Here is a 57,023-nt window from a genome sequence, read left to right as displayed (position 1 = left end):
CGGGGCAGGGTACTCGCAGGAATGGTTGGCGTCCGCTCTAGCGCAGTTTCTCCGTCACGCCTACCGCGCTTTTGAGCGGTTTGACGTCAGACGCGCCTTTTCCGCCGCAGGGCCAGACCGATCAGGCCCAGGCCGCCGGCCAGCAGGGGCAGGGAGGCAGGGACGGGAACCGGTGTGACCCTCTCCCAAGTGCCAACACCGTTGGCGCGGAATGTTTCGTCGTCAAAGCACTCACTTTCGTTGCCTGGATCATCCAGCTCATCTACGCAGTCCAAGTCGATGAACTCGTAGTTGCCTTTACTTCGCTCTTCGAGAGGCGAGGAACTCCACCGGAAATAATCAACTGCGAAATCCTCCTCGTAGAAGAAATCCCAATCAATGACCTGACGGTCTGAACCTGTCGTGATAGAGAACTCGAATCCATCAAAAGGTAGAAGCTCATATTCGGGTTTCACTCCACCGCCGACTATGGACACATCCCAGTTTCTGGCGCTCCTATCGTAGACGTAAGTTGTATTCCTTTTGATCCGTTCGTTGATTTCGAACACAATAGAAACGCCCGTTTGGTAGGAAAGATCCTCGCTCGGGGAAACATACCCACCCATTCGGTGCTGATCGAAATAGTCCAATTGATCAACGCTGGATGATGAGTATTTGAAGGACGCTGCCGACCCTGTCGTCGCAAAACACACGAGCAGGCCCGTGGCCATGATGAACCTGAGCATCTAAATTCCCTTTCTGGAAATGAATTTACATAACCCTTTGACGCTAACGTCTGCCGCCGCTGCGATCAATGAAGCGATGGGGCACGGCACAGGCGCTGCCGCCTAGACCTGTCGGCTGCGCTCCAGTGCAGATTCGGTGTCATGCTCATAGGGGATTGGACGTGTGCCGCCACCGGGTGCTAGCATGACAGGTATTCTTCAGCCCCGGTAAGCTGCTGATTTTCAAAGAAAGGATTGTTTTATGAGGTTTTTCGCCTGTCTCCTCGCCCTGGTGCTGCCCGGTTTCGCGGAGGCGGCCACCCAGGTTCCGAAGCGGGATTTTACGCTGGAGGTTTCGGTTTCGGACAAAGATCTCGAGACTTCGTCTTCACAATTGGTGGAATACTTCACAGGCGAAGTCATTGAGGAATATGATGACGTTGACGCGACATTTGCCGGATTTTTCTTCGACTCGCTTGTTGATTTTTACAGTATCACCGGAACCCTTCTTGAAGGTGACACCCGTTACGGCTTTTTCACCTACGACTTTGCAACGATGGAAGGGTCATACAAAGTTATGGCGTTTTCGGGTCTGGCCGAGTTTTCTTTTAAGGCTGGAGGAGGCGCTAGCTATTATCATGATTTTGACGACGGTGAGGGCTATCATATAGGAAGCGCATCCTGGTCCAAAACCACGGTCACCGTGACGCCATCTCCGGTGCCTTTGCCGGCGGGTTTTCCGCTGCTGGCCGCAGGGTTGGGCGCGCTGCTCGTGATCCGGCGCGAGACGGCTAACGCCGCCTAGACCTTCAACAACCCCGCCCGTTCCGCTTCGATCTCGGCCACGGCGCGGGCTTTGCCGATCCGCAGGGCGCGCTTCTGATAGTCTCTGATAAAGGCAATCAGCTCGGTGTCGCCGTGTTGGTCCACTCCGCGCAGCATGGCGCCGAAATAGCCCTGCAGCATCGCCAGCCCGCCCAGCACATAGGGCTTCTGCCGCGCCTTGTTGATGGCCGAGGCGATCAGGAACAGCGGATGCGTGCCCATGTAATACTGCCCGAAGCCGTGCCGCCGCCGCCCGGTGAAGATGCTCTGCTGGCTGGAGCCCATGGGGCGCAAGTGCTCGAAGCGCAGATCTTCGTCGTCCCAGCTCACCGGCGCCCAGCCCAGTTGCCGCGCCTTGTGGCAGTCGATCCCGTCCCACATCACCTCGCGTACGAAGCCGCCGATGGCCTCGAAACAGGCGGTGGAATAGAATTTGGTCATGCCCAGGGACATCTCGTCGCCGATGTTCTCGCTGACCAGCTGGCCCGCGCTGTTGCGGAAATAGGCCTTGCCGGAACAGGTGCCGATGCGCGGGGTGGCCTCCATGCGGTCCATCAGGATTTCGAAATACCGCGGCGGCAGGTCGAGATCGAGGTCGAGCTTGCACAGATAGGCGTAATCGGAGAGCGACACCGTCTCTAACCCGGCGTAAAACGCCTCGATCACGCCGGGGCCCACGGCGCGGTGGCCGCGGTCGGGCTTCGGGACGACCCGGATCCAGTCGTGGGCAGCAGTATATTCCGCGAGAATGGCGGGGGTGTCATCGGTGGAGCCGTCATCCACGATCACCCAGAGCGCGGGCGGTGCGGACTGCGCCACCATACTGTCGAGCGTGCGGCGCATATAGGCCGCCTCGTTGCGGCAGGGCGAGATCACCACGTAGGAGCGGTCGGCAGCGGCGGATGTAGTCTCTGTCATGGCAGTGTTCCTGTTGGCTGCGGCAGATCGCGTCAACTCCTATCTGCCGTGCCGGGCCACGGATAGCGTGTTTTTCCGCCGCGCGGGCGCCTGCACCCCATGCGATTTTAAGGAATTTTTAGATTTCGCTCCTCTTTCCGCCCGCCACCGTGCTAGCAAGCGGCCTGAAGAGTGAGCTGTTGGAAGATGGTCTATGACGCGCCGATGTCGTGTGCTGGTGCTGGCGGAAAGCTGTAACCCGGAATGGCCGTCCCTGCCGATCGTCGGCTACAAATATGCCCGTGCGCTTGGCCGCGTCGCCGATGTCACCGTCGTCACCCATGTGCGCAACCGCGAGAACATCGAAAAGGCGGGGGATCTGGACGACCGGGTGCATTACATCGACAACGAGTGGATCGCGGCGCGCATGTACAAGCTGGCGCTGTTTCTGCGCGGCGGCAACGAGGTGGCCTGGTCGACGAGCCAGATCATGGCCTATCTGCCCTACATCGCCTTCGAGCGTCAGGCGCTGGCGCAGTTCCGGCCCGCGCTCAAGCGCGGTGAGTTCGATCTGGTGCACCGGATCACGCCGATGTCGCCGACGCTGCCGAGCTACGTGTCGGGGCGCACGGCACAGCCTTTCGTGATCGGGCCGCTCAACGGCAATCTGGATTGGCCGGCGGCGTTCTCAGGTGAGCAGAAACGCGAGCGCGAGGGGCTGCGGCGGCTGCGGGGTCTCTATCGCTACCTGCCGTTCGCCCGCTCGACCTATCGCCATGCGGCCTGTATCCTGGCCTCCTTCCAGCACACCATCGATGACATTCCCGCCTCGGCGGCGGAGCGGATCGTGCCCTTTCCCGAGATCGGCTATGACCCGGAGGTGTTTCACGCGCAGGGCCGGCAGGGGCCGTTCTCCGGGGCGGGGCCGAAGCGGTTTCTCTTTGCCGGGCGTCTGGTGCCCTACAAGGTGCCCGAGGCGGCGGTGCGCGCCTTTGCGGGCTCGGAGCGCATGAAGGACCATATCCTGCACGTGTTGGGCGATGGCCCCGAAGAGCCCCGCCTGCGGCAGATCGTGGCAGAGGCGGGCGCCGAGGGGCGGGTGATCTTCGAAGGCCGCAAGAGCCAGGCAGAGGTGGCCGAGTTCATGCGGCGCTGCGATGCGTTCGTGTTTCCCTCCATCCGCGAGTTGGGCGCAGGCGTTGTCATCGAGGCGATGGCCTCCGGCATGGTCTGTCTGGTCACCGATTACGGCGCCCCGGGCGATCTGGTTGCGGGCGGGCGGGGCGTGCAGATCGCCCTGCAGCCCATGGACGGGCTGGTGCGGGACTATCGCGCGGCCATGGAGCGCTGTCTGGACGCGCCCGAGGCCCATGCGGAGATGGCGCAGGCGGCGCGCGACTATGCCGACAGGCTCTACGACTGGGATGCCAAGGCGGCTTATACCGCGGGGCTTTACGACGCGCTTCTGAAGGGAGAGGACCTGAGCCGCTTCACCGATTACCGTTAACCGGGAAGATCGGCAGACCGCCGCGGTCGATTGCCTTGAAACCCGTTATCCGATAAGGAAGATCTGTCGAAAATTTGATGACGAAAGAAGGCCGACTTCGCGGTATAAGCGCGTCGAGCATTCTTTGAGTTTTTAGGTGTGAGCTGATTATGACGAGTACAACATCAAATTCGCCGCCACGGTCGGATGTGTCCGGCTTTCTCAACTGGGGTGTTTTCTGGCTCCTGGTCACGATTGTGGGCGCCGGCCTGTTCTTCTCCAATGGGATCGAGGCGCTGCTGGCGGCCTGGCAACTGCCGGAATACAGCCATGGCCCGCTGATCCCGGTGCTCTCCGCCCTGCTGTTTCTCAAACAGCTGCGCGAGGTGCCGGTTGTTCCGGGACAGAAAAACGACCGCTGGCCAGGTGTGGCGGTGGTCTTTTTCTCCATCATGCTCGGTCTGCTGGGGATTCTCTCCAACATCGACGACATCGTGGCCTATGCGCTGATCCTCTGGGTGGCGGGCATTCTGCTGATCAGCTGGGGCTGGCACACGGGACGGCACTTCTGGCCCGGGGTTCTGCACCTGGTCTTCATGCTGCCGCTGCCGGGGGTGATCTATTTCAAGGTCACCACGAGCCTGCAGTTCATGTCCTCGGAACTGGGGGTCTGGTTCCTGCGGCTGATGGATGTGCCGGTTTTCCTCGACGGCAACATCATCGATCTGGGGATCCTCAAGCTGCATGTGGCCGAGGCCTGTTCGGGGCTGCGCTACATGTTCCCGATCATGAGCTTTTCCTACATCTTCGCCACGCTCTACAAAGGGCCGGCCTGGCACAAGGTCACGCTGCTGCTGGCGGCGGTGCCGATCGCCATCGTGATGAACTCCTTCCGGATCGCCGTGGCCGGTGTCATCGTGCAGTATTACGGGGTGGAGTGGCTGGACGGCTTCACGCATTTCTTCGAGGGCTGGGTCATCTTCCTGGCCTGTATCGTGATCCTCTTCGGGCTGGCCTGGATGATGCTCTGGCTGCACCCCGAGAAGCCCTCGCTGGCACAGGCGCTCGATCTCGACACCGACGGGCTCGGCACGCAGCTGGCCCGGGTCCGCTTCGTCTATCCTTCCGCGGCTCTGGTGACCGCGAGTGCGGCGATGATCGCGGCGGCTGTGGCGCTTCAGGCGCTGCCGGAGCGGGGCACCAACGCGCCCGACCGGGACAGCTTCGCGCTCTTCCCGCGCGAGCTCGACGGCTGGACGCAGGTCGGAACGCGCGAATTCCTCAAGCCGGGCGTGGCGCGCAAGCTGGGCGCGGATGACTATCATCAGGTGTCCTTCGTCAAGCCCGGTGTCGATGGCCGCGTGAACCTGTTCATGGCCTGGTACGACGACCAGTCCAAGGGCGGGGTGCACAGCCCCGAGGTCTGCCTGCCCGGATCGGGCTGGGAGATCGCCTGGCTGGAGCGGACCGATCTGACCGCAGCCATGGCCAGCGACGTGCCCTTCCGGGTGAACCGCGCGATCATCCAGAAGGGGGAGACCCGGATGATGGTCTTCTACTGGTTCCAGCAGAAAGAGCGCCGGGTGGCCTGGGATTTCGCCGCCAAGTTCTGGCTGATGGTGGACGGGGTTCGCACCGGCCGCACCGACGGTGCGCTCGTGCGGCTGACGACGCCGATCCAGCGCAACGAACCCGATGCCGCCGCCGAGGCTCGGCTGATGGAGGTCCTCAAAGCCATTCAGAAGCCCTTGCCGCGGTTCATTCCGCTGGGCAGCTGACCGGGAAAGACCTCACGTGACGATGTCTCTGCCATCTCCGGCGTGTCCTGCGTGCGCCAGCCGTGCGGCAGCGGCTGCGGTCGCATGACCGGCGGCGGCGCGGACCGGTCGCGCTATTGCTTCATCCTGCCCGATATCGCCCGCCCGATGGGTGGGCAGGCGGTCATCTACGACTTTGCGGTGGCCCTGGAGGCCGCGGGATACGACGTGGCCCTTGTGCACGCCGGGCCCGCGCACCGCTATCCTTTCGCCGAGGCGCCGCGCCAGGTGTTCCACCTGCCCGACCTGGTCCGCCTGCGGGCGCGCAAGCCCCTTGGGCGGCGGCTCGCGGATCTGCGCCAGTATGCGCAGGAATGGCGCCGCAACCCGCGCAACCCGCGGTTTCTCCCTGAGCCCCGCGATGTCTACGTATTGCCGGAGTTCGGCTACCCCAACTATGCGCGCCTCTTCGCGGGCCGGCCTCAGGTGCTGTTCGCGCAGGATCCGACAGCATTGATGCGCGCCTATGGGCAAGACCGCGAGAATGCGCATGAGACTTTCGCGGCGGTGCTGGCCACCTCTCAGGTCGCCGGGCAGGCGGTCGAGGTGCTGCTGGGCCGGAGGCCGCTGCGGCTGACGCTGCCCGTTTCCGGCCCCGGTCTGCGCGCGGATCATCCCAAGCGGCTGCAGATCGCTTATATGCCCCGCAAGCTGCGCCCGCAAAGCCAGCGGGTTGCCGCCACGCTGCGCCGCCGGGCGGCCTTTGCGGATATCCCGGTCATCGCCATCGAGAACATGTCGAACGCGGAGCGCGACCGCATCCTGAACGAGAGCCTGATCTTTTTGTCCTTTTCCAACATGGAAGGGTTCGGCCTGCCGGCGGCGGAGGCGATGGCGGCGGGCTGTATCGTGGTGGGCTATACAGGGGTCGGGGGGAACGAGTATTTCACCGCCGAGACGGGGTTCGTGGTGGAACATCACGACATGATCGGCATGGTGGCGCAACTGGAACGGATCGTGACAGAGTATCGCGCGGACCCAAGCGCGCTGGACGCCCTGCGCGCCCATGCGGCGGCGGAGATCGCGGCGCGCTATAGTGTGGAGGTGGCGCGGGAGACCCTGCTGAACGCCTGGGAGACGCTGGAGAAGGACCTATGCAAGGGACCCAAGTAGACACCACGGGCGCCGCCGGCTGGCAGGCCTATCGGGCGCGGCGGCGCTTCGGCAACCTCGACGGGTTGCGCTTCATCTGCATCTTCATGGTGCTCTGGCACCATTTCACGCCCTTTCCCTATCTGGAGCAGTGGCTTGGCTTCCGGCGCGGGTTTCTCGGTGTCGATTTCTTCTTTGTGCTGAGCGGGTATCTGATCACCACGCTGCTTCTGCGCGAAGCCGATGAAACGGGCGGCATTTCGCTGCGCGGGTTCTACATGCGGCGGATCCTGCGCATCATACCGGTCTATTTCTTCGTGGTGACCTGTGTGTCGGGCTATTTCATCGTCGTGAAAGGGCGCAGCGAGCTGCTTGAGCTTCTGCCCTTCTACTACCTGTTCCTGTCGAATTTTCTGATCGATCACATCCCGCTGCTGACGATCACCTGGTCGCTCTCGGTGGAAGAACAGTATTACATGCTCTGGCCGCTGCTGGTGGTGCTTTTGCCGCTCAGGATCCTGATCCCGGTCTGCCTTGCGTTCGTGGCGGTGAACCTGGCGCTGCACATGGGGGCCTTTGGTGGTCCGTTCGAGCGCTATGCCGGGCCGCTTCGGGTCATCCTGCCCAGTGCCGCCTATACGCCGATCATTCTGGGGTCGCTGGCGGCCATTCTGCTGCACCGGCGGCGGGGCTATGCGCTTCTGGATGCGATCGCAGGCTGGCGCGGGGCGGCGCTGACCGGCTTTGCGGTGATGGGGGTGCTGTTCCAGGTCCTTCCGGGCAATCTGACGGGTCTGCCGAGCTTTGCGATCCACCTCACCATGACCTATTGCCTCATCGCCCTTCTGGTGCGCGAGAAAAACGCGCTCAGCCCCTTTCTGCAGCAGCGGCTGGTGGCGCGCATCGGGGCGATCAGCTACGGCATCTATCTCTATCACCTGATCGTACTGGACGTCACGCACCGGATCCTGCCGACAGCATCGCTCCCGAAATGGGTTGTGTTCATTGTCTTCGCGGTGCTGGCCTGCCTGGTCGCCGAGGTGAGTTTCCGCACGCTCGAGCGGTATTTTCAGCGCTTCCGCCCGACACCGAAGCGCCCGTCGTCAGAGCGCCCGGCCTGAACGCTGCAAACGCCGCCGCCGCAGGAGCGCGAACCCGATGACACCTGCGGCCAGCATGGGCAGGGTCGCGGGCAGCGGGGCTTGCGGCAGCGCCACATCCGCGGCGCCGTTCGGGGCCGGTGTGGACAGAAAGACCCCAACCCGGCGCAACTTGCTGCGGGTGGAGTAGTGATAGGGCCACACGTCCTCGCCGATCCAATGCGTGCCGGTCCTGCCGTCGAAGCTGTAGCTGTCGGCCAGATCGATCCCGTCACCGAAGTGCAGCGCGCCCAGGCGCGTGTCGAAATCGTAGTTGAAGCGGTAGGAATAATACCGGGACCCGCCCCATTCCATGGAAATGGCGTTCCCGTCCCGGCGGAAGTGATCCATCTCGTCGGACAGGAAGGAGAAGGTCACGTCCCGTGTGCGGCCATTCGGCCGATGCCATGTTTCGGCACCGGTGCGCATGTCCAGCGTCATGTCACTGATCATTCTTTGCTTGAAGGTGACCGTGATCACGTAAGGCGGCTCCGTCGGCAGAGGAGCTGCCTGAGCCGTTTGTGCCGTCACCCCGAAGAAGCAGGCAAGAAGAAGCCAGACCACATACCGCATAATGTCCATCACTAAAAAATTAACTATCTGTCAATTAGTCAGAATCCCGGCAATTGGGTCAAGGCAATTCTGGCGATTGGGTTAATCCTTACTCATCCAGGCGAAGTCGGTGCCGGCCAGCGCACGCTCAACCGCGTCATAATTCTCCAGCACGTTGTCGAGAGGGAAAGGATTCATCTTGCGGTTGCGTATCTCGACCGCGCCGGGCGGGATGCCAAGGAAGGCGCAGACGCGGGCATAGGCGGTTTCCGCCCCGGCGGCGTCGATGTCGCGCTCGTATTCCAGTTCGAGAAAGTTTTCCCCGGCCAGCAGGGCGCGGACCTCGGCATGGGCGGCATCGACCTCGGCGAGATACTCCAGCAGGGGCCGCCCCGGCGCCTGTCCGGTCGAGATGGCGTCGATGTCGAGGGAGAACACTTTCTTCTGCACCGCCTCTGCCGTGTTGGCGTGCCAGTTGCCGCGGCTTTTGCTGGCATAGTGCGACACCACGTGGCGCAGCGTGTTGCGCCGCGCCAGAAGAATGTAGTGGGTGACGCCGATCTCGCGGCAGGCGCGCAGGAAATCAGCGGTGCTGGTGCCGAAGATCGACGGATACTGGTCGGCGAGGATCTTGAATTCGAAGCCGTAAAACCGGTCTCCCGAAATCGCGAATTGCTCCGCGATCCAGCGGGTGTGGTCGATGTCGCGGACCCCCTCGCCATAAAGCTGCAGCGCCTTGCGGGGCAGTTTGCCGTCCCAGTGCACCTGGTCGTTCTGCGCCAGCAGATTGGCCAGCACGGTGCTGCCGCAGCGGCCCACATGCAGCATCAGCACCACACCGGGGCGGTTGCGCGCGCCGCTCAGCCCGCGCAGACGGTCAAATCGCCGGATCTGCCGTTTCAGCAGCGGTCGGAGTTTGGAGGGAACGAGCTGCGCAAATCTGGAGCGTAACTTCGGCATGGATGATCGGGTATCCCGTTTGGCAAAGGGGCGGTCAGGCCTGCGCGCGGATGGTTTTTTCAAGATCTATGATCTTGCGGATATTATCCTGTTGGGTGTCCTCGGCATAGATCACGATCACCGGGCAGCCGAAGGCCTGCGCCTTTTCGGTGATCGTGTCGAAAAACACGTTGTCTTCCTGCACACGGGTCCTGACTTCCGCTTCGGTGGGCGGGATCTGCGGCATGCCGCGGCGGGTCCGCTCTTCGACCCGGGATTGGTAGCGCGACACCACGAAATCGGGGTCGCGTGTGCGCAGGTGGATGAAGGCCCGTTTTGTCCAGAGCGGCTCGGGGGTGTCGCCGCAGAGTTTCAGGACCTCGCGCGGGAAGTTCTTGAACAGGCTCTCATCCAGGATGAAGCCCCGCGGAAAATCATGCGTCAGGATTGTCAGGCTTTCGCTGATGACGCGCGACATCTGGCGTGTGACGGTGATGCTCTTCCACGCGTTGTGGTTTTCTTTCTGGAAGCGTTTGATCTTCTGGAAGTAGATCTCGCGGTGCAAATCCTCGAGGGCGGCGCTCGGCTGTGCGAAAGGGCCGTTTTGACCCAGATCGGAGCGGAAAAACCAATCCGTCCGCAGGCATTTCTGTACCGCGTTGTTCAGGGTGGTCTTCCCGACGCCCTGGGTTCCGATATATTCGATGACCCAGCCGGCGCTGGCCCGGCGCGGCTGTGCCATCAGGTCAGAAATTGTTCGTCCCCGCTGGCGCAATTCCAACCCCGCGAGGCCGAGTAGCTTGTTGATGACTGCCGTCTTGCCGTTCAAACTGTTTTTTCCGTCTTGCGCGGAGCTAGCTTATGCAAAAGCGGCTTCTGTTGTACAAGGTCTGTAGCCTTGAAGCGCATGCATCCCTGATGATCCGTGGCGCTGAGCCTATCCTTCCCGGCGGTCCGGCAACAAGGCCTTTTATATGTGATCCGGTCATTCGGGAGACCGTCCTGCGCGGGCATCCCGATGCAAGGAGGGGAGATGAAACGCAGAACGGTTCTTCTGGGCGGGGCGGGCCTCGCCGGCGCTGCCGCCCTTGCCGGGTTGGGTGCAATGACCTTCCGTCTGCATGCCACGCCCCGCCGCGCGCCCGATCTGACGGCGGCGCATCTGGCCACGCTGCGCGATCTGCCGCGCGCGCCCGGGCCGCGGGTGCTCTTCGTCGGCAACTCCATGACGTTGCGGCATGATCTTGCGGCGCGCATTGGCGCCCGGGCGCAAGCGGAGGGGGCGGCCCCGCAGATCGCGGTGGCCGCGGCGCGTGGCGCGCGGCTGATCGAAACCCAGCGCATCGCCGCTTTCCGCGCGGTGTTGGAGAGCGGCTGGGATATCCTTGTTCTGCAGGATTTTTCCACCGTCAGCCTGCGGGCCCCGGACCGCTGGGGCTCGGCGTTCGCCATGCAGGCCATGGCAAAGGTGGCGCAACCGCGGGCGGTGGTTCTGTTTCCGACCTGGGCCTTCCCGCCGCGGCACAGGGTCTACAGCAGGGGGGCAGGGGCGCTGTCGCGTCCGCCGGCCGACCCTGGCACCTTCGCCCAAGCCATCATCGCCCATTACGAGGGGGTTGCCCGCAGCCACGGCTGGCACCGGGCGCCGGTGACCGAGGCCTTCCTGCCTGATGCCACGCCCTGGCTGGAGGAAGATCTGCACCACCCCAACCCGGCAGGCACCGCGCGTCTGGCCGATGTGCTCTGGCAAAGCCTGGCGCGCACGCTGGCCTGACCGGGCGGCCCGAGCCAGACCGCAACGGACCGACTGGCCATGCGCATCGGGAAGGTGGCGGATTGCTGCCGAAGTCCCGGTGCCGCGCTCTCAAGCGGTCAGCGGCCGGGGACAGCGCGTCACAGGCGCGGGTGCGTTATTCCGACTCGTTGCGCGCGTAGACGTCCTCGTAGCGGATGATGTCGTCCTCGCCGAGATAGGAGCCGGTCTGCACTTCGATCAGCACCATCGGCACCTTGCCCGGGTTCTCCATCCGGTGCACGGCGCCGAGCGGGATGTAGACCGACTGGTTTTCGGTCACGAGTTTCACCTCGTCATCCACGGTGACCTTGGCCGTGCCTTCCACCACGATCCAGTGCTCGGAACGGTGATGGTGACTTTGCAGGCTGAGCGCCGCCCCGGGGTTGACCAGGATGCGCTTGACCTGGAACCGCTGGCCGATCACCAGGCTTTCGAACCAGCCCCAGGGCCGGTGGTCCTTGGGGAAGGCCTCGGCCTGCAGGGTGGATGTCTCCTTCAGCGCGGCCACCGCCTGTTTGACATCCTGCGCGCGGGATTTGTCGGCCACCAGCACCGCATCGGGCATGGCCACGGCAATGATGTTCTCAAGCCCGATCCCGACCAGTTCGAGCCCATCCGCTTCCGAGCGCAGCAGCGTGTCGCGGCAGTCGATGGCGGTGGTATGGTCGCTGCTGGCCACGCCCCGGTCGTCGGGGCCCATCTCGCGCCAGACCGCGTCCCAGCCGCCCAGGTCCGACCAGCCGGCGGCGAAGGGCACGACGCTGAGGTTGTCCGCCTTTTCCATGACGGCATAGTCGATCGAGATGTCTTCGGCCTGCGCCCAGCTTTTCGGGTCCAGCCTCAGAAACCCCAGATCCGCCTGCGCGGCCTCGATGGCTGCTGTCACCGGGTCGATGAGCTGCGGCGCATGGGCCCGGAACGCATCGAGAATGTCGCAGGCCCGGAACAGGAAGATCCCGGCGTTCCAGAGATGCCGCCCATCGTCCAGCATCGCCTGGGCGCGGGCCGCATCGGGCTTTTCCACGAACTGCGCCAAGGGCACCGGCTTGCCGTTTTCGGGGGCAGTGGACAGCTCCAGATAGCCATAGCCCGTCTCGGCGTGGGTCGGGGTGATGCCGAAGGTGACGAGCCGACCGCCACGGGCCTCCGCCACACCGGCCTCGACCGCTGCCCGGAAGGCGGCGGCATCAGGCACCACGTGATCGGAGGGGGCCACCAGCATCAGCCCCTCCGGATCCGCGCGCGCCACCTGCAGCGCTGCGGCGAGCACTGCGGGCGCGGTGTTGCGCCCCTCCGGTTCAATGAGGATGGCGCCGGGGTCGATGCCTGCGGCCTGCAGCTGCTGTGTGACGATGAAGCGGAAATCCGATCCGGTGACGACGAGCGGTGCGGCATAGTCCGCGCCCGCCAGCCGCTGTGCCGAGGCCTGAAACAGCGAGTCCCGTTCCAGAAGCTGCGCAAACTGCTTGGGGTAGGATTTGCGCGACAGGGGCCACAGACGGGTGCCCGATCCGCCGCAGAGCAGAACTGGTGTGATCATACAGGGTCGCTTCCTTTGCTGTTTGACAGACCTTGTTCAGGATTTTCCGCGCGCTGCAACGGCGGAACCTCAAGCAACAGGCATTTTCCGAACACCATATAGACAGGGTTATACTGTCATTATTTTGACCAACGACAGGAAATCCGCGCGCGCGGGCCTCAATGCTGCCCCATTGCGGTTGCACTGAAAGCGCAATGACAGATATATCCGGGCGTGTTTGACAGGTCAGGCAACGCCTTTTTTTGTTGGTTTTCAGGTAAGGCAGGCTCGTGCAGAAAGTAAAAGTAGCGGTCGTGGGGCTGGGAAAGATGGGGCTGAGCCATTTTTCCATGATCAACGCCCATCCTGACGTGGATGCAGTGGCCTGCGACGGCTCCGCCTTCATGGCCGACGTGCTGGGCCGCAATATCGCAACCCGGGTCCATCGTGATTACGATCAGATGCTGGCAAACGAGCCGCTGGATGCGGTGGTGATCGCCACACCGTCGCGGCTGCATGCGCCGATGGTGACGGCGGCGCTGGACAAGGGGTGCCACGTCTTCTGCGAAAAACCCTTTTGTCTCGACTGGCAGGACAGTCAGCGGCTGACGGCGCTGGCTGCCGACAAGGGGCGGGTGGCGCAGGTGGGCTATCACTACCGGTATGTCGGAGCCTTCGCCGAGATGAAGCGGCTGATCGAAGCCGGGGCCATCGGGCGCATCACCCATGTGCTGGCCGAGGCCTACGGGCCGGTTGTGCTGCGGCCCAAGCGCGCCACCTGGCGCACCGACAAGGCCGAAGGCGGCGGCTGTCTTTACGATTACGCAGCACATCCGCTCAACCTGCTGAACTGGTTCTTCGGCGCGCCCGATCAGGTGATCGGCTCGCATCTGGGGCAGGTCTTTTCCGAAGGCACCGATGATGAGGTGTTTTCCACCCTGCGCTGGAACGACGGACCCACGGCGCAGCTCTCGGTGAACTGGTCGGACGAGAGCCACCGCAAGATGTCCACCAAGATCAGCCTCATCGGCACCAATGGCCGCCTGTATGCCGACCGCCAGGAATGCCAGGCCTATCTGCGCAAGCCGGTGCCGGGGCTTGCGGGGTATGAGGACGGCTGGACGGTGAAATACACCACCGAGCTGACCGAGGACCGCTGGTTCTATCTGCGTGGCGAAGAATATTCCGCCCAGCTTGACGACTTTGTGGGTGCGGTGCGCGACGGCAAGGCGGGTGCAGCGGAGAATGATTTCGCCTCCGCCACCGAGACCGACAGGACCATGGCGATGATCATCGAAAACGCCGAGACCGGTCAGCCCGTGGGCGAGGCCCGTGCCGCAGCCCCGCAGCCGGCGAAGAAACGCGGCTGGTTCGGGAGGTGAGCGGGATGGACAAGCTGCTTTTCGGCGACAATCAGTTCTTTGGCATCAACCACATGTCCGAGGAAAAGGCCCGGGCCCAGGCCATGCGCTTTCAGCGTACCGATGCGATCATGGATGTGCTCGATGTGGCCTATGATGCGGGGATCCGGACCTTCATGTGCACCACGCACGACCGCATCGCCGAGATTGCGAAACGGGTGAAGGCCGATCCTGCGCGCTATGATGGCTTTCAGTTCTATCCCTGCATGCCTTATGCCCATAAATACGCCAATGCGGTGACCGAGCACGGCATGGTGGGCGCGCTGCGGGAGTTCATGCCGTCGGACGGGCTGTTGGCCACGGCGCTGACGGGCACGAAGGCGCTCGCCACCAAGGAGGTGGACGGTATCGCCCGGGTGCTCATCGACATGGAGATGAAGATGTTCCAGGGCACGAAGGCGCCCGTGGTCTTCATCCAGAACGTCTTTACCGATCTTCTGCTGGGCATGGGGTTCACCCGCGCGTTCAAGATCTTCGACGATCATATCCGCGAAAAACACGGGGCGGAGCCGGCCTATATCACCATGAATATGCCGATGCTTCTGGACGCGCTGGAAAAGGAAGGCATCGAGCGCCCGATCATCTGTTCCAACATCAACAAGATCGGCTTCCGCATGTCGGGCGGATATGATGCCTATCTCGATGCGCTGCAATCCGGCCGTGTGCGGGCGGTGGCCATGTCGGTCTATGCCAGTGGTGCTATCCCGGCGGATGAGGCGATTCACTGGATTTCCGAGCTGCCCGGCGTGGAAAGCATTGTCTTTGGTGCCTCCTCGGCGGGTAACATCCGCGGCACCAAGGCGCTGGTGGACAAATACATGGGCGGGGGCGTGCAGACAGGGGACCCCGCGTGATGGCGGATGGGAGCAAGATGGATATGCTGCCGGGTCTGGGCGAGATGAAACGCGTGCCGATGCTCAATGCCTATGTGCATGACATCGCCATGGACGATCTGGTCGAGCATTTCCGCGAGGGTGTGATGCTCACGCTGCATGTGGATATGATCATGAAGCTGCAGCAGGACCGGGAGTTCTACGATCTGCTGGACCGGTTCGACGTGATCACCTGCGACAGCCAGATCATGTATTTCGCCACCAAATGGCTGGGCACGCCCGTACGGGAGCGGGTGTCGGGATCGGATTACTTCCCGAAATTCTACACCCGCTATGCCGATGATCCGTCCGTGACGGTGTTTCTGTGCGGCGGCAAGCCCGGGGTTGCGGAGAAGGCGGCTGCCAACATCAATGCCAAGGTGGGGCGCGACTTCATCGTCGGCACCGATAGCCCGTCCTTCCAGTTTGACAGCGATCCGGCCGAGATCGAGCGCATGATCGCCGCCGTCAATGACAGCGGTGCCACTGTCTGTCTTGTGGGTCTGCAGGGGGCGCGGCAGGAAAAGTTCATCATGAAATACCGCGACCGGATGCCCGGCGTGAAGCTGTGGCTGCCGCTGGGCGGTACGATTGACTACGAGAGCGGTGATTTCGACCGCCCGCCCACCTGGATCACCGAATGGGGATTCGAGTGGCTCTACCGTCTGGCAAAGGAGCCGCGCGCGCGCTTCCACCGCTATGTGATCCACGAGCCGCCGTTTCTTTGGGCGGTGCTGAAACAGAAGCTGGGGATCTACAAAGATCCTTTCGCGTAATGCGGTGGCCTTGGAACGCGATGCTTGTCGGAGCGCGCGTTTTGGGCAAATATCCCATCCAGCATGTGGCCGGCGGCTGTTGTCTGTCCGCGGTCGAAGAAGGGAATGGGCGTTTTCGATGAACCGGTCCGCTTTCTTCACCGCAAAGCCACAGGCGCTTGCGGAGCACAATCCCCTGGAGACCATCCGCGCCATCGCCGTGCTGATGCTGGTGAGTTACCATGTGGTCGGGCCCACCGCGAATGCGGGGCTGCAGATCGAGGCGCCACATATCCTCCGGCTCAGTTCGGAATTCCTCGTGGACGTGCGCATGCCGGTCTTTGCGTTTCTGGCGGGCTATATCTATGCCATCCGGCCCTTGTCTCTGAGCCAGTACCCGAAGTTCGTCAAAGGCAAATTCCTGCGGATCTATGTGCCGGGAGCCGTCGCCTCCATCCTCTTTCTGCTGGTGTCCAACGTCATGGGGACCGATTTTGCGCGGCCTGTTTCGGAGGCGTGGCGAGTCCTCATCTCCTCTTACGCGCATTTCTGGTTTCTGCAGTCGATCTGTCTGATCTTCCTGATCTATGGTCTGTTCGATGCGATGGTGTCCGGGCGGTTCGCCCCGCTGGTCTTTATCGTTGCCTGTGTCGTCTATATCCAGCGGATCTTTCCCGGGATGGGGATCATGTCCTGGAACGGGGCGACATATCTCTTTCCGTATTTCATGCTTGGCGTGATCTGTTTCCGCTACCGGACCGTGCTTCGGGATCACGCCACGGCGATCGCTTTCGGGGCGGTCCTTGTGATGCTGTCGAGCTCCGCCCTGAATATCTGGACCTACTTTGAAACGGGTGATTTCACGGCGTCCAAACGCGATCTGCAAAGCCTTGCCATGGGGGTCGGCACATCTGTTTTTGCGCTGCTCTGCCTGCCCAGGTTGCATCTTCTGGAGAAGATCCGGCCCTATGCGCTGACGATCTATCTCTACCACGTGTTCGCCACGTCCTTTTCGCGGCGCATATGGGATGTCGCCGGTCTCGAAGACATCTGGCTGCGATGGCTTTTGGGGCTGGCCGCGGGCCTGGCCATGCCCATCCTGTTGCATCTCGTGGTGCAGCGCATCCCCCCGGTCAGCCGCGTGATGCTGGGGCGATAGGCTGGGGGCCAGCGTCCGCGCGGGCTATGCCTTGTCGCCGTATGGAAAGGCGTTGAGCACGGTGCCGAGCACGTTGGTCTGTTCGGCCACCTCGCGTTCGCAGATGTCGAGTTGGGAATAGCGCGTCGAGTTGGTGCGCGCCACGATCAGCGCGCAGTCGACGTTTTTCAGGAAGGCCCGGGTGTCGTCGCTGACCAGAACGGACGGCAGATCGAAGATCATCAGGTCGGGCTGATAGCGCTCCTCGATGTCCTGGAGCACGTCCGTGGTGTCCTCTGCAAGCAGGATCCGGGTGGGATCACTCTCCGGGACAGCCGCCATCGAGCAGATCAGGTTGTCTCCGAACCGCAGCGCCTGCTCCTGTAGCGACACCTCGCCGGTCAGCAGTTCGCGGATCTCGTGGGGGGGCACGGTTTCGAAGAAATCGCTGATCGAGGGGGTGCGCAGGTCGAGATCCATCAGGATCGACCGCATGTCGCGCTGCCGGCCCAGCCCCAGCGCGAGGTTGCAGGCCACGGTGCTCTTGCCCGCGGCGGGCATGGGCGATGTGATCGCCAGCCGGCGCCAGTTGTTCTGGCGCATCTGAACCAGCAGCTTGGTGCGCAGAATATCGAATGGCGTGGCCGAGGGGCTCGCCTGTCGGGTGACGACGCGGCGCGCGCGCAGCAGACCCTCCGGAACCTCCTCGAAAGGGGTGACGGCCTGCCACATCGCATGCAGGTCATCGGGCGGTGTTGGGGCCTGCGGCTGTGCGGCTGGGCGTGCCGCATCAGGCGGCGTGCCGGTGCTGCGTTTGTGTCGCGCCTTTTCCAGGGCGGCCTGAAGTTTTTCCATATCCGTTCACTCTTTAAAGTATCCGCAAGATCTGGTCCTGCACATTGGATCTATCCGATCCCAAGCCTCGAAAGACCTTTCTGCACGACCAGCTCAAGCGGGATGTAATTGGTGTCGATGTACCATAGCGCCAGCGGAACGATCACAAGGACACCAAGCGTGACCGTCACCCGGGTGATCCGGCGTATCTGTTTCTGGCGCGCGCTTTCCATATAGGGGATGACGGCGATAGGGATGATGTCGAACTTGCTTTGCAACTCCGCAGGCCGCCGGATCGCGCGGTTGAGCAGCTCAAGCAGAACGAAATATCCCGCGGCGAGGCCCATCCCGGCCATGGCCCCCATCATCGCGATGAGGGGCCGGTTCGGTCCGGAAGGGAATTGCGGCACGCTGGCATTCTCGATCACCGTGATCCGCTGCCCCTGGGCGGTGCTTTCGATCCGCTCGCTGACCTGTGCCGCATTGAGGTTGTTCAGCGCCGCATTGTAGCGGTTCTGGATGTTGACGTAGTCGCGCTCCAGCCCGGCCAGTTCGATGCCGTTGGCCGCGCTTTGCGCATTCGCCTGCTTGAGCTCTTCGATCTCACCCTGAACGCGGGTGATCTCGTCGGCGATGATTTCGGCGCGCGTGTCGATATCTGCCAGCGTCGTCCTGTAAAGCATGCTTTCGGTGGTTCCTGTGCCGTCGCTGTTGCCAGAGCCGTCCGTGTTATCTGCAGCGATCTGGTCCTGTACCGCCTTTTCCAGACGCTCCACGCGCGTGAGCAACTGTGTCATGCGCGGATGCGTGTCCGAGTAGATCAGCCGCGCCTGCTCCAGTTCGACCTTGGCAGCGGCGAGCCGCGCTTCTTCCGATGAGCGAGGTCGGTTGTCCTGTGCACGGCGCAGCTGCCCGGTGCTCTCATAGACCCGCACGAGTTCGCTGCGCTGCGTTTCGATGCCGTCGCGGTCCCGTTCAAGCTGTGCAAGACGTTCCTGCAGCAGGTTGATCCGATCCAGACGATACCGCTGCTCCTCCGGCAGTGCCGCGGCATTTTGCGATTTGAAGATCGCGATATCCGCACTTTGCTGGTCGAGTTGCTCACCGAGCCGCCGGACTTCCTGCTGGAAGAAATCGAGCGTGTTTTCCGCGCGCGACATGCGCAGCGTGGTGTTCTCCGCCAGCGCCAGGGTGACCATCTCGTTGACGACATTCGCCGCGACCCGCCCGGACCGGCCCTCGAAACTAATTGTCATCACGGTCGCCCGGTTGCGCCCTGCCGATTTCTTGATCGAGGTGGCGGCGCGCATTTCGCGGAACACGGTGTCGGGGTTCATCTCGCCGATGTCCCGGAACACCCGGAACTCATTGGCCATGTCGATCAGGTTGGCGCGTGTCAGCAGCTTTTGCTGGATGATGTCGAGCTGCTCATTGGCATCCGTCTGCACGGTTGAGGCCACCATGCGGTCCGGGATCTGGGGTTCCTCCACCAGCAGGCTGGCGGATGTGGCATAGGTTTCGGGCAGTTTCAGTGCCGTGATGACGCCCAGGCTGGAAAACACCAGCACGAACGCCAGCATGATCGGCAGCCGGTTGAGAAACAATCGCCAGTAAAATGCAAGATCTATATTCATTCGGCGGCCTTTTGCGGAACGTCGATACGGTTGGTCAGGTAGAGCGGCGGTTCGGCGGGTTTCAGGATCAGCCCGTCCCGGTAGAGTTCACGCACCACGCCGAGCCCAGCCTTCTGCTGGTCGGCGGCGGAGGCGTAGACCAGCGCCAGATCACACAGCTTGTTGATCATGCGCGGGATGCCACCCGTCTCCTCGAAGATATGTCGCACGGCCCCGGAGGTAATTTCATCGCCGGTGCCCCCCACATGCTGCAGCCGGTGCCGGACGTAGTCGCGGGTTTCGCGCAGATCGAAGGGATCGATATGGTAGGTGACCGTGACCCGCTGGGCAAACTGGCGCAGCTCCGGCTGGCTGATGATGTGGCGCAGTTCCGGCTGGCCCACGAGGATGATCTGCAACAGCTCGTCCTTGCCGGAGTTGATATTCGTCAGCATGCGCAGCTCTTCGAGCATCTCCGACCCGAGGTTCTGCGCTTCGTCGATCACGAGGACCACGTGTCGGCCACTGGCGTATTCGTCGATCACGAAATTCTGGAAGTGCTGGAACAGGGAGACATAATCGGTGTCCTGCGGCAGCGACACGCCCAGCGAATTGAGCACCCACCGCAGAAGATCGCCCCGGTCGCCCTGCGCATTGGAGATCAGGCCAAGGGAGACCTCCTTGTCCATATCGCGCAGCAAAGCCTGGATCAGCGTGGTCTTGCCCGTGCCGACCTCGCCGGTGACCACGGTGAGGGGCGCGCTGGTCGTCAGCCCGTATTTCAACACCGAGAATGCGCGACCGTGTGCCTTGGACCAGAACAGAAAGTCCGGGTCGGGCGAAAGCGTAAACGGTCGTTCCCGGAAGCCGAAATGTGCCGTGTAAAGTTCACTGGCCATGTAAGTGTGCCTTCCTGCTGCTGACCACTCGCGCTGATACTGTACTCGTAAAATGTAGGTCGCCAAAGGCTCGCCCAACAGCGGCTATGGGAAAATTTTTGCTAAATCAAGGCAGTCATGAGGCTGCAATGAGGCGCCCGGGACGGCCCCCGGCAATCTTCCGCGCAAATACCACAGTAAGGGAAGGATGGGCTTTTACATATGAAATTTGAGTGAACGTCAAAAAGCGGGGGCGATTCGGTTTTCCGTGTGCCGGCGCTCTGTCGAGGCCGATGTTGGTGCCGCCCGCGCAATCAGAACGTGTATTTCCGGTGATGTGACGAAAATTTGGACATTATTCTTGAAAAATTTTACCTTTTTTTGAGACGAGCTTTGCCCGTGTCGCAGATTGCTGTTAGGTACTAGACCAAGGCCGTGCATAGAATGATTTTCGGGGCCGAGTGTTGAGTGTGTGCTTGGTGAGGTAGGATCAATTTTCAGATCCAGAGTTTGGTGTAGGTAGATTATGACTTTGCAATTTTCGTCGCATGACAGCGAATTTCTTCACAGTCAGGAAATCGTAGACCCCTTGCCCCGCCGCTTTGCGTCGTCAGGGTTCTATCGGTCGTTTGTTAAGCCTCTGATTGATCTGGTCGCGACCCTTATCGCGCTGCCTTTCATCGTTGTTCTGGTTCTCGTCGCCGCAGCGCTCATCGCGTGCGACGGTCATAATCCCTTCTATTCACAACTGCGTGTCGGGCGGAACGGCCGCACATTCCGCATGTGGAAGCTGCGCACCATGGTGCATGATGCGGACGAACGGCTGGAAGCGCATCTCGCTGCCAACCCTGCAGCACGTCAGGAATGGGAACAGCATCAGAAGCTGCGGAATGATCCGCGCATCACCCCGATCGGTCGCATCCTGCGCAAGACCTCGCTGGATGAGCTGCCCCAGTTCTGGAATGTCCTCACAGGGGATATGTCGCTGGTCGGGCCGCGTCCGATGATGGTGTCCCAGCGCGCGCATTACTCTGGTCAATCCTACTATAACCTGCGTCCGGGGTTGACCGGCCTGTGGCAGATCTCCGACCGGAATAACTGCGAATTCAGCGGTCGCGTGCACTATGACGACCTCTATGACAACATGGTGTCCATGCGCACGGATCTTGGCGTGCTCGTGCGCACTGTTGGTGTCGTTCTTCGCGGAACCGGGTGCTGAACTCACGGAATTATCAGGGAGCGCTTCTCCTTTTCCGTTTACCCGCTGAACAGGCAACCCTAAAATATGCCAAGCTTCAGCGCTTCAACGCCTGATCATCAAAAAAACATATAAAAAACATATCGTCGTGATTTGGAGAGCGGGTTTGGCAGCGTCTGCCGAACCATGATTTCTTCCGGATAGTGTTCCTAAGAGAGGACTGAAACGTGCGTGTCGTAAATGTGCCATCGAAAATAGTCTGTTTGCTGCTTGTCGCCTTTTTCGCTCTGACAGCCTGCAAGACGGCGGATGAACGCGCGAACGAGCACTATGAAAGCGGTCTTGCCCTTCTGGCAGAAGGGGATGTGGATCGCGCCATCCTGGAATTCCGGAATGTGTTCCAGCTGGATGCCACGCATCGGGAAGCGCGCGAGGCGCTCGGGCGGGTCTATCTCGAAGAGAAGAACGACAAGCAGCGCGCCTACCGGCAGTTTCTGCGTGTCGTAGAGCAATATCCCGACGATCTCGATGTGCGGGTCCTTCTGGCAGAAATCGCATTGCTCGTGGGGAACATGGAAGAAGTCGAGCGTCACGGCTCTCATGCCGAAGAACTGGCGGCCGATGCGCCCCGTGTGCAGGCGATTACGGCTGTGCGCGCCTATGGCACGGCGGCGCGCGCAGACGATGAGCCCAGCCGTCGCGCGGCGTTGCAGAATGTCTCCACGCTGTTGGAAGATCAGCCCGACAATGCGGTGCTGAGAGCGGTGCGGATTGATGACGCCTTGCGCGAAGGTGACTTCGAGACGGCGCTGGAGGACATCGATTTCATGCTGGAACAGGATCCGCTGAACCAGCAATTCATGTCGCAGCGCCTCGGCATTCTGGCAGAGCTCGGCGACGATGCGGCCATCGAGACGCAGCTTCGGGACATGATCACACTGTTCCCGGAGAACGATACGCATAAGGCCACGCTGATCCGGTTTTACCTGTCACGCAACGAGTTGCAGAAGGCCGAGGATTTCCTGCGGACCCGTGCCGAGGAGGCGCAGTCGCAGGAAACCCGCATGGATCTGATCCGCTTTATCCTCGAAGTGCGGGGAACCGATGCGGCGCGGGAAGAGCTGCGGGCGGCTGCCGCGGCTGCGGACAATCCGCTTCCTTTCGAACTGGTTCTGGCCAGTCTCGATTTCACCGCCGGGGACCGGCAGGCAGCCATTGCCAAGCTGGAAGAGCTGGTGCGGGATGCCGAGAACACGCCTGAGGTGCTTGATGCAAAGGTTGCGCTGGCCAAGATGCAGCTTGCATCGGGCAACGAGGTCGGCGCGCGCGCACGGGTGAGTGAAATTCTTGCGGCGGACGAGGGCCAGGTGGAGGCGCTCAAGATGCAGGCGGCCTGGCAGATCGACGCGGATGAAACCGACGCGGCGATTGCCGGTCTGCGGACAGCGCTCGACCGCGAGCCCAATGACGCAGAGGCAATGACGCTCATGTCGCAAGCTTATGCGCGTGTCGGGCGCCCGGAGCTTTCGCAGGATTTCCTGGCCCTGGCGGTCGAGGCCTCGGGCAACGCCCCGGCAGAGACAATCCGGTATGCGCGGTTTCTGATCGGCGAGGAACGGTACCTGCCGGCGGAAGACATTCTGCTGAAGGCGCTGCGTCTGACCCCGCAGAACCTCGATTTGCTGATCGTAACGGGCGAGCTTTATCTGCAGATGAACGATTTCGGCCGGGCAGAGCAGGTGGTGCGCACGCTGCGCGGGTTCGAGACCGAGCGCGCGACACAGGCCGCCAATGCCATCGAGGCGGAGCGGATCAGCCGCCAGAGCGGAACGGAAGATGCCGTCGCTTATCTGGAAAGCATTGCGAATTCTGCGGATGCCAGCCTGTCGTCGCAGATTGCACTGGTGCGGGCCCGGCTCGCGACCGGGGACATAGATGCGGCCCGGAGCCTGATCGAAACGCTCAGTCAAGAGCGCCCGGAGGATCTGCGCCTGACGGCCGTTCAGGCCGGCATTGAGGCGGCGAGCGGCAATCTGGCGGCCGCGGAAACGATCTATCGCGATCTTCTGGCACAGAACCCGCAGGCCAGCGGTGCCCTTTGGCTGGAGCTGGCACGATTGAAGATCCGGCAGGAAGATCCCGAAGCCTTCCGCGGTGTCATCGAGGAGGCGCTGACGCATCTGCCGGAGAATGCCGTCCTGCTTCTGGCCAAGGCGGGCTATCTGGAGCAAGACGGGAAAATCGACGACGCTGTGGAGATCTATGAGACGCTCTATGCGGCCAACTCCGATGCGGTCATCGTTGCCAACAACCTCGCCAGCCTCTTGAGCACCTACAAAGATGACGCGGAAAGCCTGGAGCGGGCCTGGATCGTGGCGCGCCGTTTCCGCGATGTCGAAGCTGCACCGATACAGGACACCTATGGCTGGATCATGCACCGGCGGGGCAACAGCGAAGAGGCGCTGCCGTATCTCGAAGCGGCAGCGGAAGGCTTGCCCGAAGATCCGATCGTCCAATACCATCTGGCCGAGGTCTATGCGGCTCTGGATCGGCGAGAGGATGCGCTCAACCAATATCAGACCGCAGTCAGCATTGCGGGTCCAACCGATCAGCGCGACCAGATCCGGCGCGCGAAAGAAGAAATTCAGAGGCTGCGGTCGCTGATTGAAAACTAGTCTATCTGCTGCAAAAGGGCCTGATCCCGGCAATTATTTTACATAACCATGATTACGGCGTGCCGGGAGAGCCGTATGGGATGCTGGTGAGCTCTTACGATGAGGGTGCACGATGGAGGCCACCCACAGACATCGAGACGCCGCGACCCGTCTCTGTCCGTCACTACAAAAACGGCACAAGAGGATCTATGTCCCTTTGAACTGACTGTTCAGGCCCGTGGCATATGGAGTATTGGGGTCAGATCATCGGTTTTGGAGCGCCGGTCAGGGTCGTGTCCGGGCAAACGTCAGAGAGCCAAGAAGAGGTAAGCGCGTTTTGGTGTCAGGGTCGCAGTTTTTCGATGTCACTTGCAGACGTGAGGATGGGCCACCTCTTGTGACCTGGCGCATGACACATCCGGTCGGGCGCCTGAATGATGGTGAGAGCGGACAATGACCCGAATGGATCATCTGGATGTCGCCTCGCTCGATACGGTGGCGAGAGATGGCCTGGTTGCCATTGCTGCCGCGAATTCGCATGAGTTTCTGCAAGCGGCCTTTGCATCCTACGATGCAGGGCGGCTCTTTGCCGTCACGCGGCCCGACATCGACCCCGCAGCCTATGGCGTGCCCTTCACATCCCTGACCCATGCCTCGGAAACCCGGGGCTGGCTTCGATTGACGCATGAGACGTCTGTCAGCGACAGACCTGCACAGATCGTTTTCACCTCCGGGACCGAGGGCCAGCCCAAGGCCATCGTCTTGTCCCACCGAAACCTGTCTGACGTGGTGCAACGGCTCAATGCGGTGATGCAGGTCACCGAGGAGATCCGCGAATATATCGGTGTGCCGGTCACCTATTCCTTCGGGCTGGGACGCGTGCGCGCGGTAAGTGCGGCGGGCGGTGCCTGCTATCTGCCCGAGCGGTTCGATCCGGTGGAGATCCGCCAATTGCTCGACGCAGGCGAGATCAATGCGATCTCCGCAGTGCCGAGCCTGTGGCGGCTCATCCTCGCCGCGCCCGACGTGATCGGGACGGCCGGAGAGGCCGTGCGCTGGATCGAGATCGGCAGCCAGTACATGAGCGCGGAGGAAAAGCAGCAGATGCAGCGGCTCTTTCCCCGGGCTCGGATCGTACAGCACTACGGCATGACCGAAGCCTCACGGACAACGTTTCTGGTGATCTCGGACGAGACCGATGCGGACAGGCTGGAGTCGGTCGGGCCTGCGGAGGACCGGGTGCGGATCGGCGCGAAGGGCGCGATTGAAATCCGCGGCGCACATGTGGCGCCGGGCCGGCTCGGCTCCGGCGGTGCCATCATGCCGCTGGCGGACACCGATGGCTGGCTGCGCACCTCCGACCGGGGCGAGATCCGCGACGGCATGCTGTACTTTCTCGGGCGTCTCGACGACCAGATGAACCTGGGCGGGATCAAGGTCGGCGCGGAAGCCCTGGAGACGCGCGTCGCCGCGCTTGTTCCAGCGGCCCGAGGGCATTTCGCCCTGACCCCGGTGGCCGATCCGATGCGCGGTGAGGCTGTGCTGTTGGCACTGGAACCCCCTGCGGACGGCATGGAAGATCTCGTGGCGGCGGCGGTGCTGCAGGCGCTCAAGGAAAAGGGCGTGAGCGCGGGTGGTAACCTCAAACGGGTGACGCTCGATGCGCTGCCCCGCACCGCCACCGGCAAGATCAGCCGCGCCGTCCTGCGCGAGAGCGCGTCCGACAGCGGGCAAGATCAGGGGGCGGCAGAGACATCCCCCAAGGACGTGCATGGGGTGCCGCTTTCGGAGGAAGAGGCGCGGATTGCGCAGCTCTGGGTACGTGTTCTGGGCGCGGTGGAGATTGGGCCGGACAACAGTTTCTACGACAGCGGCGGCGATTCCCTCAGTGGGTTGCAGATCGGGCTGGTGATGGAAAAGGCCGGTATTCCCCGCCCGGCCATCAATGCAACCTTCGAAGGGGCCAGCCTGCGGGATGTGGCGGCACAGGCCATGCCCGATGCCCCTGCCCCGGCCGCCGCGCGTGCACCGCTGCCGGAGAAGACCCGCCTGACATGGGCGCTGACCCTGACCCGGGCGGTGGTCGTCATGGCGGTGCTGCTCTCGCACTGGGGGCCAGGGCTGATGAACATGCTGGGGCTTCCGCAGACCCTGTTCATTTCCTTCACGCGCCTCGGTACGCCGGGGTTTGCCTTTGTCTTCGGCATCGGCATCGGGCTCTATATGCTGCTGGAGATACGGCGGGACCCGCGGGCCGTCTATCACCGGACCGACCGTGCGGCGCTGCTGGTCGGGCTGGGCGCGGTGCTGATGGGGATCGTCTATCTCGGCTATGCGGAACGGCGCGGCAACCTGATGAACTGGCTGACCGTCTCCAATGCCTTCTACAGCGTATTGCTCTATTACACGATCATGTTGACCACCGCGCGCCTGTGGCTGCCGCCGCTCGCCCGGCTGAAACACCCGGTCACCACGCTGCTGATCCTGTCGCTTGTCTGCTGGGGGCTGTGGCAGCTCATGCGCGACCTCATGCCCGATGCGCAATATGTCTCCCCGGTCGAACTGTTGCGGCTGATGTTCGGGGCCGGCGGCTACAATGTCTTCAAGCTGGGCACGATGACCGCGGCAGGGATCGCGGTGGGATACTGGATCACGCAGCAGAGCGATATGGACGTCGTGCGCCGCCGGATGCTGCTGGTTGGCGGACTGGGTGCGGTGTTCTGCGGCGCTGCCCTTCTGCAGGCGCATGGCACCATTCTGCTGACCAGCTCTACCCGGATGCATACCTCGCTGATCGGTCTGGGGTACTACGGCAGTCTCTGCGTGTTCATGCTGGGTCTGTTCCTGACGGTTCTGCCGGGCTGGGCGCAGGCGAAGGGTGGCGCGCGGGTGCTGTTGCGCATTGCCCTGACCTTCGGCGGGCTTGCGCTCCCGATCTACGTGCTGCACCAGTTCGTGATCCCCGTCTACAAGGTGCTTGAAATCCACGGGCTGCCCTCTGCGCTGTCGCTTTGGCTGCCCTTGGGGCTCTTCTTCGCTGTCATGTTCTACATGGGGCGCCGGGTCTACCGCATGTACGGCGGGTGACCGCGCCCGGGGCCGGTAGCGGCCTACCAGGAGGCGACGATCACCAGCCCGGACAGCCCGCCGAGGATTTGTGACAGCCGGTCCTTGAGCGCGAAGAGAACCGGATCTTCCTGCACCTTGCCATGCAAGGCTGCGCGCCATATGTGCATCTGCCAGAACAGCAGGATCGGGAAGATCAGCCAGAGCAGCTCGGGGTTGGCATAGGCGCCCGACGGAAAGCGCTCCTCGACCAGGTAGATCACGAAAAGCAGGGCCGCTGCGACCGCCGACCCCGCCCCGAACGGCAGCAGCAGCGGCAGGTCCGTTGCCGTATACCCCCGGCTCTTGCGGACGGTCCTGTGAATCGTCTCGTCCATCAGTTCGGTATAGCGTTTGAGAATGGCGAGGCTGGCGAAGATGAACATCGAGAAGGTGAAGATCCAGAACGAGAAGGTATTCGCCGTCAGGACCGTGCCGGCCACGATCCGGATCGTATAGAGCGAGGCCAGGGCCATGATATCGACCAGCGGGCGACGCTTGAGCCAGAAGGAATAGAGCATCGTGCCGCAGAAATAGAGGCCGCAGACGGCCATGAAGACAGGCCCGAGGGTCCAGGCGATGAGCCCGCCTCCGAGTATCAGCGCGGCAAAAAGTACGACACCTTCAGCGGCCGTCAGAATACCCGCAGCAAAGGGCCGGAATTGTTTTTTCGGATGCGCCCGGTCGGCATCGAGATCCATCAGGTCGTTGAAAATATAGCCCGCTGACGCAATGCAGCAGAACGCAGCGAACCCCAGAAGCGTGATCAGGAAATCCGCGCCTACCGCCTCCTGCCCCGCCAGCACCAGCGGTACGAAGAGCAGCAGGTTCTTCGCCCACTGATGGGGCCGCACCGCGCGCCAGACAGCGCGCCATGACAGGGCGCGCGGGAAAAGGGCCGCCAGTTGCGCAGGGCCAATGGCCTGGCGCGCAAAGGTTTCGGTGCCCACGACAATCGCCTGGTCAGTGGCCTGCCAGATGGCGCTGTCGGCCCGGCTGTCACCGGCGTAGACAAAGCCCTCGGCATGCAGGTCTCGAATGGCCGCGAGTTTGCGGGCGGCACTCAGGTTGGTCTGCCCGTCACTGCCGATCACACGATTGAAAAACGGCAGCCGCGAGGCGACGGCATCCACGATGGACTGGTCTGCGGCAGAGACCAGGTCGACCTGTCGCCCCTGCTCGCTCTGCGCGCGCACATAGGCGAGCACGTCTTCATTGAGCGGAAGTGTCTCGGCAGGTGTCGGTGCGATTTCGGCGATGCGCCGTTTGAAGCGCGCCTTGGAGGCCAAGGCCAGCGGCAGGCTGCGCAGAAAGTCGGCAGGCGCCTTCTTGAGCGCGCGCAACATGCCTTCGTGCAGGGTATCGACCCGGGAAAGTGTTCCGTCGAGATCAACGCAAAGCGGTCTCTCGTCCACAAGCGGTACTGAAAATCCGTGTGCTGTCATTAAAAAATCTGTCTTCGTTAAAATCTACACATCAGATCACCATCATAGCATGGTAGCGGGCCTGAACTCCAAGAAAATTGTAAAAGAAGGCCTGTGCGCTCCGCTGCGCACCCTATCGGGCCGATATGTCCCCTGCGGGCTGCGGCCCCTCCTTACAAGGCGGGCTATCTCGTGACCGCAGGCAATGTGACGCATTCGGCGTTTTCCGAATCCCGCACTGCAAAGCTCCATTCGCCGCGGTCGACACGCAGGCAGTAGGGGCTCGTGGCATCTTGCAGGGTGTCCAGCAACTGCGCCACTTCCATGCGTTTGACAGGGTTGGTGCGGTAATAGGGCAGCTTCAGGGCCAGCGACAACAGGATCAGCCCGGTCAGGGCTGTGATGGCCGCCGGCCGGAGCCAGCGCAGGCCCGGAGACCAGCGGCGCCAGGCCGGCAGCAGGCTGAGCGCTGCGGCCAACAGAAACAGAACGCCAGTGAGATACCCGTAGCGGTGCCCCCAGGTGTTTTCGAGCGGCATCTCCCGCGCGACCGCACAAAACAGGCTGTTGCCGAATCCGAGGGTCAGCAGCACCACCACCAGCAGGCGCACCCGGCCCCGGGCCTGCCAAATCACGACCCCGAGCAGGCCCAGGCTGATAATCCAGAGACCGACGGCCAGATCCCGGTGCAGAAACATGCTGCGCACCCGGGTGCTGAAGAGCGTCTCGAAGATACCGCGCTCCAGAAACAGCCGTATCGCTTCCCAAAGTGTGGCAATGATCGCGGGCGTATCGCCCGACCCATCCGGGGCCACTCCGATCAGAAGATAGACGGGCAGCACTGCGGTCACGGGCAGGAAGGCCCAGCGTTCAAGCGCAGTCTGCGCTTGCCAGACGCGCCACAGCAGAACGGGGAACAGAATGACGGAGACCGGGTGCGATGTGGCCGCGATCACGCAGAACACAGCACCCGCCACGGCGCCTACTCCCGTCCGCGGTGTCCACAGCAGACCGAGGAAGAACAGCAGGATCGCCAGGTTCCACAGCGCGAAGGTCGTGTTGGTCATCAAGGCGGTGTTGGCGGCGGGAAAAAGCCCCAGCAGCAGAGCGATGAACATCCGCTCCGGCCGGGTCATGCCTGGAAGCGCAAAGCTTGGATGGCACATAACCGCGAAGGTCAGTGCGGCAATCGCAATCGGGACCCAGTAGAGCGCGTAGACGGCCGCTGCAATCGGCAGAAACCCGAAGAGATATCCCAAAAGGTTGGGGCCGACCGAGACATAGCCGCCGTAAAAGCGGAAGATATCTGCGGGGGCATGGCTGGCGGTGTAGAAGTCCAGCATGTTGGGGCCGTCTTCGTTGAAAAGCGGCGGCGCCAGGGCGCCTGGCACGTCACGCAACACGTAGATTGCGAAGAGAACGAAAAAAATCAGCGCAAAGTCTTTATGAAATCGTTGTGCGTCCTGCATGCCGCATCAGCCCATTTAAACATACGTTCTGAAAAGAGATCTTTACCGATAGGGTCCGGAGGTCGGGAACATGATTTTCACCGCCCGGTTAAAATGGCCCCAAGGCCGCGAGGATGTCAATTTGTGATCCACATCGGAGCGCTTTGCGGCAAATTGCCGACGGAATGGCAAAAATCGTTGACTTGAGCGGGCCAAGATCCACAAGTGAACCCGGTAATTTGGTATAAGTTTATAGATTTTGGGGGGAAGGGGCTTGCAATATCGTCATCATCCCACCGATGAACTCTTGAGTGGCTGGGGCCGCTACCCGGTCTTGAAATGTGTCACACATGCCCCTGAAACCTGTGAGGGTGCGCACCGGGTGCTGGAGACCGGCCCCGTTATCGCGCGCGGCGCCGGGCGCGCTTATGGTGACAGTGCGCTGCAGGCGCAGGGTGTGATCCGGACAACGCAGATGGGCCGGGCGGTCTCGCTTGATGCCGCCTCCGGCGTGCTGGAGGCCGAGGCTGGTGCGAGTTTCGCCGATGTGCTGGCGATCACGGTGCCGCAGGGCTGGTTCGTGCCGGTGACGCCGGGTACGAAATTCGTCACCCTGGGCGGTGCGGCAGCCGCGGATGTGCATGGCAAGAACCACCATGCGGCCGGCGCCTTCGGAGATCATGTGCTCTGGCTGGAGCTGATGGGTGCAGACGGCAGCCTTCGGCGCTGCAGCCCGACCGAGGACCCGGCTCTTTTTGAGGCTACTCTGGGTGGCATGGGGCTGACCGGGATCATCCGGCGTCTGGCGCTGCAGATGATCCCTGTCGAGACCGCATGGATGCGTCAGGAAACCGTGATGGCGCCGGATCTTGAGGCGGCCTTTGCCGCCTTCGAGGCCTCGCAGGACTGGACCTATACGGTGGCCTGGATCGATGCGCTGGCCGGTGGCGCGGCGCAGGGGCGCACGGTGCTGTTCCGCGGAGAGCACGCGCGCCTCGATGATCTGCCTGCTGCGCGCCGCGCCCGTCCGCTGGAGGCCCCAGCCCGTCGGCGACTGTCAGTGCCCGCCAATGCCCCCAACCTCCTGCTCAACCGCTGGAGCGCCCGCGCCTTCAACATGGCCTACTGGCGGGCACAGCGCGGCAAGACAGAAACACAGCTGGTGGATTACGACAGCTATTTCTATCCGCTCGACGCGGTCTTGCACTGGAACCGGCTCTACGGGCGGCGCGGTTTCGTCCAGTATCAATGCGTCCTGCCGCTGGCTGCCAGCCTGCGCGGGTTGCGCCAGATGCTTGATGCGATCCGGGCCTCCGGTGAAGGGGCCTTCCTCGCCGTGCTCAAGCTGATGGGCGCACAGTCGCGCACCGGGCTGTCTTTCCCGATGCAGGGCTATACGCTGGCGCTGGATTTTCCGATGACGAAGACGCTGCCCAGGCTGCTGCACCGTCTCGATGCCATCGTCACCGCCTACCAGGGGCGCATCTATCTGGCCAAGGATGCGCGGATGAGTGCCGAAACCTTTCGGCGCGGATACGACGACCTGGAGAATTTCGAGGCGCTGCGCCGGGATATCGGGGCCGCCGGGGTTTTCAAATCGCACCAATCTGAGAGACTTGGGCTATCATGAACAAGACACCGATCCGCACCGAGGAGGCCACGCCCGTGGACACCACCCCGGCTCCGCCCCCGCCTGAGCTGCTGACGCTCGAAGACGCGTTTGCCATGAGCAACGAGAAGGTGGCGGAGCTTTTCAAGGCGCATCTCAACCCTGCGCAATACGGGCTCTTCCGGCTTCTGGGCTTTCACAAGATCACCCTCTCCAAGGCGGAGGGGATGTATTACTACGACCAGAACGGGCGAGCGATCCTCGATTTCTTCGGAGGCTTCGGCTCCATTGCGCTGGGGCACAACCATCCGCGCATCCTCGCCGCCCGCAAACGGTTCCAGGAGGAAAAGCGCCACGAGATCGCCATCGCCTTCATGTCGCAATATGCCGCGACGCTGGCGCATAACCTGGCACAGATCGCCCCCGGCACGCTCGATCACGTGTTTCTGTCGACCGCCGGATCGGAAGCGGTGGAATATGCCCTGAAGATCGCCGAACGCGTGGCGGGGCCCGGGCGCAAGAAGATCCTCTTTGCCGAAAAGGCCTTTCACGGCAAGACCCGCGGCTCGCTGTCGATCACCGACAGCCCGCTTTATCAGAACGACTTCACCCTGATGACCACCACCGTGAAGGTCCCCTTCGGCGACATCGACGCGCTGCGCCGCCGTCTGGAGGGCGACCCGGAGATCGGGGTTCTCATCCTCGAGACCATCCAGGGCGGTGCGGGCATCATCACCGCACCGCCGGACTACTGGCAGGAGGTGCGCAGGCTCTGCGATGCGCACAAGGTGGTCTGGATCGCCGACGAGGTACAATGCGGCGTGGGCCGGACGGGCAAGTTCTTTGCTTTTGAGCATGCAGGCGTGGTGCCCGATGTGGTCACGCTTGCGAAATCGCTGGGCGGGGGCAAGGCGGCTGTCGGCGCGGTCATCACGCGCAAGGACTTCTACATGCAGGCCTATGGCGACCCGAAGACGGCGATCATCCATGCGCAGGCGACCTTCGGCGGCATGGGCGAAAGCTGCGCCACCGCCATCGAGACGCTGAACACGATCTACGACGACGACCTGCTGGAGAATGCCGCCAAACAGGGGGCCCTGCTGATCTCGGAGCTGAAACGTCTGCAGGCGAAGTTCCCGCATATGATCAAGGAGGTGCGCGGCGAAGGGCTGATGGTGGGGCTCGAATTCCAGGATTTCAGCCAGACCATGCCGGGGCTCTTCCGCGGTGTGCTGTCGAAGGCGGACGACAAGCTCAAAGGGTCTCTGTGCGGCTTCATCGGCTCTATTCTGCTGCGTGACTACGACATCCTCGTGGCGTTCACCGAATACAACCGCAATGTCATCCGGCTGGAGCCACCGCTCATCGTGACCGAAGAGGAGGTGCGCCGCTTCATCGCCGCTCTGGAAAAGCTGATGGGCCGGGGCGTGACGGCGATTGCCACCAGCTATGTCAAAGGGTTCGTGACGCAGGGCGGCTAGGCCCTGTGGTATTTTTGAAGAAAGGGTATTTTTATGTCAGACCATCCCGTTGTGATCGTTGGGGCCGGATATGCCGGTCTGGTTGCTGCCACACGGCTGCGCGAGCAGGGCCTTCCTGTCGTTATCTTCGAGGCCTCGGGCAGTGCGACCGGGCTCGCCGCCACCTTCACCGACATGGACGGGTTCAAATACGATTTCGGCACCCACCTCATCACCAACCGGCTGGCGGAAACGCTCGGGGTGACCGACCAGTGCCGGGATGTGGAATATTTCGGCGAAAGCATCGTGCTGGGGGGAAAAACCTATAGCTACCCCTTCGGGCTTGCCACCGTACCCCGCTACACACTGAGCGCGCTGAAAAGCCGCCTGGTCGAGGCATCGGGGGTCCGCCCCGGGGGCCACAAGGATGCCGCAAAATGGGCCGAGGCCACCGTCGGGCCCGAGATGGCGCATGACGTGGCCATTCCGCTGATGGAAGGGCTCGCCGGTGCCAGGGCGGAAGAGCTGTCTCCCGACATCGGCAACAAGCTTCCGGGCGTGCTGCACACGCTTTACCTGCGCGCCATGGGGCGGATGAACAAGAAAGCCGTGGCAATCGGCTACTGCCAGGATCTCCCCGAGACGCCCAAGGTCTGGCACGCCTATCCCGAAGGTGGCATTGCCGCGATCTGCAAAAGCCTCGTGGACCGGCTCGACTGTGACATCCGGCTCAACACGCCGGTGAAGAAGATCGTGATCGAGGACGGCCGCGCCATTGGCGTGGAAACCGCGGACGGCGTCCAGCCCGCATCGGCGGTTATCAGCACCGCGCCGGTGAACATCCTGCCGCGGCTTGCACCCGATGCGGATGTGCTCAAACCGCTTCTGGATTTCCGCTATTCCAACGTGGTTTTCGTCAACCTCTTCCTCAAGGGCCGCAACCTGATGCCCGATGTCGCGGTCTGGTTCCCGGAGGAGAAATACGACTTCTTCCGCGTCCAGGAACCACCGATTTCGCTGCCCTGGACCGCGCCCGAGGGCAAGACCTATTTCTCCGTCGATATCGGGGCGGAGGCCGGCAGCGAATTGTGGAACATGGAGGATGATGCGCTCGCCCAGCGGATGCTGGAGCAGCTCTCGGACGTTGTGCCCGACATCACGGACCGCTTCCTCGACGCACGGGTGCTGCGCACCAAGATCGCCTATCCGGTCTACCGTCTGGCCTATGAGGAGGTGCGGCGGGAGTTCAATAAATCCACCGGCGTGCCGGGGCTCTACAGCGTCGGGCGCAACGGCGAGTTTGCCCATATTCTGATGGAGGACGTCTATCACCGCACCCGCAAGCGGATGGAAACCGTGATCGAAGATCTCAAGGCCGCCTGAGAGGAGAGACCATGACATCCAGCGCCCGGCCCCTGATCCTCGGAGCCCCCTACCGCCCGGCCCATGAAGAGAACCGCATGCGCAACGAAGGCAATGTGCCCGAAGCGCGTAAAGCCTTCTATGCCGGGGCGAACAAGAACCTTGTCTTCCTGCTCGACAACCGCTTTCGCTGGATGCAGCGGTTCATCGACCCCGACACCGCGGAAGGGGTCGAGCTGGGCTGCGGGCAGGGCTACGGCAAGGATGTGCTGAAGGCGAAATCCTACCTGCTGACCGACTACAACGAATATGACTGGCTCGACGTTAAGATGGTCGATGCGCTGGAGACGCCCTTCAAGGACGCGCAGTTCGATTTCGTCATCGCCTCGAACATGATCCACCATGTGCCCTACCCGCCGAAATTCTTCGCCGAGGTCCGCCGTATCCTGAAGCCCGGCGGTAAACTCCTGGTCCAGGATGTGAACGCCTCGGTGCTGATGCGGATGATGCTGCACATGATGCGGATCGAGGGGTATTCCTACGACGTCGATGTGTTTGACGACAGCAAACCGGTGAACGACCCCTCCGATCTGTGGTCGGGCAACAACGTGGTGCCGAACCTGCTCTTTGACGATGCCGCAGCATTCGAGACACGCATGGGGGGCTTCAAGGTGCTGGAGCAGGGGTTTTCCGAAACGCTCGTCTATCTCGCCTCGGGCGGCGTGACCTCCAAGACCTTCTTCATCCCCCTGCCCCGGCCTGTGCTCCAGGTGCTGCACGGGATCGACAAGGTGCTGTGCGGGGTGGCTCCGCAGGTCTTTGCGCTGCAGCGCCGGGCCGTGCTGGAGAAGATCTGATGAATGCCTGGGTTCTTCTCGGAATTGCTGCGGCCGTGAATGCCACGGCAGGGATTCTGCTGAAACAGGGCCGGGTGGTCGCGGACGGTGCGCCCATCCTGCAAATGGCTTTGTCTCCGTGGTTTCTCGGCGCTTGCCTGTGCTACCTGGGCAATGTCTTTCTCTTCGCCAAGACGCTCGATTATCTGCCGGTGAGCCTGGTCTACCCCGCCTATGCGGGCGCGGGCTTTGCCATGATCGCGGTGGCGGGCAACCTGCTTTTCAACGAGGATCTGGGGGTCAACCAATGGGCTGGCGTCGCCCTGATCTTCGCGGGAATCGTCGTGGCGTCGCGCTGACAGCGCAGGTCAGACGGTTTTCCAGTCGCTCAGATCAAGGCCGAGAAGCGCCTCGGTCCTGTCGATGCTGTCGAGAAAATACCGCTCCAGCAACGCGTGGCGCGTCTCCCGGCTGACCGGTGCGCGTTCCACCTCGGTGGACATGACACTGTTGAGACGGCGCAGGGTGCGGTCGGACAGAAGTTTCTGCAGCGGTCGCCGCAGCGCAGGCGTGCCGGCAAGGAAGGCATGCAGCCGGGGAAAGCGCTGTGCGCGGGTCGTCTTTGCGCTGGTGCTGGCCAGCCGGACCTCGGTGTTGATGGTCATCGGCGGCAGGCCGAGCCAGTCCAGCGCGCTGTCGACCTCTGCCTGCGGATCTGCCCTGAACGTCTCGAACCGGACGAAGTGGAACTGATCCAGCGAGAAATGCTTCAGATACTGCTGCATCTGCAGATCATACTGTCCGGTCGCCACATAGGTGTCGTCGGTGGCCACCGCCTGCATCAGATCGCGCGGCGCGCCGTAACGCTGTGCGTTCCAGTGATACTGGCTGATCAGCCGGTCCACCGGGTTGCGCAGCGTGTAGATAAAGCGCGGCGTCTCGCGCCCGACGTGTTCGACGATGCGCGCGGGCACACCGCCATGGCGCGGATAGCGCGTGTAATTGATCGACCCGTCCAGAAGATAGCGGTCGCCGCCCTGCGGCGGGCCCAGCTCATGCAGCCGTTTTTCGACGTCTATTCCATCGAGCAGGAGGTTGATTTCCTTTTCCCGAAAGCTTCCGATGTCGGGGTGCCCGGCCAGGTGCCGGTGAAATGAGGTGGACCCACCTTTCTGTGTCCCGATGATGAAGAGATTGGGAAGTCGGGTCATGAAACGCTCCGGAAATCGATGGGTCCTCTGGTTCCAGTGGACCGGTCCTGTGTCAAGCCATCCGTGAGGGCGGGCTTTTCCGTGAAAGCCTGGGCGCGGGCGCAGATCATTTCAGATGGCGGATGCGATTTGCATCCATGCGTTGCCGGGCGGATCGCCCGAGATGCGACAGCCCGATCCGGGGCGCGAGCTTCACCAGAAGCGGGTCCACCAGCCCGTGACGCCGGAACCGCCAGGCCCAGACCACCCGCTTGTTGTTCAGCCAGAGCCGGGCCCGCTCCACGGCTGAGGGCGGGGCCTGCGGATGGCCGGAGGGCGCATAGCCGCTGTCCTGCAGCAAAGGCCCGATCTTGGCTTCGACCAGCCCCACGTCGCGCGGGCTCTGTTTGCGCTTCCACTGCGTGATCAGGCGTGGATCGGGTTTCGAATAACTGCTGTCCGCATCATAGGCGAGCATGTCGGGATGAAAATCGAGCCCGACGAAGCTGCAGATCGCCCCCAACGTTTCCTCGGGAGACACGATGAGATCCTCGTAGCGGATCACCAGCCGCTGTGCGTCCGGCAGCTGCGGCAGCGCCCTTTGCCAGTCGCGCTGCGTGCCGATCCAGTGATCCACCCCGTAATAGGTGTTGCCCGCCCATCCCATGCCGATAGAGGAGCGCGCCACGTCGCGCGGGTCGCGCATCAGGTGCACGACACGCATGCCCGGGAAGACCTCGAGCGCCCTGTCGAGATGCCGGTGCAGGATCACCGCGGCCATCCCGTCCTCTGGCCCAGCCACACGGGCGACGAAATCCTGTGGCCCCGGCTCGGACAGCGGGTGATCGGGATAAAGCGCCTCATGCGCCCGAAAGATCCGGTCGGCCTGCAGCGCTGCGCGGTCATAACCGCCCGTGGCATCGAGATGATCGATGAGGAAATCCATCTCACCGGGACAGGTGATCCGGGGGTGGCCATCCAGCATCAGACGCAGAAGCGTGGTGCCGGAGCGCAGCGCACCGAAAACGATGAACGCGCGCGCAGTGATATCGGCCTCGGCCATCAGCTGATCTCCTCTGGCTGGAGGGGGGCCGGGCGCAGATCCTCCCCCGGTCCCGCGCAAAACAGCCGTGCGATGCGCGCGGCCTCGATCCTTGCATCGAACTCTGCCTGCACCGTCTCGCGGCCCGCCGCCCCCAGCGCCCTGCCCGCCTCCGGATCCGTCGCCAGGCGCTCGATCGCTGCGCGCAGCCCCGTGACGTCCCCGGCATGCACCAGATACCCGGTACGTCCATCTTCGATCAGCTCCGCGACCCCCGCGACACGGGGCGCGATGGCGGGCTTGCCGGCGGCCAGCGCCTCCATCAGCACCACCGGCAATCCTTCGGCGAAACTCGGCAGCACGAAGGCATCGGCCTGCGCCAGAACTTCGGCCACTTCGTCCTGCGAGAGGTATCCGGTGAAGCGCACTGCCTCGCCCATCGGCGCGGCCAGCGCCTCGAGATGCGCCCGGTCCTCGCCATCGCCGACGATGGTCAGCCGCAGGCCGGGGTGGGTCTCGCGGGCCGCTGCCAGCGCATCGAGCAACACCCTGAGCCCCTTCACCGGTGCCAACCTGCCGACAAAGAGAAGATGCAGCCCGTCCGCGCCATCACGGGGGGTATCCGGCGCCTGCGCATAGGTTTCCGGCACCACGCCGCAATGCACGATGCGCAACCGCGGCCAGTGGGCGGGATCGGAAAACAGCATCCCCTGCGCGCGCGCGAAATGGCTGATGCAGGACACGAAACCGGCGCGCGCGATCTTGTCGCCCAGACGCCAGCGGTGCGGCTCGTAAAGATCGGCGGGCCCGTGCAGCGTGAAGCTGAAGGCGATCTCTGCCAGTTCGGCCGTCAGCATCGCGACCGTGGCACTGGCCTGCGCGAAATGGCTGTGCAGATGCGTGACCCCGCGCGCCCGCAGGTGCCGTGCGAGTACAAGCGCTTCAGCCAGATAAAACAGCTGGTAGAGCCCCGCGCCAAGGCCCGGTGCCCGGGTGTTCCAGGCCAGCCCGAGCGCCCGGAAGAACAGACCGGGCCGGGCCAGGGCGGCGACCAGAGCCACCGGCAGGTTCAGGCCACGGCGCGCGGTCTCCAGAAGATAATACGTTGTCTCCGCGGCAGCGCGTTCCGCCGGACCACGCAGATGCTCCGGCCCCGGACGGCGCACCGACACGGTTTCAACATCAAGCCCAAGCGCCCGCAGCCCCTCGACTTCCCGCAGGATGAACGTATGAGACACCCCTGGATAGATCGCTGTGAGGTAGGCGATGCGCACTGGCTTTGACATCACAAAAGAAACATCCTGAAACTGGTCTTCCGGCTTATGTCGAAGGTCGGCAAATGAGTAAAGTCTGGCAACCCGTCCGAGGACGACGGGCGCGGCGGGGCAAACACCAGTCCAATACCTGCAATGTCTGAAGAGATGGAAAACGTTCCTGCTTCATATTTATGATCGCTCCGGTCCGCCATCGTCCTGCACCCCGACCCTGGCCCTGATTGGGCGATGGGACCCGCGCCTTCGCTCTACATCCATACCCTGCCCCTCGGGCCCGCTTCGGTGATCAATGCTGGAAAAGGGCTGGAATTGTCCACGAATCGCACGACGCCTTATTCCTCGCATCCCTCCGAACACCTGGGTAACTCTATCAATGGTTGTAAAGACGTACCGGAAAGTGACGTTTTTAACCGGTTTCCAAATGATTTGGCAGGTTCACGCGTATTCAGCATGGCGCAGCCGGTCATATCAATTTATTATAAACGCATTAGACATTCCGAGTTCCACCAGTAACCAGCACAAAGATGAGAAGAGTTACAGATTATGCGCTTTGAAAGATCATCTTGCACATTCAGGTCAACACCGCGCACCGCTTTGTCGGCCCTTGCGCTGCTCACCTGCGCCGCGGTTGCGCCGGGTCAGTCGAAGGCTCTTGGTCTGGATATCTTCCTGATCGCGGAACAATCGGTTCCGACAACCAGTTCGGTTGCGCCGCTGACGGTCGGCACACAGACGGTCTACCAGCTTGGCAATCTGAACGGCAACGACAAGGCCACGTCAGCCTCTCTGGTGGCGCAAAACTTTTCCTTTGATATCGACACGGCGCTGACCTTTTCATCGCTGACCGACCCGAGCTCCGGGCCGTCAAGTGCCGACCCAACCGGCCCCTGGCGCACGGATCAGGGCGAAAACGGGGCCGCAGCAAATGCCAGCGGCGCAGCCGGTGACCCCGCCTATGTCAATTCGCAAATCTCGACCTGGGACAACTCGGGGATCTCCGGCACCACGGTCGAGGCTGACGAACAGCTTGATTTCGGGCGTAACTCCTTTGTCACCTTCAACTCCGTGTTGGGAGGGTTCACAGACCTCGTCATCGCGGATCTCGGCGGAATCGATCCTTTCAAACTGAGCCTGTGCAGCGATGCGGACTGCTCCGTTGCCACCCAGGTCTTCGACGGCTTCACCAAAGGTGTTCGCAACTTCCTGACAGACACTGGACTGTTCGCGCTGGACGACAGCGGTGAAGCCAGCACGCAGGATCAGACCTGGCTCTTCCGGTTCCACAGTCCCGTCACGGATTACGTGCGTGTGACTGAATCCGGCCAGCGCAAGATTTTTGGCGGAAGTCGGCTTCAGGCGGATTTCATCGGAGCGAAATCAGTTCCCACCGACACCAATGGCGATGACAACGACAACACGCCATCGCCCGTGCCGGGGCCGGCCAGCCTGCCGCTTCTGGCGGGCGGTATCGTGCTGCTGGGCTGGGCGCGGCGGCGCCGGACCCGCTAGATCGACAACCGGACGGTTTTTTCTAAGGGCGGTCTGCAAGGCCGCCCTTTTTTTATGAGACGGGCTCAGGGTTCGACCGCACCGCGTGACGGATCACCGGAGGGCGCATCGGGATGCCAGGTGCCGGGCCTCAGCCGACCCAGGAAATCATAAGCCGCAATCAGGTCACCCCGCGCGCTGCCCCGGGCCCCCGCCCCCGGCAGCGGTGAGTAGAGCGCGATTGTTCCGGGCGGATGTGCATATTGCGTCTGCATCGCCGAGGGCGTGCTGCCGCGATCACAATGCAGGATGAAATCCGCGCCCGCAGGCCAGCGCGCCGGGCTGGTGTTTGTGACGCGCACCCCCTGCGCCTCGAAGCGGATGTCCACATCACCGCTCAACGCATCAAAGCTGCGCCGTTTCCCGGCGATGCTGACGATCATCGCATGGCGCCCCGCCTGCCCGGCAAAATCTCCCGGGCCCAGCGGGATATCGAAATAATCCGTCCAGTAGGGCACCAGCAGCGTGTCGCCGGGAAACATCTGCCGGGGCAGCCTGCCCTTGCCGAACCGGGCCCACCCGATCCGTGCGCCCCGATAGCGTGCGTCCCAGCCGAGCGATGTGGTCTCCAGCGGGCCATCCCCGGTGGGATCTATGTCCAGGGCCGGTGCCCAGAGCAGATTGTTGCTTTCCCGGATCTGAGTGAACCGATCCTCCGAGGTGACCACCGTGCCGGGCCCATGCTGGGCATTTTCATCCCGGCGCAGCAGGATGAAGCTGTTGTTGTAGACCAGGAAGGGCATGTCGCGTGTCGCGCGCTCCCCCTCTTCCCGTGCCAGGGAGACAAAGCCGCGAAAGCCCGCACCGGTGCGTGGCGGTTTCGGGGTGTCGTGTTCCAGCACGATGTTGTTGCGGATGCTGGCCGCCCCGCCGCGCAGCCCAATCGCCCGGCCTGTCGTGGGGTTCGAGACGATGTAGTTTTGCTCGATCAGCAAATTCATCGGCACCGGCGCGCCCTTGGTATCCCGCACGATCATGCCTTCGATGTGGTTGCGCGCGATCACCGCACGCATATCGGGCACGTTGTTGCGGTTGATCCGGAAGGCGGGGTTGTCGAAGACCTTCTGCATCGCCCAGCCGTGACGCATGAAGATATCGTTGGAGGCGACGTAAAGGCGGCGCGCGCTGCAGCGGATGAAGTTATGCGCGTTACGCCCGTAAATATTGTAGGAGGTCACCGCCCGGTTTTCACCGCCGTTGAGCGCCTGCAGGTTCTGCACCACCCGGCAGCCGGTGATGGCCACATCCACCTCGTCGCGCGGGCCCAGCAACAGGAAATCCTTGAAATCGGTCTTGTCGTAGGCATTGAAGAACGTCATCGCCCGGACGCCCGTCTGCTGGCTGGGTGGGCGGCTGTTGACGGTGACCGCACAGCCCTCCTCGCGGCAATTATGCAGAAGCAGCGCGGCGTTGCCGCGGGTGGCGACCACGGCTTCGGTTTGCGCGGACTGCCACAGTTCGGTGGTGGGGTCCCAGCCGCCCCGGAACTGCAAATCCTTCAGCACCAGCGCGCGCCCGTCCCACTTGGGATGCAGCAGGAAAAGGCCCGAGGCATTTTGCGTCAGGTCAATGAGCGGCCGGGGCCCCTGCCCCCAGGCACCGATATGGCAATGCGCCGACTGGTTGCGGAACTGCAAGGCGCGGTCGCGCGGGGGCACATGCGCCTGTCCGCGCCGCAACAGGATCTGCACCTGCGGCACTCCCAGCGCCTTGTACCGGCGAAAGGCGTCCTGCAACGTGCGCACCGCATTGCGCGGGTGATGCCCAGGCGCGCCGGAAAAATCACCGTCGGCAGCGACCACGATGGTCCCGTCCGGACCGAAGGCCCGCGCCGGATCCCCCACCTCCACCGTGATTTCGGCGCGCCCCCGGCGACCATCGGGGGCAAAGGCCTCCACCGCGACCCGGTGCCGGCCTGGTGTCGTGAAAACACGCGCGATGAAGGGGCCCATGGCCTGATCCGTCCGGCGGTGCGCCGCAACGAGGTGCTCGGGCGTCTGCATCGGCCCTTCGTCGAGCAGCGACCAGACGTAGGTGATCTCGTGAAACTCCGGCCGGTAAGCCGCCGGATAGCCTGCGCTCCCCGCGCGCGCTGTTGGCGCGGGAACCGCCTCGAGAAACACGCCCATGGGCGCGACGGCCAGAGGCGGGGCGGTCAGCCGGATGGACAAATCGAGCGTCTGCGACCCACCCTGCCGCGGCAACGCCGGCAGCAGGGCTGCGGCGGACAGGATCTGAAGGGCAGTGCGGCGCGTGGTCATAACATCAGGCCTTTCGAAGAGCGCAGAATGTCAGGTCCCTTCGTGCCGGACAAGGGCCGGACGCCCGGTGCGCAGATCAGGGGCAGAGAGACAAGGCTTCAGGCGCCGCCTGTCATAACCCGGGCCACCGCATCGGGATGCACGCTCAGCACCACAGCCGCGATGACCGCAGCCAGCAGGACATAGAGCCCATCATGCACCGGGTCCCAGCCTTTGTGGCGCCGCACCAGAAACACGTTCAAGGGATAGACGATGAAAACGGCCAGCGCCGGTGCCGCGATGGCCCCGAGCAGCCCGTAATTCTGCACGCCGATCCACAAAAGGCCGATCTGGACCAGGGCCGTGGTGATCAGCAGGATGGTGAAACTGCGTGAATCGCCGGTCCCGAGCAGCAGGCTGCTGTAGGCTGCGGTGATCACCAGAGGCATGCCCGCGAGCGCCACCAGCACCAGGATCGGCCCGGCAAGATGGTACTCGGGCGTATAGAGTGTCTGGATCAGCCAGTCCCCGGTCAGCCCGAAGGCGAAGCTGATCATCAGCATGCCGCCCGTCATGGCAAGGCGCACCCGGGCGATGTTGCGCCGGTTCTCGTCACTTTCAGCGGGCGGCTTCTCGGCATAGAGCGGAAACAGGATACGCCGCCCGAAGAGCCGGTTGAAGGCCATCGGCACCGACGCCATCAGCCAGCCGATGTTGTAGATCCCCAGCTCCGCGAGGCTCACGAACTTGCCCAGGATCGCCCGGTCCCCCTGATTGATGAAGAACCCGGCGATGGAGCTGATGAAGATATATTTGCCGAAATGGAAGATGTCCCAGAACACCTCCCAGTTCCAGGCCAGCCGGTTGCGCGCGCCCGGCAGCGCAAGATGGGTCAGCGTCACCTTCGCGAGATTGGCGGCAATCCCCCCGAAGATCAGCCCCCAGACCGACTGCAGCCAGAGCGCCATGCCGATGTTGACCAGAATGCCAAGCGCCTGCGTGCCCAGCCCGATGGCGGTGATCCGGCCAAGCAGGATCTTCTTGTTGGCGGTGGCCTCCTTGGTGGACGTAAAGCCCGAAATCAGCATGGAGAGCGTGGCAACGGGCAGAAGCTGCGCCAGCATCGGCTCGTCATAGAACCGCGCGGCGGGGGCAGCGAGCAGCAGCGCCGCCACATAAAGCACGGCGCCGCGCAGGATCTGCACCGTCCAGGCCGTGTTGAGATACTCGGGGTCGTGGCCACGCTTGCTCTGGATGATCGAGGCGTTCACCCCCATGTCCGAAAACATCTCCAGCGCGCCGACGAAAACGGTGATCAGCGCCATCATCCCGAAGGCTTCGGGAAAGAGGATCCGGGTCAGGATCAGGTTGGAGGCCAGCCGCAGCCCCTTGCTGCCGCCGAAATTGACGACCGTCATCATGGTGCCGCGCAAAACACGCGCCCGCGCGCTGTCGCCGCGCATCAGAGCCAGGGGGGAAAACAGGGCCATCTGGGAATTACTCGTCGTCGGTCACTCGTGCCGGACATCCTGGGAAGACTGTCCTGCTCTGCAGCAGTACTGCAAGTGCTTCGGTGATCCCAGCCCAAAACAGGGGGACAGTTACCGGCGTGGCCCCATATGCGAATTGGTCACGGAAGATCACAAGTTTACCAATAAACAAGCGTTTTATCGACAAGCTGTGCCTGCTCGGCCATGTGAAAGCAGTATTCTTGCAGCATCGACACGGCCCATGATACCCGTCCACAAGGACACCGCATGACAACAGTGACAGAAGACATGACCGACCGGTTGGCGCCCCCTTCGACGGATCTCTGCGATGTCCACTACACAGTCGGGATCAGCATTATCGTGCCGACCTACCGGGAAGCCGAGAACATCCCGCATCTTCTGAACCGGGTTGATCAGGTCCGAGAGCGCGCGGGGCTGACGCTGGAGGTGATCTTCGTCGACGACAACAGCCGCGACGGCAGCGTCGAAGCGGTGGAGGCTGCCGGCTTCGACTGGGCGCGCATTCTCGTGCGGGAGACCGACCGCGGCCTCAGCTCAGCGGTGGTGGACGGCTTCCGGGCGGCGCGCTACCCGGTGCTGATCTGCATGGACTGCGATCTCAGCCACCCGCCGGAAACGATTCCCAATCTGGTGCTGGCGCTGCATTCAGGCCAGCAGTTCGTCATCGGCTCGCGCTATGTGCCCGGCGGCTCCACCGACGACGACTGGGGGTTCTTTCGCTGGTTCAACAGCTTCGTGGCCACCGTCCTGGCCCGGCCCCTGACCGCGATACGCGACCCGATGTCGGGGTTTTTCGCGCTGCGCAAATCCGATTTCGACAAGGCCCGGGATCTCAACCCGGTGGGCTACAAGATCGCCCTGGAGCTGATCGTGAAATGCGGCTTCGAGAACGTCGGCGAAGTCCCCATCCATTTCACCGACCGGCAGTTCGGCGAGAGCAAGCTCACCCTGGCCGAGCAGCTGCGCTATATCCAGCACCTGCGCCGCCTCTACATGTTCCAGTTCGCCGGCATGATGTATCTGGCGCAATTCCTCGTGGTGGGCGCCTCGGGTGTGGTGGTGAACCTCTCCGTGCTCAGCCTGGCGTTCTGGGCGGGTCTGCCCGAATGGCTGTGCCTGGCCAGCGGTATCTGCGTCAGCCTGGTCACCAATTTCCTGCTGAACCGGCGGTTCACCTTCTCCTATGCGCGCCATGAACCCATGCTGCGCCAGTTCCTCGGCTTTGTCAGCGCCTCGGTGCTGGGCCTCGTGGTCAACTACTGCGTGGCACTCGGCCTGCGGATGAGTGTTCTCTCCGACGGGGTCTATGCGCTGCAGCTCGCCGCCCTCGTCGGCATTGCGGCGGGGATGGGCTTCAACTTCCTCGGGGCCCGCTATCTGGTCTTCCGCAAGCGGTTCCTGCGTAAATGAGACCCGCCACGCTGCTCTTTGTGCTGCTGATGCTGGTGCCGCTGCCGTTCCTGCCGGAATTCGGCGGTGCCAATTCCTCCACCCGGCTGATGCTGTCAGACGCGCTGGTGGCAGAGGGCACAACGCGGATTGATCGCCACGCCGCGCTGACCGTCGACAAGGCTCAGGTCGGGGCGCATTACTACTCTGACAAGGCGCCCGGCATGGCGCTGCTCGCGGTCCCGGCCTATGCCGTGGGGCGCGCCGTCGCCCCGGAGGCCGCAGCGGCCCTTTTCCAGCTCGATGCGCCGCTTGACACGCTGCCCCGCGGCGCGGCGCTGATCTGGCGGGCCATCGCCTGGACCACGGGCGGGCTGCTGATGGCGCTGGCCGGCGCGGCACTCTACCGGGCCGGGCTGCGACTGGGAGGCGACCCGCGGGCCGCGCTGATGGCAAGCCTCTCGGTGTGCCTGGCCACGCCGGTGCTGGGGTGGTCGGTGCAGTTCTTCGGACATGTGGCCGCGGGCGCGGCGCTGGCCATCGCCTTCGCCCTCGCCACCGGGCTGGCGCGCGCGCCCACGCGGCTGCCGCAGGGCCTGCGGGCCCCGCTGGCGGGGGCGGCGCTCAGCCTTGCGGTCAGCATCGAATATACCGCCGCCCCCCCGGCGCTGATGATTGCGCTTTACGCGCTGTGGCGGCTGACGCTGCTGCCGCGGGCGACGGCGTGGCGGCTTTTCGCGCTGGCCTTCGGGGCTGCGATTGCCGCCGCCTTGCCGATGATGGTCTATCATTGGGCCAGCTTCGGCAGCCCGTTCCGGGTCGGGTATTCCTCGGTCGTGGGCTTTGAAGGCATGCAGGAGGGCTTTCTCGGCCTTACCCGGCCCGATCCGGCGGTGCTGTGGCAGATTCTGTTCAGCATCCGCCGCGGCATCCTCTGGCTTTCACCGCTGCTGGCCCTTGTCCCCATCGGCATCTGGTACGGGCTGCGCGCGCCCGGCCGGGGCGGTGCGGGCCACCGGGCGGACATGGGTCTCTGCCTCGCCGTGATCCTCTATTATTTCCTGCTCAACGCCTCCTATTTCTACTGGGGCGGCGGTGCCTCGGTCGGGCCACGCCATACCATGCCCGCGGTCTTCTTCATGTTCCTGCCGTTGCTGTGGCTCTGGACGCGCTGGGACGGTCGGGCGCGGCGCATCCTGCAGGGGCTGTTCGGCCTGTCGCTCTTCTTCAGCCTTGCCTGCGCCAGCATGACCATGACCGTACCCAGCGGGATGCGCTTTCCGCTCAAGGATCCGATCCTGGAAAACCTGCTGACCGAGCGGAATGCGTTTTTCCGCATGGCCCATTGGGAGCTGTCCCCGGCGCTGGTCTTCGGCGCGTGGCTCCTCGCTTCGCTGGGCCTGGCGCTGCTGACCTGGCGCCGAACAACCGTTGAGCAAAGCGCAGACATTTCCCGCTGATCCAGGCCGGATCAGAACCGCCTGGCTTGAATATGTCGGGAATTCGACCTAGCGTTTCAAATGCAGTATTTGTTTATGCGATTGAGTGACAGTATGATTTCAGACATCGGTTTTTTGTGTTCAGACGGGTATCGCGACAGGTCATATTTTCGACCTTCGGCACCGATCTGCCGGAAGAACGGCCAGATCCGGAATATCCTTTCGACATGGCACGCCAGCCAAGTATCACTGGACCGGCTTGGCTCATCCATCAAGGGGAGGTTCCTGACATGAACTGGGTCGCCCGGTTTGCCCTTCTCTATCTCGTTGCCGCCGCCTTCTTTGCCTGGGGTGTGGCCTCGGTTACCTTTCAGGTCTTTCCCTACGACCAGATGAAATCCGTGGTCGATTTCGTGCGCGGCGACCAGGACGAAGACCTTTCCATCGCGCAGAAGCTGCAGAACGATCTCGGTGGCACACCCACCCGCATGATGCGCCAGTACCAGCCGCTCGATGGTGAGAAGTTCGAGGACTTCCCGCTGACCGGCGTCACCGCGCGGCGCGGTGTGCCACAAATCTGGATTGCACCGGATGCGCCCCCCGCCTACCGGCTTCTGATCGCCGCCTTCGATTTCGAAGAGGCCTTCTGGGGCGCGATCCTGATCGACCCGCAGGGCCGCGAATTGCACCGCTGGTATCTGAATGCGGAGCTGCCCGAACTGATGGAGCTTCCCGATACCGAAGAGGACACGCTCAAGAACCTCTATGGCGCAGCACTCTTTCCCGATGGATCCATGGCGATCAACCTGCAGGAAAGCGCCGGTGGCCTCATCAAGTTCGGCTATTGCAGCGAAGTCGACTGGGTCAAACAGGGCATCTTCCACCACGTGGCCACCCCAACCGAAGACAACACCGCCTTCTGGACCTATGGCGGCTATCAGGGGGATCTCCACCCGATACTGATCCTGATCGATGCCGAGACCGGCGAGACCCTGCGCGAAATCGACATGGCGGATGTGGAACAGGCCAATGTCCGCATCCCGATCTTCGATTTGCGCCGCGGCCGGCGCGGCGATCAGGCCACCCATCCCAACCATATCGAAGCGCTGCCCAGCGATCTGGCCGAGGCCTTCCCGCAATTCGAAGTCGGCGATCTGGTGCAGAGCTATCACACCACCAACCTGATCTTCGTGATGGACCCCGATACGCTGGAGATCAAATGGTGGTATTCGGGCGCCGGTGACGGGCAGCACGATCCCGACTGGCATGCCGACGGAACAATCTCGATCTACAACAACCGCTACCGCTCGGACCGCCGCGGTCTGCCGGAGTTTTCCACCATCGAACAGATCGACCTGGCTGCCAACACCCACCGCACATTGATCGACGGGGCCGACCATAATTTCTACTCCCGGATCAACGGCCAGCACCAGTTCACGGACTATGGCACCGTGATCATCGCGAGCGCGACCCAAGGGCGGTTTCTGGAGGTCGATCTGGAGACCGGCGAGCTCGTGTTCGATTTCGTGAACGTCTACGACCGCACGGACGGGCGCGCCCTTCACGTGAGCGAGGCCTTCGTGCTAGATCAGGCCACCGTTGACCGCTGGCTTCAGACCGACTGCAGCACCATTCAGTCTCAGGGAGACAAATCATGATCGAGAAATTCACGTCGCCCGCGCTCCGCTTGCTGACGCTGGCCGCTCTTGTCACGCTGGCGCTGCCACACGCGGCCCATGCCTATGTGGGCCCCGGGCTCGGGTTGGGCGCCATCGCGGTGATCCTCGGGATCATCGGGTCAATCCTGCTCGCCGTCTTCGCGGTGCTCTGGTATCCGATCAAGCGGATGATGAAGAAGCGCAAGGCTGCAGCAGAGGCCTCCCAACCGTCCAAGGACTGACCCTGAATGAACTGGCTGTTTGCCGCGCTGGCCGGGATCGGCTTTGTCGAAATCCTGATGCGCGTGCAGTTCTTTGCGACCCTCGGGCGCTTTCAGCACATTCTGGCCCGTGTGCCCGCCATCCTGCGGTCCGAGCGGATTTCGGACCACTGGAAGGAAAAGGTCCTGCCGCGCTATGCGCTGATGATGCTGCGGACCACGGGACGGGTTGCCGTCAGCCTGCTTGCCGCCTTCGCGCCCTTTGCCCTGCTGGCGGGGCTCGCGCATCTCATGGGCGTTGCCTTCCTCGACTTCTCGATGTCCTGGGCGGGTCTCATCTTCATCACCGTTGTTGCCCTGGCCTATGCCAAGCTGCGCCCTGTCGGAGGATCCTCGGACTACGGCGCGGGCGCGCAGCTGCTGCACCGGCTGGCGCTCGGCAGCCGGGCGGTGGCCGAGGTCTCGATGGACATCGACCAGAAGCTCTATCCGGTCGACAGGGATCGCGTGGCCCAGGAGCCCCACGTCTTCGTTGCAGGGCTCGCCCGCGCGGGCACCACGATCCTGATGCGCCAGCTTCATGCCACGGGCGCCTTCCGGTCGCTCACCTACCGTGACATGCCCTTCGTGTTGGCGCCGAACCTCTGGGCGCGGCTCAGCGGCGGCGCGCGGCAGCAGATGGCCGCACAGGAGCGGGCGCATGGGGATGGCATTCTGGTGGATTTCGACAGCCCCGAAGCCCTGGAAGAAGTCTTCTGGCGCGTCCAGTGCGGGGAGAGCTATATCCACGCCGACCGGCTGACCCCGATGCAGGTCCCGTCCGACATACGGGCGGCGTTCCAGGGCTATGTCGCCTCGATCCTGCGCGCGGCGGAGGGCAAAAGGTACCTGTCGAAGAACAACAACAATATCCTGCGGCTGCCGGAGATCGCCGCCGCCTTCCCGCAGGCGGTGCTGCTGATCCCCTTCCGCGACCCGTTGACCCATGCGCGCTCACTCATGCGCCAGCACCGGGACTTTCTGGCCCGCGACGCAGAGGATCACTTTGCGCGGCAGTATATGACCTGGCTGGCGCATCACGAATTCGGAGCCGACCACCGGCCCTTCGTCTTCACTGAGGCGCCACCCGAAGGCGATCCGGCCAGCGATCTCGACTACTGGCTGAGGCTCTGGCGCGCGACCTACGAGGCCCTGCTGCGCACAGCCCCCGATGCGGCCGTCTTTGTCTGCTACGAAACACTGTGTGATGACACCGAGACGGTCTGGCCGAAGCTCTGTGCCCGGCTCGATCTGCCCGAGGCGGCTCCGGCCGAGACGCTCCGCCGTCCGGACCGTCCGGCGGCAGAGCCGGATGAAACGGAGCTTCTGCAGGCCTGCCGCGCGCTTTACGGCGATCTGCGCGCCCGCGCGATCTGAGGCGTTACTTGTATTCGATCAGCGCCGGGCGCGCCCCGGTGAGGCGGCGCCACCCGTAGGTCAGAACGCCCTGTGCCTCGGGCAGTTTGCCGAAGGTCATCGCCAGCGCCTGCGCACCATCACCATAACGGCGCCACAGCCGCAGCACCTGCACAGGCCAGATCAGCAACAGAGCCAGCGCAGCCGGCCACCACAGGACCAGCGCCGCCAGGGTGAGCAGAGGCAGCCCCAGCCCCCAAAGCAGCGCCCGCCGGGTTGGCGCCACATTGTGCCGCTCAGGAGGGGCCCCGTGCAGCGCTGCCCCTTCGGCATAGGCATGGCCCGCACGCCGCGCCCGCTGCCACCATTGCCCCACCGTCGTGATCGCGGCATCGTGCAACGTCATTTCCGCATCGAGCCGCCAGATTTTCCATCCCGCCGCACGCAGCCGCACGCAAAGCTCCGGCTCTTCGCCCGCGATGAGGCCAGGATTGTAGCCCCCCACCTCCGCCAGCGCGGCCGCCCGCATCAGCGCATCGCCGCCGCAGGCCCGCGCCTCCCCCACCGGCGTATCCCATTCCCGGTCAATGAGCCGGTTGAAGACGCTGGCCTCGGGGAAGCGCTCGCGCCGGCGTCCACAGACCACCGCCACCTCCGGATGCGCCGCCAGAAACGCCACCGCCGCCGGGATCCAGCCCGGATCGAGCGCGCAGTCCCCGTCGACGAATTGCACAAGCTCCGGCGTGGGCGCGTGCTCCATCAGCCGGGCCAGACCGGCGTTGCGCGCCCGGGCCGCCGTGAAGGGAACCGTAGTATCAAGCGCAACCACCTCGGCCCCGAGGTCGGTCGCCGCCGCCTGGCTGCCGTCGGTGGACCCGGAATCCACATAGACGATGCGGCCCACCTGCCCCTGCATCGAGGTCAGGCAGTCAATAAGCCTCTGGCCCTCGTTGCGCCCGATGACCACAGCGCCGATATGGGCCGCAGCTGTCACGCGGGCCGAAACGGATAGCACAGATCGAGTGCGGGATGGCCGGGAAAGACCTGCGCCAGCCCCGCGCGGTCTTCGAGGAACCGGGCCTGCATCCGGGCTTCGAGATCCGCCGGGATCTCTGGCCGGGCGGTCATTTGCCGGCGCGCCCGGATCTTCTCGCGCAGCGCTTTCGGCACCAACCCGCGGCGCAAGGCGCGCGCCGCGCGGCTGTCCACCAGAACCGACTGGAAGGGCAGCCGCCGGAACCGCGCGCCCGAGACGTTCTGCGCATCGAGACCCTCCTGCCAGGCCACGCCCTCCGGCAGACCGAGATGGGCCGCGACCCGGGCAAATTCCGCAACCGGGTCGGTCTGGAACGCCTCCAGGCAGGTGAGCAACACCGCCCCGCGTCCGTAGGCCTCGATGAAGGGCGCGATCTGCATGCCGTAGCAGCCGTAATCGACGAATTCGGTGCGGCTGCGGAAGGCTGCTTCGGCGTCATCCCCCACCACGCGCAGGGACCAGTCGTGAATATAGTGCGACACCGCCCGCGCCACCGGGTTGCGGATCATGTAGACAAGCTTTGGCGCGGCAAGCAGCGCGGTCATCCGCGCCAGTGTTTCGGGGTGGGTGGGCAGCTTGGTGTAATGGGTCGAAGCCTCCCCCTTCAGCGCCCCCGGCGGTGCCTGCGCGAAAAGCCCCTCGTACCACCCCTGCCCCTGGGCGAACACCGCGTCATCCGAGAAGTAGTTGGGCTCCTTCGGTGTCGACATGAACACACCCGCCTGCGCGGCAAGCTGGGCCGCCAGCGTCGTGGTGCCGCATTTCATGGCGCCGATCACGATGAAATCGGGCAGAGGTCCGCTGGTGGTCACATCATTCTCCCGGCGCGTGTCGCGGCCCCAGCGGGGTGCGGAAGTTGGTCCAGATGTCGCGCGCCTCCTGCTGAACCGCCAGATGAGGGCGGCCGCCGAGCAACGTCCGGGTCCGGGCCAGGACACGGCCCACATGCCAGGCGAGGTTGGCGCAGGTCAGCCCCGCCCGCCCGTGGGCCTGATAGAGAAACCGGGTGCGGGAGCTGTAGTAATAGGCCGGCAGACGTTTGCGCGCCTTGGCGTTCTTCTTCACCGGGCCGGAGCCGCCGCGAAAATGCACCGCCACCGCTTCGGGTGCCAGCGCGATACTCCAGCCGGCCCGGCGCGCGCGCAGGCAATATTCGGCGTCTTCGTAATAGAGGAAATACCCCTCGTCCATAGGCCCCAGGGCACGCACCATCTCGCCGCGCAGCAGGATGCAGGCGAAGGAGGCCCATTCGACCTCCGCCGGATCGGCCGGCGGGGACAGCGCCACCACGCGGCGGCGGAGCAGACGGCTGACCGGTCCTGCCCCCGCCGCGCGGTCCAACTCGCTCCAGGGGTTGTGAAAGCGGAACTGGCTGACCTGCACCTCACCCGCGTCCGTTTCGATCCGCGGTGCGATCAGCCCCGCCTGCGGCTGCGCCTCCGCTGCAGCAAGGATCGCGCGCAGAAAGCCCCGACGCAGCACCGCATCGGAATTCAGCAACAGATAATGCTCGGCCTCCACCGCCGCGATCCCCTGGTTGTGGCCACCGGAAAACCCGGTGTTGACCGGCGACCGCACCAGTTCGACGGGTGTCTCGGCGGGCTGGGCGGCGATCCAGTCGGCAATCGCCTCCGCCGAGCCGTCGCCGGAGGCATTGTCGACCACCACGATACGGGCATCGAGCGTGCCGATATCATCGAGCACTGACGCCACGCACCCCAGTGTCAGATCGCGCGTGCGATAGTTGATGATCGAAATGGCAAGCTTGCAGGGCATTGGCAAGTCTCAGGACGCGGAGTGGTTTTGCCCGGTATCACGCCGATACCGGGGGTGTATAGTGGACCGCTCCACCTTTGTTTTGAGCGGACGCTGCCGGGAGACGGGCTTCTTGCCGAAATCCCGTGCATAGCGTGACGCATCTTCGCCCTGCGGACGGCCGTCCTGCTCAGGCGGATCGAGGCCGCCCTCCCCGTCATCGTCCTCCGGCCCCCGTTCCAGACGGCCCCAGAGTGCGCCGACAATCAGAAACAGGATTGGCGAATGACCCGAGTTCGGGATGAGATCGATCATGTTGGCCGCCACGATGATCGACAGGATGGCGGTGTCACGGGTGATGCCGAGCCGGCGGCGCTGGAGGAACAACAGCACCATCGGCGCGGTCATCAGTCCGAATTCCCCGATGTAATGCACCCAGCCGACGCGACCGATCATGATCACCCAATAGCCGTCGGCGGTGGTAATGTCGTTGCCCTTCTCGTTGCGCACCCGCGACCGGCCGAACCCGCCCCAGCCGAAAACGGGCCGTTCGGCAGCGCGCGCCAGCATGATCTCCTCGTTTTCCACCCGGACCCGCAGCGAGCCTGCGCGCTTCTCGTCAACGCGCGCGGCCAGTTCCAGCGCCTTGTCGATCGGCACATACCCCCCGCCCCGCAGGATCGGATAGGTCAGCACGATCGTCCCGATGACCGCCGCCGCAAGGATCAGCAAACGGGTGTTGAGAAAGAACACCAGCGGCACGATGAGCGCCGCGATGATCACCGCACCGAGAGACTTGGTCAGCACCAGCGTCACGGCAAGACCGGCCGAGGCCACCATCGTGAAGCCCACTTTCCAGCCCATGCGGAACAACCCGACCGCGGCGATCAGCCCAAGCGCGAAGAACAGCGAAACACGCAGCCCATGCTCGAGAAACACCATCGGGCGCCAGCCGCCCCCACGCACGTGCATGCGCCAGTCATGCGGGGTGAAGCCATAGATCCAGCGGTTCAGGCGGGGGGACATGCGCACCTCGAACAGCGCCGGCAGCGCATAGATGCAGGCCGCGATGCAAAAGACGATCAGGATCAGCCGATGCGTCTCCGCCCGGGCGAAATACTTGCGTCCGATGAGCACGGGCAGGATCAGGATGACATAGCCGATCGCCATGGAAACGCCGTCATAGAGGCTGAGCGGGCGCTTGACCTCCTGCGGTGTGACGATCCGGTCGCCATTGGTGATCGCGGTCCCGATGGCCCCGAGCACAACCAGCCCGATCAGGATCCGTGCCAGCAGGCTCTTGGGCAGCAGCCCCGGCTGGTTCGGAGCAGACTCGCGCAGCGTCGCAAACAGCAGGACACCCGCCATGATAGTCATGACCGGGATGGCATGTTTGTCCATCGGCGGGATCATCGGGAAATCGATGGCAAATTTCACCGGCAGGAACATGTAACCCGCGAAGATCACGACCAGAATGGCCAGCGGCAGACGCATGTTGCGCAGGATCACCGCACTGATCGCAGGCCAGAGATAGAGCGCAAGCATCGGTGGCATTGAAACGCGGCATCCTTCGCTGATCAGGTCGAGGCACGGGTATAGCGCACGGCACCCCCGCTGAGAACATCCTCATCGCAGGAAAATATGTCCATTCCGTTCAAAATACGCGGAATTTCAGCCGTTTCCAGCTCACGTTCCTGCGCGCGCGGTCACGTCCGACAATCTTAACCAAATTTCCAGACAGTGTGCGCCGACCCAGCAGTACAGCTTTGAAATCCATGCAGCCTGAAGGAGAGATTCGAGATGACGGATGCCTTTGAAAGTTACCAGACCGGTCTCGAGAGCCCGGCTGTCCGCCTCATCCCCGTCACCCCCAGCGACACCGAGGACCTCACCGAAGCCAGTCGGGCGATCAATGTCGCCAGCGATGGGGCCCTGCGTGTCACCACGATCGGCGGGACAACGGCAACGATCCATGTGGCCGCCGGCATCGCCTTTCCGATCCGGGTGTCCCGGGTCTGGAGCACCGGCACCACGGCTTCGGGGATCGTGGCCCTCGCGTGATCCGGCCATTCCTGAAGCTCTGACCCCGGAGGGATCTCCCGTATGATTTCCATTTCAGTCGGTTTCACGACGGTATCCACCAGAAGCAGTGGCACGATGCAGCCCAGCCTGCTGCTTTCTGGTCTGAACGATGGAACGGCGGAGGTAGGGGACACCCTCTCCGCCAGTTTGTCGGACGGCACGGCAATCACCTCCTATGCCTGGGGCAGCACCCCCGGCGGCGCGGATTACGGAACGGCAAGCACGCTCAGCGTCCCGGAAGCCGCCGCCGGCAGCATACTCTATCTGGAGGTCGAAAGTGCCGCAGGTCCCTTCGCGACCGCGGTGCCTGTTGCCGCGGCTCCCGTTGTGATCACCGTGCTCAGCGAACGCGCCGACGCCATCAGGATCGAAAGCCTTGCTCCCGTGCCGGCCCGGCCCTCTCTGACCGCTGGTCCCGATACAGACGCAATCACCGTGGAGATTTCATAATGCCCCGCACCATCTGGACCAAGCCACAAGCGGATCCCAACGGATCCTGGACGCGCCACGAGGGAGACCCGCCCTTCAGCATTCCCGTAACCGGCGGCATCGCCTATGACCTCCAGACCGATACCGGCGAACGGTTCACCATCACACCACTGGTCGGTGTCCGCGCTCCGGAAATCGACGGGGTCCCCACCATCACAGGTCTCGCCGAAGCCGGCCAGACACTGACCGCCTCCGCGGCACCCTCCACCGGCACCGCGCCGATCACCACTGCTTGGCAGTGGCTGCGCGATGGCGTCGCGATCCCGGGCGCCACCGCGGCGACATTCGCCCTGGAAGGCGATGACGAAGGCACCGAGATCTCTGTCCGCCAAACCGACACGAATGCACAAGGCAGCGACAGCGCCATCTCGGCAAGTATTGCCATTTCCACCCGCGCGCCCGAGATCAACGGTGTGCCCACGCTTTCGGGCCTGGCCGAGATCGGCGAAACGCTGACCGCCTCGGCAGCACCGTCCACCGGCACGGCGCCCATCACCACCGCCTGGCAGTGGTTGCGCGATGGCGCCGAGATCTCCGGTGCCACCTCGGCGACGTTCACGCTGAGCGGCGGCGATGAAGGCGCTGCAATCTCTGTCCGCCAAACCGACACGAATGGGCAAGGCAGTGACAGCGCCACATCGGCGAGTATGGCCATCGCGGCCCGCGCGCCCGAGATCAACGGTGTGCCCACAATCACTGGCCTGGCCGAGATCGGTGAAACACTGACCGCCTCCCCGGCACCCTCCACCGGCACCGCCCCCATCACCACCGCTTGGCAGTGGTTGCGCGATGGCGCCGAAGTCCCAGGTGCGACGGCAGCGACATTCGCCCTGAGCAGCGGGGACGAAGGCACCGAGATCTCCGTTCGCCAGACAGAGACAAACGCAGACGGCAGCGACAGTGCCACATCGGCACGCATCGCCATTTCGGCCCGTGCCCCCGAGATCAGCGGTGTGCCCACGCTTTCGGGTCTGGCCGAGATCGGCGAAACGCTGACCGCCTCCGCGGCACCCTCCACCGGCACCGCCCCCATCACCACCACCTGGCAGTGGCTGCGCGGCGGGACCGAAATCCCCGGTGCCACCTCGGCGACGTTCACGCTGAGCGGCGGCGATGAAGGCGCTGCAATCTCCGTCCGCCAAACCGACACGAATGCACAAGGCAGCGACAGCGCCACTTCGGCGAGTATGGCCATCGCGGCCCGCGCGCCCGAGATCAACGGTGTGCCCACGCTTTCGGGCCTGGCCGAGGTCGGCCAGACCCTGATCGCCACCGCGGCACCGTCCACCGGCACCGCGCCCATCTCCACCACCTGGCAGTGGCTGCGCGGCGGGACCGAAATCCCAGGCGCCACTGCGGCGACGTTCACGCTGAGCGGCGGC

At 63.4% G+C, this 57,023-nt stretch carries 46 protein-coding genes and 1 pseudogene; 27 read left to right on the top strand and 20 right to left on the bottom strand.

Features of this window, described 5'->3' with window-relative positions:
- Positions 1-86 precede the first annotated feature (86 nt).
- Complete coding sequence (locus tag Q1A71_RS21700; protein WP_299681777.1) at positions 87-725, bottom strand: PEP-CTERM sorting domain-containing protein; 639 nt, start codon at positions 723-725, stop codon at positions 87-89.
- Between the two features lie 241 nt (positions 726-966).
- Between Q1A71_RS21700 and Q1A71_RS21695 the strand changes: the two genes are divergently transcribed.
- The gene (locus Q1A71_RS21695) at positions 967-1,509 is read left to right on the top strand and encodes a VPLPA-CTERM sorting domain-containing protein (RefSeq protein WP_299681775.1); all 543 of its coding nucleotides are present in this window, start codon (positions 967-969) and stop codon (positions 1,507-1,509) included.
- Here Q1A71_RS21695 and Q1A71_RS21690 read toward each other — a convergent pair.
- Positions 1,506-2,447, bottom strand: a complete 942-nt coding sequence (locus Q1A71_RS21690) for a glycosyltransferase family 2 protein (protein ID WP_299681772.1) — start codon at positions 2,445-2,447, stop codon at positions 1,506-1,508. The genes Q1A71_RS21695 and Q1A71_RS21690 overlap by 4 nt on opposite strands.
- Positions 2,448-2,640: 193 nt before the next feature.
- Here Q1A71_RS21690 and Q1A71_RS21685 point away from each other — a divergent pair, with 193 nt between their 5' ends.
- From Q1A71_RS21685 to Q1A71_RS21670, 4 genes are all read left to right on the top strand, one after another.
- Positions 2,641-3,933: a glycosyltransferase family 4 protein gene (locus Q1A71_RS21685; RefSeq protein WP_299681768.1), complete on the top strand. Its 1,293-nt coding sequence runs from the start codon at positions 2,641-2,643 to the stop codon at positions 3,931-3,933.
- Positions 3,934-4,082: 149 nt separating this feature from the next.
- The gene (xrtD, locus tag Q1A71_RS21680; RefSeq protein ID WP_299681763.1) at positions 4,083-5,690 is read left to right on the top strand and encodes a VPLPA-CTERM-specific exosortase XrtD; all 1,608 of its coding nucleotides are present in this window, start codon (positions 4,083-4,085) and stop codon (positions 5,688-5,690) included.
- An 84-nt stretch (positions 5,691-5,774) separates the two neighbouring features.
- Positions 5,775-6,842 (top strand): glycosyltransferase, encoded by a 1,068-nt coding sequence (locus Q1A71_RS21675; RefSeq protein WP_299681758.1) that lies wholly within the window; start codon positions 5,775-5,777, stop codon positions 6,840-6,842.
- Complete coding sequence (locus Q1A71_RS21670; protein ID WP_299681755.1) at positions 6,824-7,942, top strand: acyltransferase; 1,119 nt, start codon at positions 6,824-6,826, stop codon at positions 7,940-7,942. Before Q1A71_RS21675 ends, Q1A71_RS21670 begins: the two co-directional genes overlap by 19 nt.
- Here the strand turns inward: Q1A71_RS21670 and Q1A71_RS21665 are convergent.
- From Q1A71_RS21665 to Q1A71_RS21655, 3 genes are all read right to left on the bottom strand, one after another.
- A complete protein-coding gene (locus Q1A71_RS21665) occupies positions 7,925-8,533 on the bottom strand; it encodes a hypothetical protein (RefSeq protein WP_299681752.1) in 609 nt (202 codons plus the stop codon). The two genes, Q1A71_RS21670 and Q1A71_RS21665, sit on opposite strands and share 18 nt — an antisense overlap.
- Positions 8,534-8,614: 81 nt before the next feature.
- Positions 8,615-9,472 (bottom strand): hypothetical protein, encoded by an 858-nt coding sequence (locus tag Q1A71_RS21660; RefSeq protein WP_299681749.1) that lies wholly within the window; start codon positions 9,470-9,472, stop codon positions 8,615-8,617.
- 34 nt (positions 9,473-9,506) lie between these two features.
- Positions 9,507-10,280, bottom strand: coding sequence for a hypothetical protein (locus tag Q1A71_RS21655; RefSeq protein ID WP_299681746.1), 774 nt, complete (start codon positions 10,278-10,280; stop codon positions 9,507-9,509).
- Positions 10,281-10,484: 204 nt separating this feature from the next.
- Here Q1A71_RS21655 and Q1A71_RS21650 point away from each other — a divergent pair, with 204 nt between their 5' ends.
- Entirely contained in the window at positions 10,485-11,225 is a 741-nt protein-coding gene (locus Q1A71_RS21650) for an SGNH/GDSL hydrolase family protein (RefSeq protein ID WP_299681742.1), read from the top strand.
- A gap of 136 nt (positions 11,226-11,361) precedes the next feature.
- Here the strand turns inward: Q1A71_RS21650 and Q1A71_RS21645 are convergent, their stop codons facing one another.
- The gene (locus Q1A71_RS21645; RefSeq protein ID WP_299681739.1) at positions 11,362-12,786 is read right to left on the bottom strand and encodes a mannose-1-phosphate guanylyltransferase/mannose-6-phosphate isomerase; all 1,425 of its coding nucleotides are present in this window, start codon (positions 12,784-12,786) and stop codon (positions 11,362-11,364) included.
- Between the two features lie 269 nt (positions 12,787-13,055).
- On the opposite strand from Q1A71_RS21645, the gene Q1A71_RS21640 reads away from it, so the two are divergent.
- The 4 genes from Q1A71_RS21640 (at position 13,056) to Q1A71_RS21625 (ending at position 16,972) form a co-directional block, all read left to right on the top strand.
- The gene (locus Q1A71_RS21640) at positions 13,056-14,147 is read left to right on the top strand and encodes a Gfo/Idh/MocA family oxidoreductase (protein WP_299681736.1); all 1,092 of its coding nucleotides are present in this window, start codon (positions 13,056-13,058) and stop codon (positions 14,145-14,147) included.
- A gap of 5 nt (positions 14,148-14,152) precedes the next feature.
- Complete coding sequence (locus tag Q1A71_RS21635; RefSeq protein WP_299681733.1) at positions 14,153-15,040, top strand: hypothetical protein; 888 nt, start codon at positions 14,153-14,155, stop codon at positions 15,038-15,040.
- The gene (locus Q1A71_RS21630; protein WP_299681730.1) at positions 15,040-15,834 is read left to right on the top strand and encodes a WecB/TagA/CpsF family glycosyltransferase; all 795 of its coding nucleotides are present in this window, start codon (positions 15,040-15,042) and stop codon (positions 15,832-15,834) included. Before Q1A71_RS21635 ends, Q1A71_RS21630 begins: the two co-directional genes overlap by 1 nt.
- Positions 15,835-15,952: 118 nt before the next feature.
- Positions 15,953-16,972: an acyltransferase gene (locus Q1A71_RS21625; RefSeq protein WP_299681727.1), complete on the top strand. Its 1,020-nt coding sequence runs from the start codon at positions 15,953-15,955 to the stop codon at positions 16,970-16,972.
- Between the two features lie 24 nt (positions 16,973-16,996).
- Here Q1A71_RS21625 and Q1A71_RS21620 read toward each other — a convergent pair whose 3' ends face one another.
- From Q1A71_RS21620 to Q1A71_RS21610, 3 genes are read right to left on the bottom strand one after another with little or no spacing between them, the layout of a single operon-like run.
- Positions 16,997-17,806, bottom strand: a complete 810-nt coding sequence (locus Q1A71_RS21620) for a CpsD/CapB family tyrosine-protein kinase (RefSeq protein WP_299681724.1) — start codon at positions 17,804-17,806, stop codon at positions 16,997-16,999.
- Positions 17,807-17,856: 50 nt separating this feature from the next.
- Positions 17,857-19,419 carry a chain length-determining protein gene (locus tag Q1A71_RS21615; protein WP_299681721.1) on the bottom strand — a complete coding sequence of 521 codons (1,563 nt, stop codon included), beginning with the start codon at positions 19,417-19,419 and terminating at the stop codon, positions 17,857-17,859.
- Positions 19,416-20,297 (bottom strand): AAA family ATPase, encoded by an 882-nt coding sequence (locus Q1A71_RS21610; protein ID WP_299681718.1) that lies wholly within the window; start codon positions 20,295-20,297, stop codon positions 19,416-19,418. Before Q1A71_RS21610 ends, Q1A71_RS21615 begins: the two co-directional genes overlap by 4 nt.
- A 505-nt stretch (positions 20,298-20,802) precedes the next feature.
- On the opposite strand from Q1A71_RS21610, the gene Q1A71_RS21605 reads away from it, so the two are divergent.
- The 3 genes from Q1A71_RS21605 (at position 20,803) to Q1A71_RS21595 (ending at position 27,215) form a co-directional block, all read left to right on the top strand.
- Positions 20,803-21,495, top strand: coding sequence for a sugar transferase (locus Q1A71_RS21605; protein ID WP_299681715.1), 693 nt, complete (start codon positions 20,803-20,805; stop codon positions 21,493-21,495).
- A 206-nt stretch (positions 21,496-21,701) separates the two neighbouring features.
- Positions 21,702-24,149 carry a tetratricopeptide repeat protein gene (locus Q1A71_RS21600; RefSeq protein WP_299681712.1) on the top strand — a complete coding sequence of 816 codons (2,448 nt, stop codon included), beginning with the start codon at positions 21,702-21,704 and terminating at the stop codon, positions 24,147-24,149.
- A 432-nt stretch (positions 24,150-24,581) separates the two neighbouring features.
- Positions 24,582-27,215 carry an AMP-binding protein gene (locus tag Q1A71_RS21595; RefSeq protein WP_299681709.1) on the top strand — a complete coding sequence of 878 codons (2,634 nt, stop codon included), beginning with the start codon at positions 24,582-24,584 and terminating at the stop codon, positions 27,213-27,215.
- 23 nt (positions 27,216-27,238) lie between these two features.
- On the opposite strand, the gene Q1A71_RS21590 is transcribed toward Q1A71_RS21595, so the two are convergent.
- On the bottom strand, positions 27,239-28,678 hold the full coding sequence (locus Q1A71_RS21590; RefSeq protein ID WP_299681706.1) for a UbiA family prenyltransferase: 1,440 nt from the start codon (positions 28,676-28,678) through the stop codon (positions 27,239-27,241).
- A gap of 164 nt (positions 28,679-28,842) precedes the next feature.
- Positions 28,843-30,126 carry a hypothetical protein gene (locus tag Q1A71_RS21585; RefSeq protein ID WP_299681703.1) on the bottom strand — a complete coding sequence of 428 codons (1,284 nt, stop codon included), beginning with the start codon at positions 30,124-30,126 and terminating at the stop codon, positions 28,843-28,845.
- A gap of 253 nt (positions 30,127-30,379) precedes the next feature.
- Here Q1A71_RS21585 and Q1A71_RS21580 point away from each other — a divergent pair, with 253 nt between their 5' ends.
- The 5 genes from Q1A71_RS21580 to Q1A71_RS21560 are packed head-to-tail and all read left to right on the top strand — an operon-like array spanning position 30,380 to position 35,731.
- Positions 30,380-31,735, top strand: coding sequence for an FAD-binding oxidoreductase (locus Q1A71_RS21580; RefSeq protein WP_299681700.1), 1,356 nt, complete (start codon positions 30,380-30,382; stop codon positions 31,733-31,735).
- A complete protein-coding gene (locus Q1A71_RS21575; RefSeq protein ID WP_299681697.1) occupies positions 31,732-33,195 on the top strand; it encodes an aspartate aminotransferase family protein in 1,464 nt (487 codons plus the stop codon). The genes Q1A71_RS21580 and Q1A71_RS21575 overlap by 4 nt, the downstream gene beginning before the upstream one ends.
- 33 nt (positions 33,196-33,228) lie before the next feature.
- A complete protein-coding gene (locus Q1A71_RS21570; RefSeq protein WP_299681694.1) occupies positions 33,229-34,557 on the top strand; it encodes an FAD-dependent oxidoreductase in 1,329 nt (442 codons plus the stop codon).
- Between the two features lie 11 nt (positions 34,558-34,568).
- A complete protein-coding gene (locus tag Q1A71_RS21565) occupies positions 34,569-35,393 on the top strand; it encodes a class I SAM-dependent methyltransferase (RefSeq protein ID WP_299681691.1) in 825 nt (274 codons plus the stop codon).
- A complete protein-coding gene (locus tag Q1A71_RS21560) occupies positions 35,393-35,731 on the top strand; it encodes an SMR family transporter (RefSeq protein WP_299681688.1) in 339 nt (112 codons plus the stop codon). The genes Q1A71_RS21565 and Q1A71_RS21560 overlap by 1 nt, the downstream gene beginning before the upstream one ends.
- A 9-nt stretch (positions 35,732-35,740) precedes the next feature.
- On the opposite strand, the gene Q1A71_RS21555 is transcribed toward Q1A71_RS21560, so the two are convergent.
- The 3 genes from Q1A71_RS21555 to Q1A71_RS21545 form a co-directional block, all read right to left on the bottom strand.
- Positions 35,741-36,583: a sulfotransferase gene (locus Q1A71_RS21555; RefSeq protein ID WP_299681685.1), complete on the bottom strand. Its 843-nt coding sequence runs from the start codon at positions 36,581-36,583 to the stop codon at positions 35,741-35,743.
- 106 nt (positions 36,584-36,689) lie between these two features.
- Positions 36,690-37,625 (bottom strand): sulfotransferase, encoded by a 936-nt coding sequence (locus Q1A71_RS21550; protein WP_299681682.1) that lies wholly within the window; start codon positions 37,623-37,625, stop codon positions 36,690-36,692.
- Complete coding sequence (locus Q1A71_RS21545) at positions 37,625-38,890, bottom strand: glycosyltransferase family 4 protein (protein ID WP_299681679.1); 1,266 nt, start codon at positions 38,888-38,890, stop codon at positions 37,625-37,627. Before Q1A71_RS21545 ends, Q1A71_RS21550 begins: the two co-directional genes overlap by 1 nt.
- 582 nt (positions 38,891-39,472) lie before the next feature.
- Here Q1A71_RS21545 and Q1A71_RS21540 point away from each other — a divergent pair.
- Complete coding sequence (locus tag Q1A71_RS21540) at positions 39,473-40,387, top strand: hypothetical protein (protein ID WP_299681676.1); 915 nt, start codon at positions 39,473-39,475, stop codon at positions 40,385-40,387.
- Between the two features lie 65 nt (positions 40,388-40,452).
- Here Q1A71_RS21540 and Q1A71_RS21535 read toward each other — a convergent pair whose 3' ends face one another.
- Together Q1A71_RS21535 and Q1A71_RS21530 are read right to left on the bottom strand one after the other, a co-directional pair.
- On the bottom strand, positions 40,453-42,687 hold the full coding sequence (locus Q1A71_RS21535) for a hypothetical protein (RefSeq protein ID WP_299681673.1): 2,235 nt from the start codon (positions 42,685-42,687) through the stop codon (positions 40,453-40,455).
- Positions 42,688-42,785: 98 nt separating this feature from the next.
- On the bottom strand, positions 42,786-44,156 hold the full coding sequence (locus tag Q1A71_RS21530) for an oligosaccharide flippase family protein (RefSeq protein ID WP_299681670.1): 1,371 nt from the start codon (positions 44,154-44,156) through the stop codon (positions 42,786-42,788).
- Positions 44,157-44,423: 267 nt separating this feature from the next.
- On the opposite strand from Q1A71_RS21530, the gene Q1A71_RS21525 reads away from it, so the two are divergent.
- The 5 genes from Q1A71_RS21525 to Q1A71_RS21505 all read left to right on the top strand — a co-directional run bounded on the left by Q1A71_RS21525 (position 44,424) and on the right by Q1A71_RS21505 (position 50,300).
- Complete coding sequence (locus tag Q1A71_RS21525) at positions 44,424-45,587, top strand: glycosyltransferase family 2 protein (protein ID WP_299681668.1); 1,164 nt, start codon at positions 44,424-44,426, stop codon at positions 45,585-45,587.
- Positions 45,584-47,026, top strand: a complete 1,443-nt coding sequence (locus Q1A71_RS21520; protein WP_299681666.1) for a hypothetical protein — start codon at positions 45,584-45,586, stop codon at positions 47,024-47,026. Before Q1A71_RS21525 ends, Q1A71_RS21520 begins: the two co-directional genes overlap by 4 nt.
- Before the next feature lie 269 nt (positions 47,027-47,295).
- Positions 47,296-48,663: an arylsulfotransferase family protein gene (locus Q1A71_RS21515; RefSeq protein WP_299681663.1), complete on the top strand. Its 1,368-nt coding sequence runs from the start codon at positions 47,296-47,298 to the stop codon at positions 48,661-48,663.
- Entirely contained in the window at positions 48,660-48,905 is a 246-nt protein-coding gene (locus Q1A71_RS21510) for a hypothetical protein (RefSeq protein WP_299681660.1), read from the top strand. Before Q1A71_RS21515 ends, Q1A71_RS21510 begins: the two co-directional genes overlap by 4 nt.
- A gap of 6 nt (positions 48,906-48,911) precedes the next feature.
- Positions 48,912-50,300 carry a sulfotransferase gene (locus Q1A71_RS21505; protein ID WP_299681658.1) on the top strand — a complete coding sequence of 463 codons (1,389 nt, stop codon included), beginning with the start codon at positions 48,912-48,914 and terminating at the stop codon, positions 50,298-50,300.
- Positions 50,301-50,304: 4 nt separating this feature from the next.
- Here Q1A71_RS21505 and Q1A71_RS21500 read toward each other — a convergent pair whose 3' ends face one another.
- The 4 genes from Q1A71_RS21500 to Q1A71_RS21485 are packed head-to-tail and all read right to left on the bottom strand — an operon-like array spanning position 50,305 to position 54,624.
- Entirely contained in the window at positions 50,305-51,294 is a 990-nt protein-coding gene (locus tag Q1A71_RS21500; RefSeq protein WP_299681655.1) for a glycosyltransferase, read from the bottom strand.
- On the bottom strand, positions 51,270-52,127 hold the full coding sequence (locus Q1A71_RS21495) for a sulfotransferase domain-containing protein (protein ID WP_299681652.1): 858 nt from the start codon (positions 52,125-52,127) through the stop codon (positions 51,270-51,272). The genes Q1A71_RS21500 and Q1A71_RS21495 overlap by 25 nt, the downstream gene beginning before the upstream one ends.
- A 1-nt stretch (position 52,128) precedes the next feature.
- A complete protein-coding gene (locus Q1A71_RS21490) occupies positions 52,129-53,091 on the bottom strand; it encodes a glycosyltransferase family 2 protein (protein ID WP_299681649.1) in 963 nt (320 codons plus the stop codon).
- 9 nt (positions 53,092-53,100) lie between these two features.
- On the bottom strand, positions 53,101-54,624 hold the full coding sequence (locus Q1A71_RS21485) for a hypothetical protein (protein WP_299681646.1): 1,524 nt from the start codon (positions 54,622-54,624) through the stop codon (positions 53,101-53,103).
- A gap of 246 nt (positions 54,625-54,870) precedes the next feature.
- Between Q1A71_RS21485 and Q1A71_RS21480 the strand changes: the two genes are divergently transcribed.
- From Q1A71_RS21480 to Q1A71_RS21470, 3 genes and pseudogenes are all read left to right on the top strand, one after another.
- Positions 54,871-55,131 carry a hypothetical protein gene (locus Q1A71_RS21480; protein ID WP_299681643.1) on the top strand — a complete coding sequence of 87 codons (261 nt, stop codon included), beginning with the start codon at positions 54,871-54,873 and terminating at the stop codon, positions 55,129-55,131.
- Between the two features lie 96 nt (positions 55,132-55,227).
- Positions 55,228-55,602, top strand: a complete 375-nt coding sequence (locus Q1A71_RS21475; protein ID WP_299681640.1) for a hypothetical protein — start codon at positions 55,228-55,230, stop codon at positions 55,600-55,602.
- Positions 55,602-57,023, top strand: a pseudogene (locus tag Q1A71_RS21470) (hypothetical protein); the annotation flags it as partial. The gene Q1A71_RS21475 and the pseudogene Q1A71_RS21470, both read left to right, overlap by 1 nt.

The organism is uncultured Roseobacter sp., assembly GCF_947493125.1.
Lineage (GTDB): Bacteria > Pseudomonadota > Alphaproteobacteria > Rhodobacterales > Rhodobacteraceae > Roseobacter.
This window is presented reverse-complemented; position numbering and strand designations above follow the sequence as displayed.

What these genes read in the sequence shown, in the direction of transcription:
- Q1A71_RS21650 (WP_299681742.1), top strand. Translation starts at nt 10,485, where the DNA reads ATGAAACGCAGAACGGTTCTTCTGGGCGGGGCGGGCCTCGCCGGCGCT.
- Q1A71_RS21605 (WP_299681715.1), top strand. Translation starts at nt 20,803, where the DNA reads ATGACTTTGCAATTTTCGTCGCATGACAGCGAATTTCTTCACAGTCAG.
- Q1A71_RS21545 (WP_299681679.1), bottom strand. Translation starts at nt 38,890, where the DNA reads ATGTCAAAGCCAGTGCGCATCGCCTACCTCACAGCGATCTATCCAGGG.
- Q1A71_RS21695 (WP_299681775.1), top strand. Translation starts at nt 967, where the DNA reads ATGAGGTTTTTCGCCTGTCTCCTCGCCCTGGTGCTGCCCGGTTTCGCG.
- Q1A71_RS21700 (WP_299681777.1), bottom strand. Translation starts at nt 725, where the DNA reads ATGCTCAGGTTCATCATGGCCACGGGCCTGCTCGTGTGTTTTGCGACG.
- Q1A71_RS21550 (WP_299681682.1), bottom strand. Translation starts at nt 37,625, where the DNA reads ATGGCCGAGGCCGATATCACTGCGCGCGCGTTCATCGTTTTCGGTGCG.
- Q1A71_RS21510 (WP_299681660.1), top strand. Translation starts at nt 48,660, where the DNA reads ATGATCGAGAAATTCACGTCGCCCGCGCTCCGCTTGCTGACGCTGGCC.
- Q1A71_RS21660 (WP_299681749.1), bottom strand. Translation starts at nt 9,472, where the DNA reads ATGCCGAAGTTACGCTCCAGATTTGCGCAGCTCGTTCCCTCCAAACTC.
- Q1A71_RS21560 (WP_299681688.1), top strand. Translation starts at nt 35,393, where the DNA reads ATGAATGCCTGGGTTCTTCTCGGAATTGCTGCGGCCGTGAATGCCACG.
- Q1A71_RS21480 (WP_299681643.1), top strand. Translation starts at nt 54,871, where the DNA reads ATGACGGATGCCTTTGAAAGTTACCAGACCGGTCTCGAGAGCCCGGCT.
- Q1A71_RS21525 (WP_299681668.1), top strand. Translation starts at nt 44,424, where the DNA reads ATGACAACAGTGACAGAAGACATGACCGACCGGTTGGCGCCCCCTTCG.
- Q1A71_RS21690 (WP_299681772.1), bottom strand. Translation starts at nt 2,447, where the DNA reads ATGACAGAGACTACATCCGCCGCTGCCGACCGCTCCTACGTGGTGATC.
- Q1A71_RS21535 (WP_299681673.1), bottom strand. Translation starts at nt 42,687, where the DNA reads ATGACCACGCGCCGCACTGCCCTTCAGATCCTGTCCGCCGCAGCCCTG.
- Q1A71_RS21590 (WP_299681706.1), bottom strand. Translation starts at nt 28,678, where the DNA reads ATGACAGCACACGGATTTTCAGTACCGCTTGTGGACGAGAGACCGCTT.
- Q1A71_RS21530 (WP_299681670.1), bottom strand. Translation starts at nt 44,156, where the DNA reads ATGGCCCTGTTTTCCCCCCTGGCTCTGATGCGCGGCGACAGCGCGCGG.
- Q1A71_RS21685 (WP_299681768.1), top strand. Translation starts at nt 2,641, where the DNA reads ATGACGCGCCGATGTCGTGTGCTGGTGCTGGCGGAAAGCTGTAACCCG.
- Q1A71_RS21620 (WP_299681724.1), bottom strand. Translation starts at nt 17,806, where the DNA reads ATGGAAAAACTTCAGGCCGCCCTGGAAAAGGCGCGACACAAACGCAGC.
- Q1A71_RS21515 (WP_299681663.1), top strand. Translation starts at nt 47,296, where the DNA reads ATGAACTGGGTCGCCCGGTTTGCCCTTCTCTATCTCGTTGCCGCCGCC.
- Q1A71_RS21645 (WP_299681739.1), bottom strand. Translation starts at nt 12,786, where the DNA reads ATGATCACACCAGTTCTGCTCTGCGGCGGATCGGGCACCCGTCTGTGG.
- Q1A71_RS21570 (WP_299681694.1), top strand. Translation starts at nt 33,229, where the DNA reads ATGTCAGACCATCCCGTTGTGATCGTTGGGGCCGGATATGCCGGTCTG.
- Q1A71_RS21635 (WP_299681733.1), top strand. Translation starts at nt 14,153, where the DNA reads ATGGACAAGCTGCTTTTCGGCGACAATCAGTTCTTTGGCATCAACCAC.
- Q1A71_RS21610 (WP_299681718.1), bottom strand. Translation starts at nt 20,297, where the DNA reads ATGGCCAGTGAACTTTACACGGCACATTTCGGCTTCCGGGAACGACCG.
- Q1A71_RS21630 (WP_299681730.1), top strand. Translation starts at nt 15,040, where the DNA reads ATGGCGGATGGGAGCAAGATGGATATGCTGCCGGGTCTGGGCGAGATG.
- Q1A71_RS21585 (WP_299681703.1), bottom strand. Translation starts at nt 30,126, where the DNA reads ATGCAGGACGCACAACGATTTCATAAAGACTTTGCGCTGATTTTTTTC.
- Q1A71_RS21475 (WP_299681640.1), top strand. Translation starts at nt 55,228, where the DNA reads ATGCAGCCCAGCCTGCTGCTTTCTGGTCTGAACGATGGAACGGCGGAG.
- xrtD (WP_299681763.1), top strand. Translation starts at nt 4,083, where the DNA reads ATGACGAGTACAACATCAAATTCGCCGCCACGGTCGGATGTGTCCGGC.
- Q1A71_RS21485 (WP_299681646.1), bottom strand. Translation starts at nt 54,624, where the DNA reads ATGCCACCGATGCTTGCGCTCTATCTCTGGCCTGCGATCAGTGCGGTG.
- Q1A71_RS21625 (WP_299681727.1), top strand. Translation starts at nt 15,953, where the DNA reads ATGAACCGGTCCGCTTTCTTCACCGCAAAGCCACAGGCGCTTGCGGAG.
- Q1A71_RS21565 (WP_299681691.1), top strand. Translation starts at nt 34,569, where the DNA reads ATGACATCCAGCGCCCGGCCCCTGATCCTCGGAGCCCCCTACCGCCCG.
- Q1A71_RS21665 (WP_299681752.1), bottom strand. Translation starts at nt 8,533, where the DNA reads ATGCGGTATGTGGTCTGGCTTCTTCTTGCCTGCTTCTTCGGGGTGACG.
- Q1A71_RS21490 (WP_299681649.1), bottom strand. Translation starts at nt 53,091, where the DNA reads ATGCCCTGCAAGCTTGCCATTTCGATCATCAACTATCGCACGCGCGAT.
- Q1A71_RS21555 (WP_299681685.1), bottom strand. Translation starts at nt 36,583, where the DNA reads ATGACCCGACTTCCCAATCTCTTCATCATCGGGACACAGAAAGGTGGG.
- Q1A71_RS21595 (WP_299681709.1), top strand. Translation starts at nt 24,582, where the DNA reads ATGACCCGAATGGATCATCTGGATGTCGCCTCGCTCGATACGGTGGCG.
- Q1A71_RS21675 (WP_299681758.1), top strand. Translation starts at nt 5,775, where the DNA reads ATGACCGGCGGCGGCGCGGACCGGTCGCGCTATTGCTTCATCCTGCCC.
- Q1A71_RS21575 (WP_299681697.1), top strand. Translation starts at nt 31,732, where the DNA reads ATGAACAAGACACCGATCCGCACCGAGGAGGCCACGCCCGTGGACACC.
- Q1A71_RS21520 (WP_299681666.1), top strand. Translation starts at nt 45,584, where the DNA reads ATGAGACCCGCCACGCTGCTCTTTGTGCTGCTGATGCTGGTGCCGCTG.
- Q1A71_RS21505 (WP_299681658.1), top strand. Translation starts at nt 48,912, where the DNA reads ATGAACTGGCTGTTTGCCGCGCTGGCCGGGATCGGCTTTGTCGAAATC.
- Q1A71_RS21670 (WP_299681755.1), top strand. Translation starts at nt 6,824, where the DNA reads ATGCAAGGGACCCAAGTAGACACCACGGGCGCCGCCGGCTGGCAGGCC.
- Q1A71_RS21615 (WP_299681721.1), bottom strand. Translation starts at nt 19,419, where the DNA reads ATGAATATAGATCTTGCATTTTACTGGCGATTGTTTCTCAACCGGCTG.